This window comes from Jannaschia aquimarina, assembly GCF_000877395.1.
GTDB lineage: Bacteria > Pseudomonadota > Alphaproteobacteria > Rhodobacterales > Rhodobacteraceae > Jannaschia > Jannaschia aquimarina.
Map to the genome: position 1 here is coordinate 1 of NZ_JYFE01000037.1, position 56,011 is coordinate 56,011.

General features: G+C 68.3%; 54 protein-coding genes and 1 tRNA gene (1 of these 55 cut by a window edge). 9 read left to right on the top strand and 46 right to left on the bottom strand.

Annotation, left to right across the window (positions count from 1 at the left end; translation table 11 throughout):
* The 37 genes from jaqu_RS20635 to jaqu_RS09885 all read right to left on the bottom strand — a co-directional run.
* Nucleotides 1–1,701: adenylate/guanylate cyclase domain-containing protein (locus jaqu_RS20635; RefSeq protein WP_052500899.1), on the bottom strand; the 1,701-nt coding region annotated here is incomplete at its 3' end.
* Nucleotides 1,702–1,794: 93 nt separating this feature from the next.
* Nucleotides 1,795–2,661 carry an SDR family oxidoreductase gene (locus tag jaqu_RS09710; RefSeq protein ID WP_052500900.1) on the bottom strand — a complete coding sequence of 289 codons (867 nt, stop codon included), beginning with the start codon at nt 2,659–2,661 and terminating at the stop codon, nt 1,795–1,797.
* 144 nt (nt 2,662–2,805) lie between these two features.
* Complete coding sequence (locus jaqu_RS09715) at nt 2,806–3,111, bottom strand: hypothetical protein (RefSeq protein WP_043918786.1); 306 nt, start codon at nt 3,109–3,111, stop codon at nt 2,806–2,808.
* Between the two features lie 62 nt (nt 3,112–3,173).
* Complete coding sequence (locus jaqu_RS09720; RefSeq protein ID WP_043918787.1) at nt 3,174–3,500, bottom strand: hypothetical protein; 327 nt, start codon at nt 3,498–3,500, stop codon at nt 3,174–3,176.
* 745 nt (nt 3,501–4,245) lie between these two features.
* Nucleotides 4,246–4,320 (bottom strand) — tRNA-Phe (locus jaqu_RS09725).
* 101 nt (nt 4,321–4,421) lie between these two features.
* A complete protein-coding gene (locus jaqu_RS09730) occupies nt 4,422–4,607 on the bottom strand; it encodes a DNA gyrase inhibitor YacG (RefSeq protein WP_043918788.1) in 186 nt (61 codons plus the stop codon).
* Nucleotides 4,604–5,617, bottom strand: coding sequence for a ribonuclease E/G (locus tag jaqu_RS09735; protein ID WP_043918789.1), 1,014 nt, complete (start codon nt 5,615–5,617; stop codon nt 4,604–4,606). The genes jaqu_RS09730 and jaqu_RS09735 overlap by 4 nt, the downstream gene beginning before the upstream one ends.
* On the bottom strand, nt 5,614–6,180 hold the full coding sequence (locus jaqu_RS09740; RefSeq protein WP_084629676.1) for a Maf family protein: 567 nt from the start codon (nt 6,178–6,180) through the stop codon (nt 5,614–5,616). Before jaqu_RS09740 ends, jaqu_RS09735 begins: the two co-directional genes overlap by 4 nt.
* Before the next feature lie 13 nt (nt 6,181–6,193).
* Nucleotides 6,194–6,412 (bottom strand): translation initiation factor IF-1, encoded by a 219-nt coding sequence (infA, locus tag jaqu_RS09745; protein ID WP_043918791.1) that lies wholly within the window; start codon nt 6,410–6,412, stop codon nt 6,194–6,196.
* 202 nt (nt 6,413–6,614) lie between these two features.
* Nucleotides 6,615–7,073: an arsenate-mycothiol transferase ArsC gene (locus tag jaqu_RS09750; RefSeq protein WP_043918792.1), complete on the bottom strand. Its 459-nt coding sequence runs from the start codon at nt 7,071–7,073 to the stop codon at nt 6,615–6,617.
* 1 nt (nt 7,074) lies between these two features.
* Complete coding sequence (locus tag jaqu_RS09755) at nt 7,075–7,545, bottom strand: UPF0262 family protein (RefSeq protein WP_043918793.1); 471 nt, start codon at nt 7,543–7,545, stop codon at nt 7,075–7,077.
* A 52-nt stretch (nt 7,546–7,597) separates the two neighbouring features.
* Nucleotides 7,598–8,899, bottom strand: a complete 1,302-nt coding sequence (hisD, locus tag jaqu_RS09760) for a histidinol dehydrogenase (protein WP_043918794.1) — start codon at nt 8,897–8,899, stop codon at nt 7,598–7,600.
* A gap of 51 nt (nt 8,900–8,950) precedes the next feature.
* The gene (locus tag jaqu_RS09765; protein ID WP_043918795.1) at nt 8,951–10,504 is read right to left on the bottom strand and encodes an isochorismatase family protein; all 1,554 of its coding nucleotides are present in this window, start codon (nt 10,502–10,504) and stop codon (nt 8,951–8,953) included.
* A gap of 8 nt (nt 10,505–10,512) precedes the next feature.
* Nucleotides 10,513–11,364 carry an N-acyl homoserine lactonase family protein gene (locus jaqu_RS09770; RefSeq protein ID WP_043918796.1) on the bottom strand — a complete coding sequence of 284 codons (852 nt, stop codon included), beginning with the start codon at nt 11,362–11,364 and terminating at the stop codon, nt 10,513–10,515.
* Between the two features lie 22 nt (nt 11,365–11,386).
* Nucleotides 11,387–12,517, bottom strand: coding sequence for a VWA domain-containing protein (locus tag jaqu_RS09775; protein WP_043918797.1), 1,131 nt, complete (start codon nt 12,515–12,517; stop codon nt 11,387–11,389).
* Complete coding sequence (locus jaqu_RS09780; RefSeq protein WP_043918798.1) at nt 12,514–13,395, bottom strand: AAA family ATPase; 882 nt, start codon at nt 13,393–13,395, stop codon at nt 12,514–12,516. The genes jaqu_RS09775 and jaqu_RS09780 overlap by 4 nt, the downstream gene beginning before the upstream one ends.
* On the bottom strand, nt 13,395–14,417 hold the full coding sequence (locus tag jaqu_RS09785) for a xanthine dehydrogenase family protein molybdopterin-binding subunit (RefSeq protein WP_043918799.1): 1,023 nt from the start codon (nt 14,415–14,417) through the stop codon (nt 13,395–13,397). Before jaqu_RS09785 ends, jaqu_RS09780 begins: the two co-directional genes overlap by 1 nt.
* Nucleotides 14,417–16,111, bottom strand: a complete 1,695-nt coding sequence (locus jaqu_RS09790; RefSeq protein ID WP_043918800.1) for a xanthine dehydrogenase family protein molybdopterin-binding subunit — start codon at nt 16,109–16,111, stop codon at nt 14,417–14,419. Before jaqu_RS09790 ends, jaqu_RS09785 begins: the two co-directional genes overlap by 1 nt.
* Nucleotides 16,108–16,584, bottom strand: a complete 477-nt coding sequence (locus jaqu_RS09795; RefSeq protein ID WP_043918801.1) for a (2Fe-2S)-binding protein — start codon at nt 16,582–16,584, stop codon at nt 16,108–16,110. Before jaqu_RS09795 ends, jaqu_RS09790 begins: the two co-directional genes overlap by 4 nt.
* Nucleotides 16,581–17,384 (bottom strand): FAD binding domain-containing protein, encoded by an 804-nt coding sequence (locus jaqu_RS09800; RefSeq protein WP_043918802.1) that lies wholly within the window; start codon nt 17,382–17,384, stop codon nt 16,581–16,583. Before jaqu_RS09800 ends, jaqu_RS09795 begins: the two co-directional genes overlap by 4 nt.
* On the bottom strand, nt 17,381–17,824 hold the full coding sequence (locus jaqu_RS09805; protein WP_043918803.1) for an SRPBCC family protein: 444 nt from the start codon (nt 17,822–17,824) through the stop codon (nt 17,381–17,383). Before jaqu_RS09805 ends, jaqu_RS09800 begins: the two co-directional genes overlap by 4 nt.
* A 2-nt stretch (nt 17,825–17,826) precedes the next feature.
* Nucleotides 17,827–18,264: an SRPBCC family protein gene (locus jaqu_RS09810; protein ID WP_043918804.1), complete on the bottom strand. Its 438-nt coding sequence runs from the start codon at nt 18,262–18,264 to the stop codon at nt 17,827–17,829.
* A complete protein-coding gene (locus jaqu_RS09815; protein ID WP_043918805.1) occupies nt 18,265–21,189 on the bottom strand; it encodes a flotillin family protein in 2,925 nt (974 codons plus the stop codon).
* Nucleotides 21,190–21,204: 15 nt separating this feature from the next.
* The gene (locus tag jaqu_RS09820; protein WP_043918806.1) at nt 21,205–22,032 is read right to left on the bottom strand and encodes a phosphoenolpyruvate hydrolase family protein; all 828 of its coding nucleotides are present in this window, start codon (nt 22,030–22,032) and stop codon (nt 21,205–21,207) included.
* Nucleotides 22,029–24,245, bottom strand: a complete 2,217-nt coding sequence (locus jaqu_RS09825) for an ABC transporter permease (RefSeq protein WP_043918807.1) — start codon at nt 24,243–24,245, stop codon at nt 22,029–22,031. Before jaqu_RS09825 ends, jaqu_RS09820 begins: the two co-directional genes overlap by 4 nt.
* The gene (locus tag jaqu_RS09830) at nt 24,238–25,038 is read right to left on the bottom strand and encodes an ABC transporter ATP-binding protein (RefSeq protein WP_043918808.1); all 801 of its coding nucleotides are present in this window, start codon (nt 25,036–25,038) and stop codon (nt 24,238–24,240) included. Before jaqu_RS09830 ends, jaqu_RS09825 begins: the two co-directional genes overlap by 8 nt.
* Nucleotides 25,035–26,096 (bottom strand): branched-chain amino acid ABC transporter permease, encoded by a 1,062-nt coding sequence (locus jaqu_RS09835; RefSeq protein ID WP_043918809.1) that lies wholly within the window; start codon nt 26,094–26,096, stop codon nt 25,035–25,037. Before jaqu_RS09835 ends, jaqu_RS09830 begins: the two co-directional genes overlap by 4 nt.
* Nucleotides 26,097–26,099: 3 nt before the next feature.
* Complete coding sequence (locus jaqu_RS09840) at nt 26,100–27,110, bottom strand: branched-chain amino acid ABC transporter permease (protein ID WP_043918810.1); 1,011 nt, start codon at nt 27,108–27,110, stop codon at nt 26,100–26,102.
* A 100-nt stretch (nt 27,111–27,210) separates the two neighbouring features.
* Entirely contained in the window at nt 27,211–28,050 is an 840-nt protein-coding gene (locus tag jaqu_RS09845) for an AraC family transcriptional regulator (protein ID WP_043918811.1), read from the bottom strand.
* 103 nt (nt 28,051–28,153) lie between these two features.
* Nucleotides 28,154–29,215 carry an iron-containing alcohol dehydrogenase gene (locus jaqu_RS09850; protein ID WP_052500901.1) on the bottom strand — a complete coding sequence of 354 codons (1,062 nt, stop codon included), beginning with the start codon at nt 29,213–29,215 and terminating at the stop codon, nt 28,154–28,156.
* A 103-nt stretch (nt 29,216–29,318) separates the two neighbouring features.
* Nucleotides 29,319–30,581: an ABC transporter substrate-binding protein gene (locus jaqu_RS09855; protein WP_043918812.1), complete on the bottom strand. Its 1,263-nt coding sequence runs from the start codon at nt 30,579–30,581 to the stop codon at nt 29,319–29,321.
* 166 nt (nt 30,582–30,747) lie between these two features.
* Nucleotides 30,748–32,253: an aldehyde dehydrogenase (NADP(+)) gene (locus tag jaqu_RS09860; RefSeq protein WP_043918813.1), complete on the bottom strand. Its 1,506-nt coding sequence runs from the start codon at nt 32,251–32,253 to the stop codon at nt 30,748–30,750.
* A gap of 99 nt (nt 32,254–32,352) precedes the next feature.
* Nucleotides 32,353–32,952 (bottom strand): 3-isopropylmalate dehydratase small subunit, encoded by a 600-nt coding sequence (gene leuD, locus jaqu_RS09865; RefSeq protein ID WP_043918814.1) that lies wholly within the window; start codon nt 32,950–32,952, stop codon nt 32,353–32,355.
* Entirely contained in the window at nt 32,949–34,328 is a 1,380-nt protein-coding gene (gene leuC, locus jaqu_RS09870; RefSeq protein WP_043918815.1) for a 3-isopropylmalate dehydratase large subunit, read from the bottom strand. Before leuC ends, leuD begins: the two co-directional genes overlap by 4 nt.
* A complete protein-coding gene (locus jaqu_RS09875) occupies nt 34,325–34,753 on the bottom strand; it encodes a tripartite tricarboxylate transporter TctB family protein (protein ID WP_043918816.1) in 429 nt (142 codons plus the stop codon). The genes leuC and jaqu_RS09875 overlap by 4 nt, the downstream gene beginning before the upstream one ends.
* Nucleotides 34,750–36,258 (bottom strand): tripartite tricarboxylate transporter permease, encoded by a 1,509-nt coding sequence (locus tag jaqu_RS09880; protein ID WP_043918817.1) that lies wholly within the window; start codon nt 36,256–36,258, stop codon nt 34,750–34,752. The genes jaqu_RS09875 and jaqu_RS09880 overlap by 4 nt, the downstream gene beginning before the upstream one ends.
* A 64-nt stretch (nt 36,259–36,322) precedes the next feature.
* A complete protein-coding gene (locus jaqu_RS09885) occupies nt 36,323–37,285 on the bottom strand; it encodes a Bug family tripartite tricarboxylate transporter substrate binding protein (RefSeq protein ID WP_043918818.1) in 963 nt (320 codons plus the stop codon).
* 122 nt (nt 37,286–37,407) lie between these two features.
* Here jaqu_RS09885 and jaqu_RS09890 point away from each other — a divergent pair, with 122 nt between their 5' ends.
* Nucleotides 37,408–38,346, top strand: coding sequence for an alpha/beta fold hydrolase (locus jaqu_RS09890; RefSeq protein ID WP_052500902.1), 939 nt, complete (start codon nt 37,408–37,410; stop codon nt 38,344–38,346).
* A gap of 17 nt (nt 38,347–38,363) precedes the next feature.
* On the opposite strand, the gene jaqu_RS09895 is transcribed toward jaqu_RS09890, so the two are convergent.
* Complete coding sequence (locus jaqu_RS09895) at nt 38,364–39,260, bottom strand: LysR family transcriptional regulator (RefSeq protein WP_043918819.1); 897 nt, start codon at nt 39,258–39,260, stop codon at nt 38,364–38,366.
* A gap of 109 nt (nt 39,261–39,369) precedes the next feature.
* A complete protein-coding gene (locus jaqu_RS22305; protein WP_161793854.1) occupies nt 39,370–40,854 on the bottom strand; it encodes an SDR family NAD(P)-dependent oxidoreductase in 1,485 nt (494 codons plus the stop codon).
* Between the two features lie 143 nt (nt 40,855–40,997).
* Here jaqu_RS22305 and jaqu_RS09905 point away from each other — a divergent pair, with 143 nt between their 5' ends.
* Nucleotides 40,998–41,891 carry a LysR family transcriptional regulator gene (locus jaqu_RS09905; protein WP_043918820.1) on the top strand — a complete coding sequence of 298 codons (894 nt, stop codon included), beginning with the start codon at nt 40,998–41,000 and terminating at the stop codon, nt 41,889–41,891.
* Between the two features lie 29 nt (nt 41,892–41,920).
* Here the strand turns inward: jaqu_RS09905 and jaqu_RS09910 are convergent, their stop codons facing one another.
* The 5 genes from jaqu_RS09910 to jaqu_RS09930 all read right to left on the bottom strand — a co-directional run bounded on the left by jaqu_RS09910 (nt 41,921) and on the right by jaqu_RS09930 (nt 48,347).
* Nucleotides 41,921–42,736: an NAD(P)-binding domain-containing protein gene (locus tag jaqu_RS09910; RefSeq protein ID WP_052500903.1), complete on the bottom strand. Its 816-nt coding sequence runs from the start codon at nt 42,734–42,736 to the stop codon at nt 41,921–41,923.
* Nucleotides 42,733–43,884, bottom strand: coding sequence for a tricarballylate utilization 4Fe-4S protein TcuB (tcuB, locus tag jaqu_RS09915; protein ID WP_043918821.1), 1,152 nt, complete (start codon nt 43,882–43,884; stop codon nt 42,733–42,735). Before tcuB ends, jaqu_RS09910 begins: the two co-directional genes overlap by 4 nt.
* Nucleotides 43,885–43,969: 85 nt before the next feature.
* Nucleotides 43,970–45,379: an FAD-dependent tricarballylate dehydrogenase TcuA gene (tcuA, locus tag jaqu_RS09920; RefSeq protein ID WP_043918822.1), complete on the bottom strand. Its 1,410-nt coding sequence runs from the start codon at nt 45,377–45,379 to the stop codon at nt 43,970–43,972.
* Nucleotides 45,376–46,758 carry an aldehyde dehydrogenase family protein gene (locus jaqu_RS09925; RefSeq protein WP_043918823.1) on the bottom strand — a complete coding sequence of 461 codons (1,383 nt, stop codon included), beginning with the start codon at nt 46,756–46,758 and terminating at the stop codon, nt 45,376–45,378. The genes tcuA and jaqu_RS09925 overlap by 4 nt, the downstream gene beginning before the upstream one ends.
* The gene (locus jaqu_RS09930) at nt 46,758–48,347 is read right to left on the bottom strand and encodes a thiamine pyrophosphate-binding protein (RefSeq protein WP_043918824.1); all 1,590 of its coding nucleotides are present in this window, start codon (nt 48,345–48,347) and stop codon (nt 46,758–46,760) included. The genes jaqu_RS09925 and jaqu_RS09930 overlap by 1 nt, the downstream gene beginning before the upstream one ends.
* A gap of 84 nt (nt 48,348–48,431) precedes the next feature.
* On the opposite strand from jaqu_RS09930, the gene jaqu_RS09935 reads away from it, so the two are divergent.
* Together jaqu_RS09935 and jaqu_RS09940 are read left to right on the top strand one after the other, a co-directional pair.
* Entirely contained in the window at nt 48,432–49,181 is a 750-nt protein-coding gene (locus tag jaqu_RS09935) for an SDR family NAD(P)-dependent oxidoreductase (RefSeq protein ID WP_043918864.1), read from the top strand.
* Nucleotides 49,182–49,216: 35 nt separating this feature from the next.
* Nucleotides 49,217–49,855 carry a GntR family transcriptional regulator gene (locus tag jaqu_RS09940; protein ID WP_043918825.1) on the top strand — a complete coding sequence of 213 codons (639 nt, stop codon included), beginning with the start codon at nt 49,217–49,219 and terminating at the stop codon, nt 49,853–49,855.
* On the opposite strand, the gene jaqu_RS09945 is transcribed toward jaqu_RS09940, so the two are convergent.
* The gene (locus jaqu_RS09945; RefSeq protein ID WP_043918826.1) at nt 49,840–50,619 is read right to left on the bottom strand and encodes an alpha/beta fold hydrolase; all 780 of its coding nucleotides are present in this window, start codon (nt 50,617–50,619) and stop codon (nt 49,840–49,842) included. The genes jaqu_RS09940 and jaqu_RS09945 overlap by 16 nt on opposite strands.
* Before the next feature lie 38 nt (nt 50,620–50,657).
* Here jaqu_RS09945 and jaqu_RS09950 point away from each other — a divergent pair, with 38 nt between their 5' ends.
* Nucleotides 50,658–51,413 carry a sulfite exporter TauE/SafE family protein gene (locus jaqu_RS09950; protein WP_043918827.1) on the top strand — a complete coding sequence of 252 codons (756 nt, stop codon included), beginning with the start codon at nt 50,658–50,660 and terminating at the stop codon, nt 51,411–51,413.
* On the opposite strand, the gene jaqu_RS09955 is transcribed toward jaqu_RS09950, so the two are convergent.
* Nucleotides 51,392–52,339, bottom strand: a complete 948-nt coding sequence (locus jaqu_RS09955; RefSeq protein WP_043918828.1) for a LysR family transcriptional regulator — start codon at nt 52,337–52,339, stop codon at nt 51,392–51,394. The genes jaqu_RS09950 and jaqu_RS09955 overlap by 22 nt on opposite strands.
* A gap of 127 nt (nt 52,340–52,466) precedes the next feature.
* Here jaqu_RS09955 and jaqu_RS09960 point away from each other — a divergent pair, with 127 nt between their 5' ends.
* The 4 genes from jaqu_RS09960 to jaqu_RS09975 form a co-directional block, all read left to right on the top strand.
* Nucleotides 52,467–53,426: a Bug family tripartite tricarboxylate transporter substrate binding protein gene (locus jaqu_RS09960; RefSeq protein WP_043918829.1), complete on the top strand. Its 960-nt coding sequence runs from the start codon at nt 52,467–52,469 to the stop codon at nt 53,424–53,426.
* 79 nt (nt 53,427–53,505) lie between these two features.
* Complete coding sequence (locus jaqu_RS09965) at nt 53,506–54,024, top strand: tripartite tricarboxylate transporter TctB family protein (protein WP_043918830.1); 519 nt, start codon at nt 53,506–53,508, stop codon at nt 54,022–54,024.
* Nucleotides 54,021–55,571, top strand: coding sequence for a tripartite tricarboxylate transporter permease (locus jaqu_RS09970; protein ID WP_052500904.1), 1,551 nt, complete (start codon nt 54,021–54,023; stop codon nt 55,569–55,571). The genes jaqu_RS09965 and jaqu_RS09970 overlap by 4 nt, the downstream gene beginning before the upstream one ends.
* Nucleotides 55,568–56,011 carry the beginning of a CaiB/BaiF CoA transferase family protein gene (locus tag jaqu_RS09975; RefSeq protein WP_043918831.1) on the top strand. Its footprint extends 714 nt past the window's final position, so only the first 444 of its 1,158 coding nucleotides appear in the window; the start codon lies at nt 55,568–55,570; its stop codon lies beyond the right edge, outside the window. Before jaqu_RS09970 ends, jaqu_RS09975 begins: the two co-directional genes overlap by 4 nt.

Sequence of the window (56,011 nt, forward strand, 5' to 3'; positions counted from 1 at the left end):
GGACCCGCCCGCCCGCGAGAGGGTCGCAGCGCTTGCGCCGATGACGGCGCGGGCTTCTGGTGCGACGCCGCGCAGGGCCGCCTCGACCCGCTGCGCGACATTCACCGTCTCGCCCGTCAGCGTGTAGTCGACGCGTCCCGCGAAGCCGATATCGCCGACCAGCGCGGGCCCGGAATGCAGGCCGATCCGCGCCCGCGGACCATCGCCCAGAACGCCGGGGAGCCTCTCGGCCAGACGCCGGGCAGCGCGCAGCGCGCGTTCGGCATGATCGGGCTGCGCCTCTGGTGCCCCCCAGAACGCCATCAGTCCGTCGCCCGTGTACTTGTCGATCACCCCGCCCTCCGCCTCGATCAGAGGGCCGGCGGCCTCGAAGAGGCCCGAGAGGTGGTGCGCGACCTCGGCGGCGGGGCGCCCACCGGCAAAGCGGGTGAAGCCCTCAAGGTCGAGAAACATGACGGTCACGTCCCGCTCCTCCGGCGCGGCGGCGCGCTCGGGCAGGTCCAGCAATCTGCGGGTCAGAACCCGCGGCACGTAGGTGGCAAGCTTCTCCAGCGTCGCCGCCGTTCCCGCCGCGCGCTGGCCGATCGAGCGCCATTCACTCAGCCGCGACCGCTCCATGTCGGGCTGCCGTGCCCCCTCGAAGTCGAGCGCGGCCAGCGACCCCAGCACGTCGTCAAGCCGGCCGACCCGTCTCGCCAGATGCCGACCCAACACCCAGGCCCCCACGGCGGCCAGCGACGTCAGGAGCAAGCCGATGCTCGCAGCGATGGCGGGGGAGTTGCGCGCGTAGGCGGTGTCGGCGGCGGGCACCGCGACCACCAGCGTCAGCGGCGCAGGCCCATAGCCGGGCATGCGCCGGGTGAAGTAGACATGCACATCGCCCGCAACTTCGCTCAGGTGCCCACCCGCCGCAGCAAGCCCTTCGGGCACGTCGTCCTGAGGCAGACGCGCATCCCAGATCGCGGCGACGACCGGGTCCGTGCTGTCGCTGACCAGCGGCAGGGCGGTGCTTTCGTCCGCCCGTTCCAGCGCGACGCGGCCGGGATAGGCGACCAGCCGGTCTCGGCCCGCCATGACGAAAGCCGTGACCCCGTAGCGCGCGGACACGTCCTCGGCATAGCGCGAAATGCCCGCCCCGGTGACGCCCACGCCGAACAGGCCCAGAAGCGTCCCGTCCCGCAGCATCGCCGCCCGATGGTTCAGGATCACGTCCCCGAGCGCGAAAGAGTAGAAGGGCGGCGCCCAGACGGAGACGCGCCCTGCCCGGGCATCCGCCACGGCCTGGGGTGTGAAAGGCAGGTTATCCAGGGGTTCTTCGATCTCCAACAGCGAGTCCCGCTCCCACCGGAGCATCGAGCCGTCGAGACGGATCCAGCCGATCCCGAAGACCTGCGGCGTCCCCGCAAGCAGGCCATGCACGAAGGTTCGGAGCATCGCCTCGTCCGTGGGATCGACCATTCCTTCGGCGACCAGGCGCTGCGCCTGATCCATCTTGGCCTCGACCGGATCGAGCAAGCGCTGGACCTCGGCCTCCAGCCCGTCCATCACCGTCTCGGCCCGTTGCAGGACCAGCTTTTCGGTCACACTCGACGACACGGCATAGCCCACCAGGATCGTCGGTGTGGCCCCGCCCACGATCAGCGCGGCAAGCACAAGCGGCAAAAGGGTCGAGAGGCGGATCGTGGCCTTGGGCTTCGTCATGTCTCTCTCGCTGGACGGGCCCGCGGCCCCGGTCGATCCTGACAGAAAGGCCCCGCCCTGTTCAACCTGGCGAGGCCCACGGATGGGAGTTGGTCAGCGCGTCAGGTAGCCGCCATTGACGAAGACGGTCTGCCCGTTGGTCCACTGGCTTTCGGGCAGGACCAGATTGGCGACGGCCGGGACGACATCGGCGACGGTACCGAGGCGCCCCTCGGTCGAGAGCCCCGAGGCATAGGCCACGCTCTGCGGCGTCTCGGCGGCGTGGAAGAAGGGCGTATCGATGGGACCGGGTGCGACGTTGTTCACAGTGATCCTGCGGTCGCCGAGCTCTTTCGCCAGCATGCGCGTGAACTCCTCCACCGGGGCTTTCGTGCCGCCGTAGCCCGCATATCCGGGGGCCGCGCCCGCCGTCAGCGACGTGCCGACCGCGATGATGCGCCCCCCGTCGCGCAACCGGCGCGCGGCCTCGCGCATCGCGTAGAAGGTCGTCATGGTATTGTCGTTGACGAGGCGCTCGAATTCCGCGTCGGTGAATTCCGCCACGGGCTTCTTGATGATGGTCCCGGCGCAGTGGACCAGGATGTCCGTTCCGCCGAATTCGGTCTCTGCCACGTCGAAGAGCGCCGCGACTTGGGTGCTGTCGCCAAGGTCGCCATGCGCGACGGCGGCGCGGGCGCCTGCGGCGCGGACCAGGTCGGCTGTCTCTTCGGCTTCGGCGCGGCTTTCGGGGCGGTGGTGGTGGACGACCACGTCGGCCCCCATCTGCGCCAGCCGCTGGGCGAAGCCACGGCCAAGGTTGTTTCGCGCGCCGGTCACGATGGCGATCTTGCCGACGAGTGGGCGGGGATCCGCGCCTTGTGCGGCGGCACTGGTGGCGCCGGTGGCTGCGGCCGCACCGGCAGCGGCAAAGCCGAGGCCTCGGATGATGGCACGGCGGGAGGGGGTCTGAAGGTCGGTCATGGGAACTCCGCGTCAGGAAAGGTCAGAGCGCCAAGGAGGGCCGCCGACGGGAGGACAGGCGGCCCCCCTGGCTTGGGGAGGGGTTTGGGAGAGGTCGGCGCGCCGGGCGGTCGGGAGAGGTCCGCCCGGCGTGGGCGGCGGGGATCAGTCGTTGTCCTCCGCGGCGATGGCTTCGAAGATCTCCGCACCGTAGGTCGGCTGACCGGAGACGAGGGTGACGCTGTCCACCGAGATGCGCTCGCTGGGCGACAGGTCCTGGTTGAAGTGCGAGACGACGTCGCCCTTCAGACCCGAGCGGGTCGAGATGGAGACCGGCTGCGTTTCGGGCAGGAAGATCTGCTCGTTGGCGCTGAGGTCCTGGTTGAAATGCGTGACGGCCATTGCGGTCGGGTTGGCGAGGGCCGGTGTGGCGAGCGCGAGGGCGAAAGCGGAGAGGGTCAGGGTTTTCATGGTTTCGGTCCTTTTGTGAGGATGTTGCTTGGGTTCGGGGGTTCGGGTCGAAGGATGGTCGATCAGTCGTCGTCTTCCGCGCGCAGCCGCTCGAAGATCTCGGCGCCGTAGGTCGGCTGGCCGGACCAGGCGGTCGCCGTCTCGGCCCGCAGGCGATCGTTGCCCGTCCGGTCCTGGTTGAAGTGGGCGATGGCTTCGCCGACCGTGCCGCCGCGGGTCGAGACCGAAGTCAGGGACCGGTCCGCATCGGGCATCGGGATCACGTCATTGCCGCTGAGGTCCTGGTTGAAATGGGCGATGGCGCGCTCCATCGGCGAGAGCTGCTGGGCGGCGGCGGGGAGGGTGCCGAGCGACAATGCGGCAGCGGCGATCAGGGTCAGGGTTTTCATCGGTCTGTTTCCTTTCGGGTTTCGGTTCGCTTGGCTGGGTGCCTCGCTTCGATGAGACAGAGATAGAAAATCAATCATTCCGCAGGGAGTGCGAAAGATTTGGTCATATTGATCTATTATGTAGATGGTTCTGACGGGTAGGCTGGCCGTCTTCCAAGCAGATCACGCCGCGCACGCATCCCCGCGAAGGGAAACCGCCGCCCGTGCTCGGATGACAGGGATGCGCGGTCGGCCGCCTCCACCCCCAAGCGGGCGATGATGATGGCCGGCCACTGCGACCTCGGTGATCTGCAACCGAGAAGGCGGAGCCAGGGGGAAGCGCTCCGGAGCCGTTGCAAAAAGGGCGGTACCGACCTGCCCCATCGGGGGATCCCGGTCAGGTGATCGGCCAATGCCCCGGGAAGGGGCTCACACGCCCGATCCAGCAGGTCCTCGACCCCACGGCGGCCGCGCAATTCGCGCACCGCCGCAATCGTGACGTCCTGCCTGTTCTCCGACCCCGTGCGGCTCGAGAGGACGCGCTGGCCTGAGCAGGTCGGCAATAACGGCGAACATATCGTCGGAGTTCGATCGCCGCGCGGCCGGCACGGCGAAGCACTCGCGCCTGTGCCTGTCGGTCGCCGCGAGCATCCGGATCCGGCGCACTTCCTGTGTGCAGTCCGAGCTCCGATGGGAACAGGTCGGTCGAGCCGCCGACGAAGGCCGATCGACCGAGGACGTCCTGCAGTAGCGCTGGTTGGATGAGTGGTGCCCGGGGGCGGAATCGAACCACCGACACGCGGATTTTCAATCCGCTGCTCTACCCCTGAGCTACCCGGGCACGGGTATCGGCGATGTGGATCGCCGCGGGTGGGCGCGTGTTATGGCAGGCGCCTCGCACTGTCCAGCCCCAAAGCCGCGCGCCTGCGCCGGGATGCGCTGCTAATGCGGCTCCGATCGGTCCGACGTGCCGGCGGCGTCCAGCGCCTCGTCCAGATCATCCGGATCCGTCGATGGAACCGCATAGGCGCCGGTCATCCAGCGGCCGAGATCGATGTCGGCGCATCGCTTCGAACAGAAGGGGCGGTAAGCGGCGACGGTGGCGGCCTTGCAGATGGGGCAGGTCACAACAGCTCCTCCAATGGCCGGCGGACACGCTTGCGGGTCAATTCGTAGTGGCCCAGCGGCGTCCAGCCGATCAGGGATGTCTCGACCGGATCGCCCTTGAGCGCTCCGCGGAGGGCCGCCTCCCACGGCTTTCGGTCCTTCTTGGGCATAGGCGCCAAGTCTAGGACGATCTGACCACCCAGGCCACGCAACCGCAACTGTCTGGGCAAAGCACGGGCGGCGGCGAAGTTCGCCTTGGTTCCCGCGGCCGGGGACGTGTCCGACATGTTGACGTCGACGGCGACCAGAGCGCGCGTCCGCTCCACGAAAAGGGTCGTAGGACCGACGACGACACGTGAGGATCGGAGCACATCCAGCTGATCTGAAACGATATCCCAATCGTTCACGACGCTTGTCACATCCGACCATTCGGACCAGGCGACCTGATGCGCGTCGGGCCCATCGAGGAGATGCTCGGCGCCTGCGCCGGTATCGCTCATGACCGCCATGGCGAGATCCCAAGTCCGGCGGAGGTCGTCCTCGATCTCCTCGGGCGGCGCGCTCTCGCAGGCGGAGCGCAGGATCACGCCCGTCTCTCCCCGCTCAGGCGGCACGGCCTCTCGGGCGATCTCTTCGATGCGGTCGCGCTCCTCGTCCTCGCGGATCGAGCGGGCGATGTTCACGCCCGGCGCGTCGGGCGTGACGATGCAATACCGCGAGCGGAAGAGGACCCGGTCGGTGACCGGCACGGCCTTGCCGTCCTCGGAGTGTCCCGAGACCTGGACCAGAACCGCCTGCCCCGGGCTACGCCCCCGAGCGCCACGCAGGAACCCGGTCAAGCCGTTGCCGAGCTTGACGAAAATCCCGCCCTGCCCCTTGACCGGACGGTCGCACACCGCGCGATAGACGGCGCCCGGGCGGGGCGCGTCATCGGCTGCATCGATGAGAAGGTCGTCGAGTTGCCCGTCCCGCAGCAGAGCGGCAGCGGGCCGGTCGCGGTAATGGCCAAGAACGATCTGATCGCCCTTCATCGCCAGATCTCCATCCCGGCGGCCTGAAGCAGGTTTGCCGTCTCGTGCAGCGGCAGGCCGACGATCGCGGAATGGCTCCCCTCGATCCAGCTGACGAAGGCCGCGGCGGGTCCCTGAATGGCATAGGCGCCTGCCTTTCCCTGCCAGTCGCCCGTCGCGAGGTAGCCCGAAATCTCCTTTTCACTCAGACGCTTGAGCTTGACCGAGGACATGCTGGTGCGGTGCCAGGCCTGGTCGCCGCGGCGGACGGCGATGGCTGTGATCACACGATGGCGGCGGCCCATCAGGCTTTCGAGAAACGCACGGGCCTCGGCCGCATCGGCGGGCTTGCCGAGGATGCGGCGACCGAGTGCGACAGTGGTGTCCGCGCAGAGCACGATATCGTCGGGCGCGGCCTCGACCGCCGTGAGCTTGGACGCCGTGATCCGCTCGCAATAGGCGCGCGGAAGCTCTGCATGTCGGGGGGTCTCATCCACGTCGGGGGGACGGACATCGTCGGGCACGATGCCCAGCTGCGCCAGCAACTCCAGCCGGCGCGGGGACCCAGAGCCGAGGATAAACAAAGGCTTACGGGCCTTACTTGAAGCGATAGTTGATCCGTCCCTTGGTCAGGTCGTAGGGTGTCATCTCGACCTGAACACGGTCGCCTGCAAGGACGCGGATGCGGTTCTTGCGCATCTTTCCCGCCGTGTGCGCGATGATCTCATGGCCGTTGTCGAGCTCGACCCGGAACGTCGCGTTGGGCAGGAGTTCCTTCACGACGCCTGGGAATTCGAGCATCTCTTCCTTGGCCATGATCTCTCCTGTGATTGCGGACCCCATGTTCGGGGATGCGGTTAGATGGTCCCGAATCGGGGGTTTGGCAAGTGCTGGAAAGGGGTTCGGAGGCGGGGCACGCCCTGTGCATCCCGCGTGCACCCCCTGTGCACCCCCTGTGCAGACCAAAATGCGCAAAGGCGGTTTGCACGAACGAAAGGGAGACGGAGCGCCGACGGGGTCAAGCCCGGATCCGGGTGACGGGGAACCGTTTGCGCAGACGCTCTTCGATCTGGTCGCGGGTCTGGCGGTAGACGGCGAGCTTGGCCTCGCGGCTTTCGCCCAGGCCGGTCGGGTCCATGATGGGCCAATATTCGACGTCGATATGGGCGTGGCGGGCGAGTTCCTGCGCCTGCCGCTGCGAGGCGGGCGAGAGCGCGACGATCAGGTCGAACTGTTCGAGGTCGTCGCCCCAATCGCGCATTTCCTCGAAGCTGCGGGTGCGGTGGCGGGACAGCTCTACGCCGACCTCTTCGCAGACGGCGATGGCGAAGCCGTCGATCTCCAGGTCGTTCTTCACGCCAGCCGACTGGACGTAGATGTCCATTCCGTGGAGCTTCTTCATCAACCCTTCGGCCATCGGCGAGCGGACCGCGTTGTGGTCGCAGCAGAACAGCACGGATTGGGGAAGATCGGCCACCCTACCCCCCGTGGTGCAGCACGCAGATCAGCGTGAAGAGGCGCCGCGCGGTGTCGATGTCGATCCGGGCCTTGCCTTCCAGCCGCTCTTGCAGAAGGCGCGCGCCTTCGTTGTGGATGCCGCGGCGGGCCATATCGATAGCCTCGATCTGGCTTGGCGGCAGCTTCTTGACGGCGTCGAAGTAGGACTCGCAGATCTGCCAGTAATCCTTGACGATTTGGCGGAACGGGCTGAGCGACAGGATGATCTCGCCCGCCTCGCCGCCTTTTACGGCAACGCCCATCACGAGCCGCCTTTCGCGGATCGACAGGTGCAGGTCGTAAGGCCCCGGCGGGGCGCCCTCGCGGTCCAGCGCGAAGGAGTTGTCTTCCAGCAGATCGAAAATCGCCACCGCCCGTTCTTGCGCGATCTCTGGCGTGGGAACGGGGAGGTTGGCGTCGTCGATCTCTATGTGGGCGATGCGGTCGGTCATGGGGCCACGGCGTATGCGAGCTTGGAACGGGGGGCCATGCTGCGAAGGTCGGTCATCGGTTCAGCTTTTCGAGACGCGCCGCGACGCTGAGGCCGTGGGCCTCCAGCCGTTCGGCCTCGGCCAGGGTGACGGCGGCCGGGCCGATCGCGCCCAGCGCGTCGGGGGTCATGGTGGCGAGCGTCGTCCGCTTGAGGAAATCGAGCACCGACAGCCCGGACGAGAAGCGCGCCGACCGCGCCGTGGGCAGGACGTGATTGGGGCCGCCGACATAATCGCCCACCGCCTCGGGCGTCCAGCGGCCGAGGAAGATCGCGCCCGCATGGCGCACCTTGGCGGCCAGGGCCTGGGGGTCTGCGACGGCGAGTTCCAGATGCTCGGCGGCGATGCGGTTGGCCAGATCGGCGGCCTCGTCGAGGTCGCGCACGACGACGATGGCGCCGAAATCGCGCCAGGAGGCCCCGGCGATGTCGGCGCGGGACAATTGCGGGATGCGCCGCTCGACCGCCTGGGCCACGGCGTCGCCCAGCGCCGCGTCATCGGTGATGAGGATCGACTGGGCAGAGGCGTCGTGTTCGGCCTGGGCCAGCAGGTCCAGCGCCAGCCAATCCGGGTCGTTGTCGCCGTCGGCGAGGATCAGCACCTCGGACGGACCGGCGATCATGTCGATGCCCACGCGTCCGAAGACGCGACGCTTGGCGGCGGCCACGTAGGCGTTACCGGGGCCGGTGATGACGTCCACGGGCGCGATGGTCGCGGTGCCGTAGGCCATCGCGCCCACCGCTTGCGCGCCGCCGATGCGGTAGACCTCGTCGATACCGGCGATCTGGGCGGCCAGCAGGACCAGCGGGTCGATCTGCCCGTCGGGCGCGGGCACGCACATGACCAGCCGGCCCACCCCGGCCACGCGGGCCGGGATCGCGTTCATGAGCACGCTGGACGGATAGCTGGCCAGCCCGCCGGGCACGTAGAGCCCCGCCGCGTCCACAGGCGTCCAGCGCCAACCCAGCGTCGCGCCCGTCTCGTCAGTCCATTCGGCGTCTTCGGGCAACTGGCGGTCGTGATAGGCGCGGATGCGCGCAGCGGCGAGTTCGAGCGCGGCGCGGCGGTCGGCGGGGACGGCGGCCGCGGCTTCGGCGATCTCTGCGGGCGAAATGCGCACGGTGTCGGCGGTCAGCTCCAGCCGGTCGAAGCGGGCGGTCAGCTCGACCAGCGCCGCATCGCCGCGGTCGCGGACATCGGCCAGGATGGCGGCCACGGCCTCGTCCACGTCGGGCGCGTCCTCGCGCTTCATCGTCAGGAGCGCGGCGAAGCGGGCGTCGAAATCGGCGGCGGTGGTGTCGAGGCGGATCGGCATGGCCGCCCCCTACCCGACCGCGCGGCGGGTCTCAACGGGCCGCGGACCCGTTCAGCGCAAGGCCGCGATCACGTCCGCCGTCTTGGTGACCAGCGCCACGTTGCGCATGGCATAGTCGATGCTGGCCCGGTGCCAGTCGGCGTTCATGGTCGAACAGGCGTCTTCGGGGATGACCATGAGATAGCCCTTGTCCGCGCCGGTGCGGGCCGTGTGCTCGATGGACATGTTCGTCCACGCGCCGGTCTCGATGATCATATCGCGACCCTCGGCCTTGAGGATGGTCTCGAGCCGGGTGCCCTCCCATGCCGACATGCGCATCTTTTCGACGATGTGGTCGCCCGGCTGCGGCTCGGCGCCCGGAGCGGCAGCGGCGCCCCATGTGCCGCGCACCAGCGCCTCGCTGTCGAGCAGGTCCTCGAAGAGCGGGGCATTCAGCGTCAGGCCGGGAGCGCCCGGCTCGACGATGAAGTGGACGTGGATCACGGGAATGCCGAGGCTGCGGCACTTGTCCGCCAGCGCGGCCACATGGGTCAGGGCGTTCTGGCTGCGGCAATGGGCCGGCGAGCCGGAGTCGGCGAAGGCCCCACCCTCCATCACGACGTCGTTCTGCATGTCCTGGATCACCAGCGCGCAGCGCGCGGCGTCGAGCTGGAGGGGTTCGCCTTCGGGCGCCTGCGTGACGGCTCGGGACCGGGCGCGCATGAAGGGCTCGTTTCGCGGACCGACCTTGGTGGTCAGCGCATAGACGCTCGTCGTGGCGCAGACATAGAGCGTGCGCCAGTCGGGGCCGCCCCAATGCAGGTTGGCGGCCAGTTCGGGGATCGCCACCTCTCCCAGCAGCTTGCCGGTCGGGGAATAGACCCAGAGGCCGCCGGGCGCCGTGACCCAGACATTGCCCGAGGCGTCGCATTTCATGCCGTCCGGCACTCCGGGGCGCAGGCTGTCCTTGATCCCCGCGGCGAAGATGCGGCCGTTTTCGAGGCGGTCGCCCTGCACTTCGAAGACGCGGATGTTGGCCTGTTCGGTGTCGTTGACGTAAAGCAGCGACTCGTCGGGCGAGAAACAGAGCCCGTTGGGCATGGTGAAGGTATAGCGGTCGACCATCAGCGCGGGCTCGTCGCCGGGGCGGTGATCGGGGGCGAGGCGGTAGACGCCCTGGAATCCCAGCTCTCGCGGGCGTTCGACGCCGAAGCCGGGCATCCGGCCGTACCAGGGGTCGGTGAACCAGATCGAGCCGTCGGACTTCACGCAGAGATCGTTGGGGGAGTTCAACTCCCGTCCCTCGAAATGGCTGGCGAGGACGTCGCGGGTGCCGTCGGGACGGAAGCGGGCGACGGAGGATGTCGAATGCTCGCAGACCAGCAGGTTCAGGGAGGCATCGTAGGTCATGCCGTTGCCCTTGTTGGACGGGCTGAGCACCTCTCGGACGCCGCCTGCGTCCAGGCGGCGCCGGACATCGGCGGGCATGTCGGAGAACAGGAGGTACCGGTCCACCGGATGCCAGATCGGGCCTTCGGTGAAGGTGCAGCCGGACGCCACCTGAAGGACGGGCGCGTGTTCGTCGATCAGGTCGCGGAAGGCGGGGTCGAACGCTGTGTGGGCCATGGCGGGGCCTATGCCGGGAACCAGTTGCGGGCGGGCACGGATTCGACCGTGGGACCGGGAACGGACATGCCCAGCCTGCCCACCACCTTGCCGTTCTCGATCTTCGCGCCCTTGTCGTGGACGGGCAGCAGGAACCTGGCGTCGGAATACATCAGCTTGCGGATCGCGCCCTTCTCCGCCCGCTTGGAGCCGCCGTGGTTGCCGGTGACCTGATATTCCTCCGGCCCGAAGGAGCGGTCGGGCTGGATGATCTGGTCGTGGAAATCGTAGATCACGTCGCCGCAGAGCGTGGCCCGACCCTCGGCCGTGTCCACATGGACATTCATCGAGCCTTCGGTGTGGGCGCCCGCCATTTCGAGATAGAGGCCGGGCATCAACTCGACCGGGCCGGTGATCTCCAGATCCTCCAGCCGCAGGGCGCCGGGGGTGTGCAGCCGCTCGACCAGATGGATGATGTCGGGCTTGGGATATTGGGGGTGCATCAGCCCCGAGACGGAATATTCCAGCTCGCGCCGGTTGATGACCACGGTGGTGTTCATCGGGAAATGGTCGTCCTTGCCTGCGTGGTCGATATGCAGGTGGGTGTGCAGGACGTAGCGCACGTCGCCGGGCTTGACGCCGTGATTGGCGAGTTGGCGTTCGATCATGTTCTCATGGAATTGCAGGCCCCGCATTCCCAGCGACTCCATGATGGCGTTGTCGCGGTAGCCCGTATCGACCACCACGGGGTATTCGCCGCCCAGAATGAGGAAGCCGTAGACCGGCACGCGCCGGGTGCGGCCGCATTCACGGCCGAGCACGAGAAAGCTCGATTCCAGTTCGATGTCCCCGTAGTCGAGTACCTTGATTTCGAGTGCCATCGCCTTCTCCTCCCTCGTCTTTTCAACTCATGGGCATGTCGGGCGGCCCGGTAGGCCGGCCCCTCGCACCACGCGCGAAGCCCAGCACCTCGCGCGCGATGGCGGCCGGATCGCGGCCGTCGCCGAAGCGGTCGATATGCGGCAGGACAGCCCGCAGGGCGTCGGTTTGCGGGCGGTAGCCCTGCTCGGCGGCGAGCGGCGAGAGCCACAGGACCTGCCAGGCCAGCCCGTCGAGCCGCTCCATCGCCTGCACCAGGCTATCGGGGCCGCCGCGTTCCAGCCCGTCGGACAGGATCACCACCAGCGCGCCGCGCGCGAAGGACGCGAAACGCGGGACCGACAGGAACGAGGCGAGCGCGTCCCCCAGCCGCGTGCCGCCGTCCCAGTCGGCGACCAGCCCGGAGGCAAGACCCAGGGCCTGATCGCGGTTCCGGTGGCGCAGGGCCCGTGTCACGCGCGTCAGCCGCGTGCCGAGGGTGAAGGCCTCGACCCGCTCGCCTGCCTGAACGAGGGCATGGGCGAAGCGCATCGCCCCGTCGGTTCCCGCCTTCATGGAGCCGGACACATCGAGCAGCAGGAGGATCCGGCGCTGCCGCTGCCGGCGCCGGCGGGTGGGCAGCATGGTCAGCTCTCCGTCGCGGCGCATCATCTCCCGGAAGGCGCGGGCCGGATCGGGAAGGCGCCCCTTACCCCCACCCCTGCGGCGGGAGATGCGTCGCGGAAGGGCGGCGGGCGCGGCGCGGCGGAAGGCGCGCAGGGCGGCGTCGGGGTCGGCCTGCGCGAAGGCGCGGATTGTCAGGCGTTCTGCGCTCGTGGCCTCGGCGCCGGACGGGTCTTCGTCCTCGGGATCGGCGAGAAGCTCGACTGCGCCGCCGTCATAGGCCGGAGGCTGGTCATCGGGTGCGCCCTCCGAGGGGGAGGCCAACGCGCGGCCCAGGAAGACCGCGTCGAAGGCCGCGTCGAAGGCGGCCCGCCTGTCCGGGCCGGGGCCGAAGATCGCGTGGGCGGCGCGGCGGATATCGGCGATTGAGCGCGGGCCCAGCAGGCCTGTCGCGGCGATGAAATCGCGCGTCTGGTCAGGCGCGGCGGGCAGGCCGATGCGCCGAAGCTCTGCCGGGAAGGCGAGAAACGGATCCAGCGCGCGGGGGGTCATGCGACGGCCTCGGCGAGGAGCGCGTCGAGATCGGGGGCGACGAAGGTCAGGTCGTCCTGATCCTTGAGGGCGACGCCGATGGCGGCGGCGAAGGCGCGCGGCCAGGGCGCCCCCTGCCCCGCCAGCAGGGTCGCGGCCTCGGCCCATTCCACCGTCTCGGCCACGCCGGGCGGCTTGGCCAGCGGACGCTCGCGCAGCGCGCCCACGGCGGCAACGACCTTGCGCGCCGTGTCCTCGGCCACGGTGGACGCGCGCATCATGACGATCTGCGCCTCCAGTACCGGATCGGGATAGTCGATCCAGTGATAGACGCAGCGTCGGCGCAGCGCCTCGTGCAGTTCGCGGGTGCGGTTGGAGGTCAGGATGACGATCGGCGGCTCCGGCGCGCGCACGGTGCCGCGTTCGGGGATCGAGATCGTGAAGTCCGACAGGAATTCGAGGAGGAACGCCTCGAATTCGTGGTCGGCGCGGTCGATCTCGTCGATCAGCAGAACACGCTCGGACGGCTTCTCCAGCGCGCGCAGGATGGGCCGGGCGATCAGGAACTCGTCGGCATAGAGGTTCACGTAGCCCTCGTCCGCCTGACGGATGGCGAGCATCTGGCGCGGGAAGTTCCACTCGTACATCGCCGCCGACGCGTCGATCCCCTCGTAGCATTGCAGGCGGACCAGTTCGCGCCCGAGGATCGAGGCCAGCGCCTTGGCGGCCTCGGTCTTGCCGACGCCCGGCGCGCCTTCGAGCAGGAGGGGCTTGCCCAGCGAGAGCGCCAGGAAGATCGCGGTCGCCAGCCCCTCAGAGGAGATATACTGCGCCTCGCGCAACGACGCCGCCAGCCGGTCGGGCGATTCCAGCCCGCGGGGAAGGCGCCGGACCGCCATCAGAGCGCCTGCCGCGGCCGCGCGCCGCCATTGGCCCGGATGCCGCGCAGCACCTTTTCGGGCGTTACCGGCAGATCATCGATGCGCACGCCCACCGCGTCGTAGATTGCATTCACCACCGCCGGGAGGACAGGGTTGGCGCACATCTCGCCCGGGCCCTTGCCGCCATAGGGACCGTCCTCGGCGGGGCGTTCGAGCACGCTGATGTGGTGGGTCGCCAGATCGCCGGGGCCGGGCATGGCATAGTGATCGAAATCGACGGGGCCATGGTCGCGGTCGGGATAGTAGGGTTCCGTCGTCTCCCATGCGGCGTGGCTCATGCCCATCCAGGCGCCGCCCCGAAGCTGCTGTTCGACGAGGCCGGGGTTCAGGGCGCGGCCCACCTCGTAGGCGGACTGGATGTCGAGCACCTCGACCTCCCCGGTCTCGGCATCGACCTCCACTTCGACCACGAGGGCGGCATGGGCGAAGGTCGTGACGGGGGACATCTCTCCGGTCTCGGGATCGACCTCGGAGAGCGGCACGAGGAAGATGCCGCGCCCTGCGATGGTGCGACCCTGGCGGAACTGCGCGGCCTGCGCGGCGGCCATGGTGGTGATCGTGCGCGAGGGCGCGCCGCGGACATGGATGTTGCCCTGCCCGTCGGTCACGAGATCGCCGGCATCGACCTCGAGCTCTTCGGCGGCGGCCTCCAGCATGACGGCGCGGGCTTCAAGGGAGGCCTGGATGACGGCGTTGCCCATGCGGTGCGTGCCGCGCGAGGCGAAGCTGCCCATGTCGTGGGGGCCGGTATCGCTGTCGGCTGTGTCGACATAGACATCGGCGATGGGGACGCCCAGCGTCTCGGCGGCGATCTGGCGGGTGACGGATTTCATGCCCTGGCCCAGGTCGATGGCCGAGAGCGCGACGGTGAACTTGCCGTCGGGGTTCGAATGCACGAGCGCCTGACTGGGGTCGCCGCCCAGGTTCATGCCGATCGGGTAGTTGATCGCCGCGAAACCACGGCCGCGATGGAGCGTCATCAGCGCCTCCTGAAGCCGGAGAGGGACGAGAACCGCATCGCGCCGGAGCGGGCTGGCTTCCTAGCGGGCGGCGACGTGTCGGCGCGCGGCGCATCGGGGCGGGGCGCAGGGTCCTTCGGTTCGGGTGCCGGCGCGGCGGGCCGGGACGCCGGGGCGGATGCGCCGGGCGGCAGGGTCGCGACGATGGCCGGGCTGGCGGGGGCCCCGCCCTTGCGGGCGTAGCTGCCAGAGGAGAATCCCTCGACGAGGCCGTTCTGGTCTGTCGCGGTGTGGGCCGGAAGCTCTGCCCGGGGGCCGCCGCCACCGGTCTTGGAGGATGCCGCCAGCATGTCCGGCGACAGGCGAAGGCCCGCCTTCTGCGCCGCGACCTGGCAGCATTCGACCAGGGCGCAGTTCTTGGCAAGGCGGCGATGGGCCTTCATGTCGCCGTCGCGATAGGCGTTGAGGATGCGCAGCTCGACCGGGTGCAGGCCCACCGTTTCGGCGACCTTGTCCATATGCGCCTCGATGGCGAAATCGACACCGGTGATCCCGAAGCCGCGCATGGCCGTGGCCGGTGTGCGGTTGGTGTAGACGCAATAGACGTCCGCATGGACATTCGGGATCGTATAGGGTCCGGGCAGGTGGCCCGCGCATTTGATCACCGCGTAGGAGGTCAGGCGCGTATAGGCGCCGCTGTCGAAATATCCGGTGAACTTTCGGGCGACGATGCGGCCGTCATTCATCACCCCGTCGGTCAGGTACCAGCGCTCTGCCCCACGCGGGGCGCCCACCTGCATCTCTTCCTCGCGGTCCCACTGGCTCTTGCAGGGCTGGCCCGTGAGCATGGTGCCCAGGATGGCGAGCGGTTCGTGGATCGAGTCGACCTTGCCGCCGAAGCCGCCGCCCACCGTGCCGCCGATGAAATGCAGGCGCGACGACGGCAGCTCGAGCAGCTTGGACGCCGTGCCCAGCGAAAAGAAGAGCGCCTGCGTCCCCGTATAGCAGACGTAGCGGCCGTTCTGCTCCTGCGCGGCGATGGCGCCGCAGGTCTCGATCGGGGCCTGTTCGATCGGCGACATCTGGTAGCGCCCCTCGATCACGTGGTCCGCCTCGGCCAGGGCACGATCCACGTCGCCGTAGCGCAGTTTCTGGTGATCGTACTTGCCGTGATAGACGAAGGCGTTGCCCGGATAGGTCTCGTTCACGGTAGGGGCGCCGGGCTTCAGCGCCTCTTCGACATCGAGGACGTGGGGCAGCACCTCCCAGTCGACGCGGACAGTACGGGTGGCGGCGCGGGCCTGCGCCTCGGTGCGGGCGATCACCGCGGCGACGGGCTCTCCGCGGTAGGCGACCTTGCCTTCGGACAGGAGCGGTTCGTCGTCGAGGCCGAAATCCAGAAGCGACAGGAGCGTGTTGAGGTTCACCGGCACATCGCGCCCGGTGACGATGCGGACGACGCCCTCCATCCGGTCCGCCTCGGAGGTGTCGATGCGGCGGATACGGGCGTGGTGATGGGGCGAGCGCACGCAGCGGATATGCAGCAGGCCGTCGAAGAGGTGGTCGTCATAGAAGGGCGAGCGGCCGGTGACGTGACCCTCGATGTCCTGCCGGCGGATGCGCTTGCCGATCTCGTTGAGGTCGTCGTCACGCTCGTCGGCGAAGAGGTCCTTGCGCATCTCGAAGCCGTTGCGGTCGGATCTGCGGTCGCTCATGCGCTGGCCTTCCGTCCGGCGAGCGAGAGGATCGCGTCGATGATCGGGTCGTATCCCGTGCAGCGGCAGAGATTCCCCGAGATCGCCTCGACCACCTCCTCGCGGGTCGGGTTCGGGTTGCGGTCCAGCAGGGCGCGGGCCGAGACAAGCATTCCGGGCGTGCAATAGCCGCATTGCGCGGCGAAGTGGTCCATAAACGCCTGCTGCAAGGGGTCAAGCGTGGCGCCCTGCCCCAGCCCGGCGGCGGTCCGCACGTCGCATCCCTCGACCGTTTCGGCCAGGGTCAGGCAGGCCAGCCGGGTCTCCCCGTCGATGGTCACCGTGCAGGCGCCGCAGCTTCCCTGCCCGCAGCCGTATTTCGGGGACAGGTCGCCCAGACCCCGGCGGATGAAGTCGAGCAGGTTCTGGCCGGGATCGGCGAAAGCGGCGCGCTCGGCACCGTTATGGGTCAGGGTGACGGGTATCTTGGTCATCGTCCCTCCTCCATCCGTGCGAGGAGGCGGCCGAGATGGACGCCCGCGACCTCGCCGCGATACCAGCCGCTGGCGAGCGCGTCGGTGGGCGGGTCGAGACCCTCGGCGGCGACGGCGACAGCGCGCTCGCGGGCCGCCTGATCGAGGCGTCCTCCTTCGAGCACGCGCTCAACGGCGGCCGCGCGCAGGGGTGTGGGCCCCATCGCGCCGTAGGCCACCCGCACGCCGGCCAGCTTTCCGCCCGGCGAAGGCGCAAGAACGGCGATGGAGATGACCGAGACGCCGCGCGGCTTGACCCGGCTGACCTTGTGGAACCGGAAGGCGCGCGCGGGCGGGCGCGGGATCTCGACCGCTTCGACAAGGCCGCCGGGGCGGTCCCGGTCGCGCAGGAGATCGTCGAGGGGCCGCGTTCCCCCTGCCCCGGCCATCCGGGCGCGGGCGCCCAGCGCCAGCAGGGCGACGGCGAAGTCGCCGTAGGGATGCGGTGCGAAGAGGTTGCCGCCGACCGTCGCCATGTTGCGGATCTGCGGGCTGCCGACGGCGCGGGCGACGGGGTGCAGGAAATCGAGCTGCGGCTCTGCCAGGATGCGGGCCATGGTGACGCCCGCGCCCACGGTGACGGTATCGCCGCGTGCACTCACGGCGCGCAGGACCGGATCGGCGGTCCGAACGAGCCGCGGCGGCGCGGTCCCGGCATTGACGGCGCGCATCAACATGGTGCCGCCGCCCAGATAGGCGGCCCCGTCGGACAGGATGCGCGCGGCCTCGGCCGTCGTGGCGACGGTCTCGACCCGGGTCATGCCTCCAGCCCCATGCGCGCGCGGATCGCGTCGAAGCCGCTTTGATAGACGCCTTCGGCCACGAGGTCGCGCAACTCGCGCTCGCGGCCCTTGGGGGTGTCGAAACGGCTTTCCCATTGCCAGAAGGTCCAGTCCTCGTCCGTCACGGGGGCGAGGCGGACATGCGAGACGTAGTTCAAGAGAGGGATCGGCGTGTCGAGCAGGCAGTAGGAATAGGCCATGTCCGCATCCGACAGGGTCAGGAGCTGTTCGCGCAGCTCGGACCCGTCGGCGAGATGAAAGCGGCGCACGCATCCCACCTTGTCCGAGCCCTGCCCCCGCTCGATCTGGCTGTCGGTGATGGCGGGATGCCATTCGTCGTGGCCGTTGAAGTCGCGCAGGATATCCCAGACCGCCTCGACCGGGGCCTCCATGACGGTGCTCTTGACGACCTTGACCATGGTCAGGCCCCCAACTGCCGCTTGAGGGCGGAGAAGCCGGCGAGGAACACGTCCTGCCCGATCCCGGTCACGAGACCGACGGCATCCGCCTCGTCGCATTCGAATTCCGCCGTCCACTCAGCGAAGCAGCGGTCGCCGTCGGTCACCGGGGTCAGCCGCAGGGTGGCGACGTAATCCGTCAGCGGCATGGGGCTTTCGAGGATCGCGTAGGTGCAGAAGTAGTCGTAGTCGCTGAGCCCCAGCAGACGCTCGCGAATGCGGTCGCCGTTCTGAAGGTGGAAGTCGCGGACGCAGCCGATCTTGTCGGACGGCTCCGCGTTCTCGATCCGGCTGTCGCGAATGGCGGGGTGCCAGCGCGGCAGGCCGTCGAAATCGCGCACCCGCTCCCAGACGCGCGTGGCCGGCGCGTCGATGACGGCGGAGACGTAGACGCGGGGCATCTAGGCCTTGCCCCCGTCGGACGGCGTATCGTCCGCGTCCGGCTTCCGCGCCTTGGCCGCCTCGTTGGCGACGCGCTGCATGTCGGAGGCCTCGCGCATGAGGCCGCCCTGTTTGGCCAGCGTTCCGCCCTCGACACCGATATCGGCCAGAAGCGAGTCGATCAGCGGCGCCTGCACCCGGTAGCGGAGCGCGGAATTGATGACCTCGTCCGTGGGTGATCCGTCGCCGCCAGCCCCGCCCCCGCCGGTCACGCCGTCGAGTTGCATGATCCGGATATCCTGGATCTTTTCGAGCGGCTTGACCGACGCGGCGACGATGCCCTCGACATGTTCCAGCATCTTGCGACGGAAGAGCGAGGCGCGGGCCGGATCGGTAAGCACGTTCTCGGCCTCGTTGATCAGGCGCTGGGCCTCGGCCGCGACTTCGGAGCGTACCTTTTCGGCCTCGGCCACGAACTTGGCTTCGGCGGCAGCCTTCTCGGCCATCAACACGTCGACGGACTTGCGGCGGTTGGCGGCCTCGGTCTCGCGGACGGTCTGGACCTTCTCTTCTGCCTCGGCGGCGGAGGCGCGGGCGGCATCGGCCTCGGCACGCGCGGCGCTCTCCTCCAGCGACTTCTGATAGAGCGCGATGGCCTTCTCCATCTGCGCGGTCTCGACCTCGCGCTCGCGCTCGACCTCCAGGCGGCGGCGATCCTTCTCGTGGCCGATGCGGACCTCGTCGAGCCCGCGTTCGGAGGCGATGCGGGCGCGTTCCACATCCTCGCGGCTGCCGATCTCGGCCTCACGCAGGGCCTGGACGCGCGCCACTTCGAGCTGCTCGATGGAGCGGCGGCGTTCGAGCCTGGCGGCCTCGACAGCGCGCTCGCGGTCCACCTCCGCGGCCTCCACGTCTCGCTGGGCCGCGATCTCGGCCTGCTTGACGCTGCCCTCGGCTGCGGCGCGCTTGGCCTTCTGATCGGCAAGCGCCACGACGCGTTTCTCGTCGGCGGCCTCGACCGCCTGACGCCGTTCGATATCGGTGACTTCCCGGGTCTTCTGGCTGGCGATCCGTTCCTGTTCCAAGGACAGTTCGGAGCCGACGCGCTGCTTTTCGATGGCTTCGCGACGCGCGATCTCGGCCGCCTCGATCTGTTCTTCCTTCTCGATCTCGCGGGCGCGCACCTCCTGGTCGGCGGAGATACGTTCGGCCTCCAGCGTCTTGCGCTGGGCGATCCGGGCCTGTTCGACCGCCTCGTCCGCGGCGATGCGGGCATTGTCGATGGCCTTGTTGCGCTCGATTTCCAGCGATCTGGTGGACTCGTCGGCCGAGATCCGTTCGGCTGCGATCTGCTTCTCGCGGGCGATGCGCGCGGCCTCGACGGCCTCGTTCGCCGCAATCTCGGCGGCCTCGACGGCCTGCTGGCGCTCGATCTCCAGTTCGCGCACGCGGCGGTCCTCGGCGATCCGGGCCTCGGACACTTCGGCGGCCTGAAGGATCCGAAGCCGTTCCACTGCCTCGCGAGAAGTGATCTCGGCCTCGTCGAGCGCCTTCTGGCGCGCGATCTCGCGCTGGCGGATATCCTCTTCGCCCTTGATGCGGGTCTGCGCCAGCAGAAGGTCCTGGGCCATCCGGCGCTTTTCGTTGGCCTCGTTGGCCGCGATCTCTGCGTCGCGCAGGGCACGCGCGCGTTCGATCTCCAGCGCCTGGGTCTCGCGCTCCTTGGCGATCCGGGCTTCATCGACGGCCTTCTCACGGGCGATGCGGGCCTCGTCGACGATACGCTCCTGTTCGATGCGGGCGCGTTCGGTCGCCTCGCTTGCCGCGATCTCTTCGGCCTCGATGGCCTTGCGGCGCGCGATCTCCCGGGCCTGGGTGTCCTGTTCGTTGGCGATGCGGGCCTCTGCGACGGCGCGTTCCTGAAGGATCCGCGCGGTTTCGGTCGCCTCGCGGGCGGCGATCTCTTCGGCCTCGTCCTCGCGGGTGCGGGCGATCTCGCGCGCGCGGATGTCCCGCTCGGAGGCGATGCGCGCCTCGGAGATGGCGCGCTCGTTCGAGATGCGCGCCTTCTCGATCGCCTGATGGGCGTCGATCTGCGCGCTCTCGGCCTCGGTGTCGCGGGCGGCGCGTTCGCGGGCGAGTTCGGCGCGCTGCTGGGCCCGGCGGAATTCGACGTCGCGCTGCTGGGCGAGGCGCGCCTCCTCGCTTTCGCGTTCGATATCGAGCGCCTGCTTCTCGGCTTCGAGATTGCGGGCGCGGATGCGGATCATCGAGTCCTGCTCGATATTGTTGCGAAGGGTGCGGCGCTCCTCGATGTCCTGGATCAGCGCGGTCAGACCCTCGGCGTCGAAGCGGTTGGACGGGTCGAAGTATTCGAGCGCCGTCTGGTCGATATCGAGGATCGCCACGCTTTCGAGTTCGAGCCCGTTCTTTTCGAGATCCTGCTGGGCCAGCGCGCGGACGCGTTCGACGTAATCGTGCCGTGCCTCGTGCATTTCCGGCATGGTCATCTCGGCGGCGACGGCGCGCAGGGCACTTTCGAACTTGCCCACGAGCAGCCCTTCGAGCCGCTCGCTTTCCAGCGTCCGGCGGCCCAGCGTCGCGGCGGCCATGGACACGGCGTCCTTGGTCTGGCGGACGCGGACGTAGAACTCCGCCTCGACGTCGATCCGCATCCGGTCGCGGGTGATGAGCGCCTGCGTCTCGGTCCGGCTGACGGCCAGCGGGACGGTGTTCAGGTTGACCGGCGTGATGTCGTGGATGATCGGCAGCACGAAGGCGCCGCCGTCGATCACGACCTTTTCGCCCAGGAAACCTGTGCGCACGAAGGCGATCTCTTTGGTCGACCGCCTGTAGAGCCACTGCATGACCCAATAGACGATCGCGACGACGATGACGGCGACGATCAGCCAGAGGATGAGCTGTCCGATGAGCTGTCCGGTCATGATGTATCCTCCCCTTCAGTCCCGTCCGATGCGTTTGAACGCGGCGGTCTGTTCCTTCATCGCGACCTCCGTGGGCAGCCGCTCCATCGAGGAGGCGCCATAGAAGCCGTGGCAGGTCTGCGAATTGCGCAGGACGAAATCGGCGTCGTCCGGCATGGCGACCGGGCCGCCATGGACCAGGATCACCGCGTCCTTCTTCACCTTCAGCGCCGCCTCGGCCCAGCGATCCACCAGCGCCGGGCATTCCTTGAGCGTCACCGCCGTCTCGGCCCCGATGGCGCCGCCCGTCGTGAGACCCAGATGGCAGACGATGACGTCGGCCCCCGCCTCGGCCATGGCGGTCGCGCTGTCCTCGTCGAAGACATAGGGGGTGGTCAGCATCCCCTTACCGGCGGCCTTGGCGATCATGTCGATCTCGTGTCCGAACCCCATCCCGGTCTCTTCGAGCTGGGCGCGGAACGTGCCGTCGATCAGGCCGACCGTCGGGAAGTTCTGCACCCCCGAGAAGCCGACGCGGCGCAGCTCGTCCAGAAAGACGTCCATCAGGCGGAAGGGATCGGTGGCGCAGACCCCCGCCAGAACCGGCGTGTCGCGAACCACGGGCAGCACCTCGCCGGCCATTTCGAGGACGACCGCGTTGGCGTCGCCATAGGGCATGAGCCCCGCCAGCGAACCGCGCCCCGCCATCCGGTAGCGGCCCGAATTGTAGATCACGATCAGGTCGATGCCGCCGGCCTCTTCGCATTTCGCGGACAGGCCCGTCCCGGCGCCGCCGCCGATGATGGGCTCGCCTTTCGCGATCATGGTCTGGAAGCGGTCGAGAATGTCTTGGCGCGGGATCATCGGCGAGCCTCGTGTTTGGTGCGTCTCTGCGCGGTGCGGGTGGGGCGCGGAGCGCCGTGGAGGCCGCGAAAGGCCTCGACCACGGCAGCGGCGAAAGCGGGATCGTTGATATGCTCGGGCCGGCGGATCAGTTGGCGGTTGGCCGTGGAGAGAACCGTGCGGTCCAACGCATCGAAGAGCGCCTTGCGGGCCGCGGCGTCGTGGAAGGGCTGGCCCGGCGCGTCGAGGGCAGAGACCCCGCCTTCGGGCAGGAAGAAGCGGACCGGGCCCTCCATCTCGTTGAGGCGCGCTCCGATCCAGCGTCCCATCTCGGCGCATTCCTCAGGCGTCGTGCGCATCAACGTGACCTGCGGGTTGTGTTCGTAGAACAGGCGGTCGCGGTACCGGTCGGGGACGGTGTCGCGAGCGCCGAAATTCACCATGTCGAGCGCGCCGACCGAACCGATATAGGGCTGGCGGGTACGGATGACGGCGCGGAAACGGTCCTCGGTCGCGGCGAAGACGCCGCCGAAGAGCATGTCGCAAATCTCGGTCGTGGTCAGATCGAGGACGCCGACCACCTTGCCGCTATCGACGAGGGTCTCCATCGACTGACCGCCGATGCCGGTGGCGTGGAAGACGAGGCAGTCGTAATCGTCGTCTAGCTGGGCGACGACCTGCTGGATGCAGGGCGTGGTGACGCCGAACATCGTCAGCCCGATCGCAGGCTTGCGGCCGGGGCGCGGCGCAGCCTCCCGCCGGGCGCGCACCATGCCGATCATGGCCTGCGCGGCGTTGCCCAGCACCTCTTCGGTGATCGCATTCAGACCCTGAACGTCGGCTACGGAATGCATCATCATCAGGTCCGAGGATCCGACATAGCGTTGCACGTCGCCCGACGCGACGGTCGAGACGATAAGCTTGGGCACGCCCACGGGCAGGGCCCGCATGGCGGGCGCCGCCATGGCCGTGCCGCCCGAGCCGCCCGCCGAGATCACGCCCGCGATCCCCTCTTGGCGGGCGATCCAGCGCGAGAAGGCCAACGCCATCCCCGCGACCGACTGGCCCCGGTCGCCGGTGAAGACGCCCGCGGCGCCGCGCGGGTGGAACGCGGCGATCTGGTGGGCCGGGATCTCGGCGCCCGTATGCCCGCCCGTCGTGGACAGGTCCGCGATACGTACCGGCAGCCCGGCCTCGCGGATGAGGTCGCGCATGTAGCGCAACTCCGCCCCCTTGGTGTCCAGCGTTCCGGCCACGACGACCACCTGCGCGCCCGGCGCGGCGAGCGGTCGGATCTCGGTACTGGCGGGGGCAGACGTGGACCGGCCGGGGACGGCGGAGGACTGGACCTTGGCCATACGCTCCAGCACCGGGACGGGAACGGGCGCGGACCACCGCGTCGGAAGCGTCGGGTTGGACTGATAGACTTTGGTGAGCGTGGGAGCGTCCGAGGGACCGGTCCGCTTTTCTTCGGCGGCAACGGGCGCCGAGTCGACAGGCGTGTCGTCATGGGCATGGCGACCGACCCCCAAAAGACGCTGTTGCAGGTCGCGGTCCCCTGCCAGTTGTGCGGCGGGCGCGAGGCGATTGATCCTGCCATTCACCATGATCGCCACGTTGTCGGCGACCGCACACGCGACGCCGATATTCTGCTCGATCACGAGGACCTCGATATCCCCCTCTTCGGCGAGACGCAGGAGGATATCCTCGACCTGCGCGACGATGACGGGGGCCAGCCCCTCGGTGGGCTCGTCCATGATCAGGAGCTTGGGGTTCGCCAGAAGCGCGCGGGAGATGGCGAGCATCTGCTGTTCGCCGCCCGAAAGCTGCCCGCCGCCATTGCTCTTGCGCTCGGCCAGGCGGGGGAAGGTGGAATAGATGCGGTCGACAGTCCAGGCGCCTTCGGACGTCTCGACCATCCGAAGATGCTCGTCCACGGTCAGGCTGGGCCAGAGCCGCCGGCCCTGGGGCACATAGCCCACGCCCATGCGCGCGATCTCTGTCGGGTTGCGGCCCACGAGGGGCTGGCCCGCGAAGGTGATCGACCCCGAGGCGACCTGCACCATCCCCATGATCGCCTTGCAGAGCGTCGTCTTGCCCATGCCATTGCGACCGACCACCGAAAGCACGCCGCCATCGAGCCGCAGGTCCACGCCCTGCAAGGCGTGCGACGCGCCGTAATAGACGTTGAGCCCCTTGACCTCGAGGGCAGGTGCGCGCCCCCGCTCAGCCATGTCCGTCGCCCAGATAGAGTTCCTGAACCTCGGCGTCGTTCTCGATCTCTTCGGGGGTGCCTTCCTTGAAGACGGTCCCGTTGTGCATCATCGTCACGCTCTCGGCGACGCGCAGGGCGACGTCCATGTCGTGCTCGATGATGACATAGCCGATATGCTCGGGCAGATTCGTGAGCAGGCGGACGAGCTCTCCGCGCTCGGTTGGCGACAGGCCCGCAGCGGGTTCGTCGAAGAGGATCAGGCGCGGCGCGCCCGCAAGCGCGAGCGCGATTTCGAGCTGGCGCTGCTGACCGTAGCTGAGATTGGCGACCATCGTGGAGGAGGCGTCGGTCAGGTTCACCGCCTCGATCAGTTCCTCGGCCCGCGACAGCAGCGTGTCGCCTTGCCGCGGACGCAGCATCGAGAACCGCGCGCGGGAGACGCCGCGGCAGGCGAGGTAGACATTGTCGGCCACCGTCAGTCCGCCGAACAACAGGCTGATCTGGTAGGTCCGGCGCAGGCCCCGGCGGACCCGTTCATGGGCCGGAAAGGTCGTCACGTCCTCGCCGAAGAGGCGGATCGTACCGGATGTCGGAAGGAAGTCGCCGGTCACGCAGTTGAAGAGCGTCGTCTTGCCCGCGCCGTTCGAGCCCAGCACCGCGCGCCGCTCTCCGGATGCGACGGTCATGGTCACGTCGGCGATTGCGGCCAGGGCCCCGAACATCTTTTGGACGCCGCGCAATTCCAGCGCGGCACCGGTCGAGACCGAGCCGATCCGCGCGGGCGCGGCGGGTGTCCCGGTCTGCGCGTTCACCGCAGGCCTCCGTCGCGGGCCATCTGCGCCCGCCGCGCCCTCCACCGGTCCCACAGGCCCAGCACGCCGTCGGGCGAGAAGAAGACGAGCGCCAGGAAGCCCAGCCCGATCAGAAGCTTGAAGCGCTCTCCCGACAGGCCGAAGGCCAGCAGAACGTCCGGCGAGAAGGTGCGCAGCAGGACGTAGATCAGCGCCCCGATGAAGGGGCCGATCGGCCGCCCGATCCCGCCGATCACGGCGATCACCAGGATGTCGATGACGGCCGGGATGCCCGCCGTCCCCGGCGCGATCTGTGCGTTCTGCCAGACCAGCAGGATGCCCGCCACCGCCGCGATGATCGACGCGAACGTGTAGGCCGCGACCCGGTGCGCGGTCACGTTGAAGCCCAGTGCCGCCATCCGGCGCGGGTTGTCTCGGATGCCCTGAAGCGCGAGGCCGAAGGGCGCGCGCGAGACATAGATGACGACACCATAGGCCAGCGTCGCCCAGCCCAGCGTGAGGTAGTAGAACGGCATCGGTTCGCGCCAGTCGACGCCGAAGAGGCGCGGCGGCACCACGAGGTTGAAGCCGGTATAGCCGTTGAAGATCGTGTAGTTCTGGCGGGTGAAATAGAAGAACGCCGCCGCGATCGCGAGGGTGATCATGATCGTGTAGATGCCCTCGGTCCGCACGGCGAGGGCACCGACGATGGTGCCGAAGATCGCCGCGATGATGATCGCGATGGGGACATAGAGCCACCACGGCAGGTCCATCGAGATCTCGGCGATGCCGGAGGTTCCGAAGATCGCCACCATATAGCCCGCCATCGCCGCGACCGACATCTGGATCAGGCTGACCATGCCCCCGTAGCCCGCAAGGAACATCAGCGAGAGCGCGATCATCCCAAGGATGAAGGTCCAGCCGAAGACCTGAAAGAGGATGAAGTCGTTCGCATAGGCCGGCAGCGTCAGCAGGAAGAGGCCCAGCGCCCACCAGACCGGCGGGATCCGTTCCACCCAACCGGCCTCCGGTCGCTCGCGGGATGCGGAGCGGTCGAGAGGGGGTTCCGCCAGCGCCATGACTCAACTCCTCCCCAGAAGGCCCTGGGGGCGGAAGGCGAGGACGGCGGCCATGATGAGGAAGGTGAATACGACCGAATAGGTCGGCGCGTAGACGAGGCCCAATTGTTCGGCCAGACCGATCACGAGCGCGCCGATGGCCGCGCCCGGGATCGAGCCCATCCCACCCACTATCACCACCACGAGAGAGGCCAGAAGAAAGCGCGTGTCTTCCCCCGGAGAGAGCGACTGGAAGGTCCCGCCGATGATCCCGGCCATGCCGGCGAGCCCCGCGCCGAAGCCGAAGACGGCCAGGAAGACGTACTGGATGCGCACGCCCGAGGCGGCCAGCATCTCACGGTCGTCCACGCCCGCTCGGACCAGCATCCCCAGTTTGGTCCGGTTCAGGACGAACCACATCGCGAAGCCCACGACGATCGCCGCGAAAAGGATGGCCATGCGAACAGCCGGATAGCGCAGGAACACGATCTCGCCCGAAGATCGGGTGCCGCTGACGATGGGCAGCGTCATCGGCCCGCTGAGCCAGTCGGGCGCGAAGATCGTGTAGCTCTGCCCGCCCCAGATCCACAGCAGGATGTCGGCGATGACGACCGACAGGCCGATGGTCACCATGGTCTGTCGCAGCTCCTCGCCCTCCATCCGGCGGAAGACCTGGTTTTGCAGGATGAGACCCAGCGCGGCCACGACGATGAAGACGACCGGAAAGGCCAGCAGCCAGGAGCCGGTCCGCTCGGACACTTCGAAGCCGATATAGCCGCCCAGCAGGTAGAGCGATCCATGGGCCAGGTTCACGTTGCGCATGAGGCCGAAGATCAGCGTGAAGCCCGACGCGACGAGGAAGTAGAGCGCGCCCAGCGTGACGCCGCCGAAGACCGCGTTCAGAAAGATCCGCTTGCGGCCGAACGTCTCCTCCATCGCCTCGGACCAAGGTGCGAAGATCGACCATAGCAAGACGGCGACGACGAGGCCGATGATGACCGACCATACCGGATGGCGCGACACGAATGCCGTCATCTGACGCCAAGCTCCTCCCTGTTGGGGAAAGCCTAAACCGGTTGCGGGGCGCGGCGCGTACCCGACAGTCTGATCGTTGCGCCGAAGGTCCGCTTAATCGTCAGTGCGGCAGCGGGGTCTGGACACAGCGGCGATAGGCGGTGGGCGGCACGACCCCGTTTGCGATGAAGAACCGCGAAAAGCTGGCCTGGCTGGAGAAGCCCAGATCGAAGCCGATATCGGCCACCGCGTCCGCGCTTTCCGACAGCTTGTCGATGGCCCGCTCCATCCTCAGAGCGTTCAGGTAGAGGTTCGGTGTCAGGCCGACCTGTTCGCGGAACAGCTTGTAGAAGTGCGGCCGGGACAGGCCCGCCTCTCGGGCAACGGCGCACATGTCGATATCCTCTCCCACGCCGCGCTGAAGGATGCGCAGCGAGCGGCGGATCCGGAAATCCCGGCTGACGACATTGGGGCCGATGAAGGCGCGCCCGCTTTCCGTCCACTGCCAGGATTGGTCGTAGGCCGATTGCGACAGCGCGCAGAGGCGATCCTCCAGCATCGGATCGTCGGCATCCGGGTCGAGCATGGTGGCTGCCGTTTCGCGGACGAGGTGGCCCAGACGGTCCGTCACCTCGATGCCCACGCGGCCGAATTGAAGCGAGGCCGTCACTTGGCGCGCGACTTCGAGAAACCAGGCCGGGCGGATGTAGAGGACCAGCGCGAGCGTCGGCTGGCTGGACGGCGCGTTCTGGAAGTAATGCGACTGCCACGGGCTGACGGCGACGGCCTGTCCCGGCGAAATCGGCCAGAGCTGATCCCCGACGGACATGGCGGCGGGCGGGCCCTGAACGTGAAAGATCAGGTGGCCCTCGCGATGCGCGTGTGGGGCCATGCGCCGATCCATGGAATAGAGACAGACACGCCCAAAGGCGCCGTGAAACACGGCAATTGCGGTACTCATGATTTTTCCTCCCCTCGCCTTTCGGCGAGTTCCTCCGGCGTCAGGCTAGCGCCTTTACGTAGAGTCACCAAGAAAAGTCTCGGCGCATGGCGAGCTTCGGCCATCAGACCGCGTCCTCCAGAAGCGCGAGGTAATCCGCCTTGGTCGCATGCCTCGGATTGGTCTGGGTGGCCGGGTCGGCGGCGGCGCGCGCCGCCACCCTGCCGAGTGCCGCGCGGTCGAGGCCGAGATATCCGATGCGATCGGGCAGCCCGATCCGCAGGCCGAACTCGGCCAGAACGTCTATCAGATCGGCCTGAGGCGCGTGCCCCATCTCGACCGCGATCCGGCGGTAGCGGTCGCCGACCGCCGGAGCGTTGAACCCGAGGATGCGCGGCAGAACGGACGCATGAAGCCGTCCGTGGGGCAGCGCGTCCCCGGTTTCCGCCTCGAGCCCGAGGGCAATCGCCTCGGTCGCGCCTAGCCCCTTCTGCGCGGCGAGTGCGCCATTCAGGGCCGCCGCCATCATCTCTCGCCGCGGGGCCGGCCGTCGACCGTCCCGAACGGCTTCTTCCAGGTTGTGGGTCGCCCGGTAGATTCCTTCCAGCGCGATCCCGTCGGCGGGGGGATTGTAGCCGGGCGCGAGATACGCCTCGATGCAGTGAGCCAGCGCGTCGAACCCATGCGCCGCCGTGCGCATGGCGTCGGTGCCGTAGGTCAGGCAAGGGTCGCACAGGATCGCGGCCGGAACGGCGGCGGCGGGCGTCCGCGTTGACCCGGCCTGCATAGGCCGCCCCAAGCCGATATCCGAAGTCGTCGTCGGAACCGCGACGAGCGGCAGGCCGGGCGCCGAGACGGCGGCGACGCGGCGCCCGGTTTCCATTGCGGACGTCCCTCCGAAGGCCACGATCACATCGCATTCCGCCTCGCGCGCGGCCTGAGCGAGCGTTTCGACCCACATGGCCAGCCCGACATCCGACGGGGGCGCAAGCGTGCGGTCCCAGATCGCCGTGGCGGAAGACGGCAGGGCATCTTCCAGCATGGCGCGCCCATCCTCCGTTGGCCCGTCCTCGTCCGTCACGAGAAGCGGCCGCGAGACGCGAAGGCGCGCCATCTCGGAGGCCAGCGCATCCTCGAAGACACGCTCCGCGAAGTGGATCCTCGTGACATAGGTGATGAGAGACATGGGGGCGTCCACGGTCAGGCGTCGCGACGAAGGCCGCGCCCTGCCGAGGCGCGCCCGGGCGATTGTGCCGGGCGCGGCGCGGCGCCCGGCCTGGCATTCGGGATCAGCCGCCGCCGAGGGCCGCGCAATCCGGATTGTCGCGCGAAGGCAGGCCCATGGCGCGGAACTCGTCGGGCGTCATTCCCAGCGTCTGGGTGACGTTGTCGACGCGGGCCTTGAACTCGTTGCGCAGGCCGCCTTCCCCGTCTTCGACCACCTCTGTGATGAAGACCGAGCCGGAGGCCTGACGGTTCTCGTTCAACTCGACGGTGCCCAGCGGTGTGTCCAGTGGCGTGGTCGAGAGCGCCTCGTGCAAAGCGGCCTGTCCGTCGCTGAGATCGCCGCCGACCTCATTGATCCCCTGGAGGGCCGCCAGGGTGGCGATGTAGTAGCCCACACCGAAGAGCGACGGGGTCGGGAACCGCTCATCCTCGGGGAAGGCTTCCTGGTAGGCCGTGACATAGCTCTGCCAGGCTTCGGAGGGGTCATCCGTCGCGAGCGGACCGGAGGTCGGCGTTCCGATCAGCGCCTCCTTGGCGCGGCCGCGCGATGTCAGCACGGTCTGGTCGGCCATGATCGTCCCGCCGATCAGGTTCGTCTCCGCCCCCGTCTGGTTGTACTGGTTCAGGAAGTTGATGGCGTCCGTGCCGCCGACGCCCAGATAGATCGCATCCACATCGTCCGGCAGAGAGGCGATCACGCCGCCGAAATCCGAAGAGCCGAGCGGCACCCAGAACCGTTCCACGATCTCGCCGCCCGCGCGGCAGAAATCGACGGCGAAGCCCAAGAAGTTGGTGTAGCCGAAGGAATAGTCGGCGGCGACGGTCGCGACGCGGGTCCAGCCCTTTTCCTCGACGACATATGTGCCGAGGCCCGCGCCCCACTGCGAGCCGTCGAGATTGAAGCGGAAGAAGTTCTCGGCCGGATCCACCCACGTCGTCTCGAGCGCGCCCGAGATGCCGTTGATGATCGTCTTGTCGGGGACGGTCTTGGCGTAGTCGCGCATCGCGATCCCCTCGGACCCGGAAAGCGGACCGATGATGATGTCGACGCCGTCCTGCTCGATCAGCTTGCGGGCCTGGCGCACGGCGGTGTCCGGCGTGGTGTCGGACGGTGCGACGACGTATTCGATCTGTCGCCCGCCGGCCTCGAACCCGGCCTGCTGAAGCGCGAGTTCCACGTTGCGGACCCCGTCGGCACCGCCCTCCGCGAAGGCGCCTTCGAGGGCGACGAGCACGCCAAGCTTGATCGGTTCGTCCTGCGCCATCGCGCCGGACGGAAGGGTAACGGCAGCGGCGGCAGCCGCGGCGATGAGCGTCTTCCTCATTGGTGTCCTCCCAGACTGCGCGCAGGCTCGTTCGCTTCCTCCACACGCCTGCCGCCGCCTGCACCGAGCGGTCCGTTCGGGCGCCAATCCAGCCTAGTGCGCGCACGCCCGGCAGCGCGATCACCGCGAGTTGGGCGCCATACCCGAAGGTCTCATTTTTTCCGGGCTACTGGAGGTCCGGCGGCAACAGGGGCGCGGGCACGCCCTGATAGCAGACCGGCCGGAGCCAGCGCCGGATCGACAAGGTCCCGACCGACGTCGCCCCGAAATTCGTCGAAGCCGGATAAGGGCCGCCATGGACCATCGCATCGCTGACTTCGACCCCGGTGGGAAAGCCGTTGGCCAGAATGCGCCCCACCTTGCGTTCGAGGATCGGCATCAGGCGGCGCGCATCGGGAATGTCGGCCTCGTCCACATGCAGCGTCGAGGTCAATTGCCCTTCGAGGCCGGTCGCGATCTCGACCATTTCGTCCAGACCGGAGGCCGTGACGATGATCCCGGACGGGCCGAACACTTCGTGCGCAAGCGCCGGGTTCGTGCGCCAGGTCGAGCCGGCGACGCGGAAGAGGCTCGGCGACGCATGGCGGCCGTTGCCGTCCCCGGGCAGGATGACTTCGACATCCGCCGCCCCGGCAATGGCGTCCCGTCCCGTGCGGAACGCCCCGGCGATGCCGTCGGTCAGCATCGTCTGCGAACCGACCGCCCGGATCGCCTCGGACGCGCTGTCGGCGAAGCGCGATGCGTCGATGCCTTCGGGCAGAATGACGAGTCCGGGATTGGTGCAGAACTGGCCGGCGCCTTGGGTCAGAGACGCCGCCCAGCCCTTGGCGATCTCTTCGCGGCGCGCGGCCAGGGCGGCGGGCAGCACGAACATCGGGTTTACGCTGCCCAGCTCGCCGAAGAAGGGGATCGGGTCGGGCCGGGCGGCGCAGAGGTCGAAGAGCGCCCTGCCCCCGCCCAGCGATCCGGTGAAGCCCACGGCACGGATCAGCGGGTGCTGCACAAGGGCCTGACCGACCTCGCGCGATCCGCCGTGGATCATCGAAAAAATGCCTTCGGGCAGACCCGACGCCCGGATCGCCGACAGGATTGCGTCTGCGACAAGTTCCGTGGTGCCGGGATGGGCCTCATGGCCCTTGACGATTACAGGGCATCCGGCGGCCAGTGCCGAGGCGGTGTCGCCCCCGGCGGTCGAGAAGGCGAGCGGGAAGTTCGACGCGCCGAATACGGCGATCGGGCCGATGGGCCGCTGGATCATGCGCAGGTCGGGCCGCGGGATCGGGGCGCGATCCGGGAGGGCCGGATCGTGCCTGCGGTCGAGATAGTCGCCGGCCTCGATGTGATCCGCAAAGAGGCGCAATTGCCCGCACGTGCGCCCCCTCTCCGCCTCCAGGCGCGCGGCGGGGAGGCCGGTTTCGCGGGTCCCGATCCGGGTGATCGCGGCGCCGCGGGTCTCGATCTCGTCAACGATGGCGCGCAGGAACCGCGCACGCCGGTCGCGGGAGGTTTCGGCGTAGGTCGCGAATGCCGCCTCGGCGGACCGGGCAGCGCGGTCGACCAGCGCCGGGCTGCCCTGAAAGAAGCTCCGCGACGCCCATTCGACGGGATTGTTCTCGAACGTCGCGTGGCTCTCGACCCAGTCCCCGGCGATCAGATTTTGGCCATTCGGCATGTCACCCCCCGCATTGCTCCGCCTTGATCGATATCGGCGGGGAACGAGGGCGTCCATTCCGACGGCATCGGGCAACCCGATGCCGCGGATCGCGGACGGTCAGGCGATGCGGGAGGAAAGGCGCGGCGCCGGTTGCAGGCGCGCCGCTTCGTAGGCGGCGATGTCGTTCTCATGCTCCAGCGTGCGCGCGACGTGGTCCTTCCCTTCCATCAGGAGGGTCTTGCGCGCTTGCGGAATGTCGAAGGACGTCTCGCCCCGCGCGTGGCGGATGGCCTGCGCGGGCAGGTCCACCTCGAATTCCACGGTGGCCGGATCGGCTGCGAGGGTCGCGAGGGCGGCCACATCGTCCGGCGGTAGCGTGATCGCCAGCAAACCGTTCTTCTCGCAATTGCCGAAGAAGATCCCGGCGATGGACGGCGCCACGATCACCCGGATGCCCCATTGCATCAATCCCCAGACGGCGTATTCCCGGCTGGAGCCGCAGCCGAAATTCTCGCCGCAGATCAGGATCGACGCATCGGACCAGGGTTCGCGGTTCAACACGAAACCGGGATCCTGACGCAGGTCGTGGAAGGCCCCTTCGGCCAGCCCGGCGCGGTCGATCCGCTTGAGGAACTGCTTGGGCATGATGACGTCGGTATCGACGTTCGGCGCGGGCATGGATGCCGCGATCCCGGTATGGACGGTAAACGGCGTCACAGCTTCCTCACATCGGTCAGATGCCCCGTGACCGCGGCCGCGGCGACCATGGCGGGGCTCATCAGATGGGTTCGGGCGCCGCGTCCCTGGCGCCCCTCGAAGTTGCGGTTCGTCGAGGAGGCGAGGCGCTCGCCCGTGGCGGCGACATCGTCGTTCATGGCCAGGCACATCGAACAGCCCGATCCGCGCCACTCGAACCCGGCCTCGCGGAAGATCGCGTCCAGGCCCTCGGCTTCGGCCTGGGCGCGCACCGCCTTCGAGCCGGGAACGCAGATCGCCGTCACGCCGTCCGCGACGCGGCGACCGCGCAGGATCTGGGCCGCGGCACGCAGATCCTCGATCCGCGCGTTGGTGCAGGAGCCGATGAAGGCGCGATCTATCTGGATCGTGTGGAGCGGCATACCGGGCACCAGATCCATGTAGTCGAGCGCGCGGCGGTCGGCGTCGCCCCGAGGGTCCGGGACGGTCGCGAAGATGGGCGCTGCCTGATCGGGGCTGGTCCCCCATGTCACGAGGGGGGCGATGGCGGCGACGTCGATTTCGACTTCGCGGGCGAAGACGGCGCCCTCGTCGGTGCGCAGCGTCGTCGCATGCGCGGCCAATGCGTCCCAGGCGTCGCCGGTCGGAGCGTGGGGACGCCCGCCCAGATGGGCCAGCGCCATACCGTCGGGCGCGATCACGGCGACCCGTGCGCCGGCCTCGACGATCATGTTGCAGAGCGTCATCCGCCCTTCCATGCCCAGCGCCGCAACCGCAGGACCGTCCCACTCGACGGCATGTCCGGCAGCTCCGTTGGCGCCGATCCGGGCGATGACCGCCATCACCATGTCCTTGGCCGTCACCCCTGCGCCCGGCGCGCCGGTCAGCGTGATCCGCATGGGTTTCAGCACGCTGTGCTCGACGGTCTGGGTCGCGAGGATGTGCTCGATTTCTGAGGTCCCGATCCCGTAGGCGAGCGCACCGAAAGCGCCGTAGGTCGTGGTGTGGCTGTCGCCGCACAGGATCGTGGTGCCCGGCCAGGCGAGACCCAGATCGGGGACGACGACATGCTCGATCCCCTGGCGCGGGTCGAACAGGTCGATCAGTTCGATTTCGTGGCGGGCGCAATTCTCGGCCAGCGTCTCTATCTGGAGCCGGCCGCCGGCATCCTCCACCTCGTCCAGAGAGGCGATCGCGCGGGTGGGGCTGACGTGATCGACGATGGCCAGGTGCCGCCCCGGGTCGCGGACCGATCGGCCCGCCTCGTGCAGCCCGGCGAAGGCCTGCGGGCTGGTATACTCGTTCATGACGTGGAAATCGACGTAGAGCAGGACCGTGTCATCGTCGATCCGGCGCACTGTATGCGCGTCGAGCAGCTTCTCGTAGAGCGTCTTCATGGCAGCGGCACCAGCAGGAGACGCCCGAAGAGAAGCGCGACGAGCACCACGACGCCGACTAGGGCCGCCGACTGGGCGAGGACGGACCGGGCGGCGGGCCGCTCTTCGAAGGCCAGGGCCATTGCGAGGATCGCGCCGCCGATCGAGGTCGGCACGAAGCCCGTGACCGGCAACAGGATGGCCCAACCCAGCAACAGCGCCAGGAAGAGAAGCGGCCGCGCGAGATCCCCGTGGGGGCGGGTGACGGGCGGGTTTCGCCAGACGGCGCGAACGGCCAAAGCGATGCCGCCGAGCAGAAGGCCGAAGCCGGCCAGCCGGGGGAAGATCGCGCCGAAGGTGGACATGGCCAACGTTTCCCACAGGGCGTAGGCGCCCAGCAGGATCAGGACGACCGAGGGCAGCAGGTCGCGATGGGTCCAGGTCATGCGCCCGCCTCCTCGCGCAGCGCCTTCAGCCGCGCGCGACGGTCGGACCACCAGGGCCATGTGAGGGTGAGGATCGTGAAGAAGATGATGCCCAGGCTGATCGGCCGACCGAAATATTGCCCCCAGAGGTCGCCCGAGGCGTTTCCGATCAGCCAGGCCTGAACGAAGCCCTGTTCCGCGATAGGGCCGAGGATCAGGCCCAGCACGATGGGCGACGGCTCGAACCCCCAGCGTGCGGCCACCCAGGCGAGCGCGCCGAGCACGACCATCATGATGACATGGTTCGGGTTCTGCTCGACCGCGTAGGCGCCGATCATGATCAGGACGCCGATCGCGGGGGCGAGGACCGATTTCGGGATCGAGGAGATCGTCCGGAAGGCGGTGCGCCCGATCACGAGACCCGTGGGGATCATCAGAAGCGTCGCGATCAGCAATCCGAAGGTGAATGTCTGCACGAGGTCTCCCTGCTCGGCGAAGAGCTGGGGGCCGACGCGGATGCCCTGCACCATGAGCGCGCCGAGGATGATCGCGTCGGGGGGCGTGCCCGGAATGCCAAGGACCAGCGTCGGGACGAAGCCGCCGCCCACAGTGGCCGAGTTCGCGCTCTCGCTGGCCACGACGCCATCGGGCGCGCCCTTGCCGAAATTCGCGCGGTCGGGGGACGTGCGCCGGGCTTCGGAATAGGCGACCAGCCCGGCGACGGCGCCGCCAGCCGCGGGCAGGATGCCCACGACGGTCCCCACGACCGAGGACCGGATGAGGTTGACCTTCGAGCGCCACAGCGTCGCCAGGGCTTCGGGAATGCGGGTCCCACCCCCCGTCTTCGCGCGTTCGATATGCGGCGCGCGGTCGGCGACCATGCCCAGAAGGACCGGTACGCAATAGAGACCGATCAGCGCCGGGATGATATGGATACCGCCCAGGAGCGCCGGCTCGCCGAACGTGTAGCGGACATCGCCACCCACGACGGCGGATCCGACCGTCGACAGCAAGAGCCCGGCGAAGCCGCCGATCAGACCCTTGAGCGTGTTGCCCTTGGACAGCACCGCGATCAGCGACAGGCCGAAAATGGCCAGCCAGAAGTACTCGACCGGACCGAATTTCAACGCGATCACTGCGAGCGGCGGCGCCACGAACAGCAATGCGAGCGCGCCGACGATCCCGCCGAAGGCCGATGCAAAGCAGGAAATGGTGACGGCCAGGTCGCCGTCGCCCCGCTTGGCCATCGGAAAGCCGTCGAGCGACGTCGCGATGGCCGCGGGGGTTCCGGGCGTGTTCACGAGGATCGCAGCGTAGGCGCCGCCATAGATCGCGCCGGTATAGACGGCGCCCAAGGCGATCAGGCCCGAGGCCGGATCCATTGTGAACGTGAACGGAACGAGGACCGCGACGGCCATCGTCGCAGACAACCCGGGCAACGCGCCGATGATCGTCCCGACAATGACGCCGGCCAGGGCCAGCGTCAGGTTGAAAGGCGTCAACGCCCCGAGGAAAGCCTCGATCATCTACTCGCTCCGTACAGGATTGGCCGGCCCTCGGGGAGGATGCGGAGGGCCGGCCAGGACGGGATCAGGACCCGCCCATCCGCTCGATGGCGGTCGCGTAGGCGGCCCGCCTGTTCTCGATAAAGGCCGGGATCTCTCCCAGCGGAATATCGACCACCTGATAACCTGCCTCAGTCATCTGGCGCTGGAACTCGGGGTCGGCGTTGACCTCGCCGATCACGTCCGAGAGGCGCTGCTTGATCTCGTCGGGTGTCCCCGCAGGCACAGCGACGCCACGGTAGGCGCCACCGACATGGTCAATGCCAAGCTCCAGGAACGTGGGCACGTCCGGCAATGCGGGCACCCTCTCTTCGGTGGCGACGGCAAGCGCGCGCACCTGGTCGCCCGCCTTCACGGCCTGCGTGGTGTAGGACATCGCCCCGCCGATCTGGCCGCCAAGGACGGCGGTCATCGCGGGGGCGGACCCGGAGAAGGGCACGTAGGTCACGGTCGCGCCGGTCAGGTCGCCGAAGATCACCGAGGCCAGATGGTTCGCCGTGTTGGTGCCCGAGCCGCCCATGGTCAGCGCACCGGGATTTTCGGTCGCGAAGTCGATCAGATCCTGAAGCGTCTGGAACGGGCTATCGGCCGGAACGAGGATCGCATCTGGCGTGTAGTGGAAGAAGTAGACGTTCTCGATATCGGCGGTCTGGTAGCCCACATCCTTCATTGCCGGCTGCAGGATGGTGTGTGGCACGATCGTGTTCATGATCGTGTGGCCGTCGGCCTCGAGGCTGTTGAGTTGCGCCCACGCGGTCGCACCACCCGCGCCGGGGCGGGACTGGATGACGACGGACTGGCCCAGAATCTCTTCCATGAAGGGCTGCTGGAAGCGTGCGGTCACGTCGCTTTCACCGCCCGGATTGAACGGGATCACGTAGGTGATCGGCCTCGTCGGAAAATCGGCCTGCGCCATCAGCGGGCCGGTCGTGGCCACAAGCATGGCACTGGTGAGAACGGCCCCCAGGCCGCGGCGTGTGATCGTCATGTCGGTCCTCCCGTGTCCTTCTGCCACCAGTGATAGAGGCAGAGAGCCGCCGGGATTGAGCGCGAACTATTACACAATCATTCGATGTTAATCCTCCGCTCGCCGCATGGCAGGCAGAATGCATGTGCGACCCCGATCCCCTGGCCATCCTCGCCGATGCCCCCCCCGCCCCGACTTTCTTCGATGGGTTCGAGGATCGGATCCTGCCTCTGGAGGAAGGCCATGTCCGATACCGGATCGGGGGAGAAGGGCCACCGATCCTTTTGCTGCATGGGCATCCGCAGACCTCTGCCATGTGGCATCGCATAGCGCCTGACCTGGCCCGGGATCACACGGTGATCTGCCCGGATCTGCGCGGCTACGGGCGGTCCTGGAAACCGGCGGCCGCGCCGGATCACGCACTGATGTCGAAACGCGCCATGGCGTCGGACCTGCTGGCGCTGATGACCGCGCTGGGACATGACCGCTTCGCCATCGGCGCCCATGACCGCGGCGCGCGGGTGGGGCACCGCCTCGCCGCTGACCACCCCGATCGGGTCTCGATCCTTCTGACGCTCGATATCGCGCCGACGCGCGAGATGTATGCGGCGGGCGGATCGGCCTTCGCGGCCGATTATTGGTGGTGGTTCTGGCTGATCCAGCCGGCCCCCCTGCCCGAGCGGATGATCTCGGCCGATCCGGATTGGTACTGGTGCCGCAAGTGCTGCTGCGGGCCGGCAGGCGCGACGATCTTCGCGCGCCCCGCCCTCGAGGAATACCTGTCCTGCTGGCAGGACCCAGCCACGGTGGCATCGGCCTGCGAGGATTACCGCGCGGCCCACGGCATCGACATCCTGCACGACGAGGCGGACACGACCCCGATGAGCGTTCCGGTCCACGCGCTCTGGGGCGAAAACGGCGCGATCGAGCGGCATTTCGACTGCATCGCACTCTGGCGCGAACGGGCGCAACAGGTCACCGGACACGCGCTGCCGGGCGGACATTTCCTGGCCGAAGAGGTGCCCGAGGCCGTCCTCGCCGCGTGGCGCCCCCTCCTGGCGGAACTCCGCGCCCCCGCCTGACGCGACGCGAGGTTCACTCAGCCCGCGACATGTGCCGCCTCGCTCCGGGACAGAGCCAGAAAGTCGTCGAGCGTCTCCCGCCCGGCATCGCGTTCCCGCCAGGCGACCCCGAAGGCCAGGCGTGGGCCGTTCTCGAGCGGCACGAACCGCACGCCCTCCGCCCCGACGCGTGCGCACCAGTCCGGGACGAGACCGACACCCGTTCCCTGCGCGACGAGCCGCATGAGGGTGGACTTGTCGAGGACTTCCATCTCGACATTGGGCGGCGCATCCAGCCCTTCGATGCATCTTGCGACCATGTCGGCGAGGTAGGGACGGGCATGGCGAGGATAGCCGATCAGGCTCCGCCCCGTCAGGGCTTCGGCCGATAGGGAATGCGCATCGGCCGCGTCGTCGCCCGCAGGCAAGGCGATGGCCACGCCCTCCTCGAACAGCGTCTCCCAGGCGATGCCGGGCGTCGCCGTCGGGGGGCGGAAGAAGGCGAGATCGATATGATGCCGCTCCAGCGCCTCCACCTGCTGCGCGGAAGCGGACACCTCGGTCAGCGTCAGGCGGATGCCCGGATGCCGGCTGCGGAACGCCTCGAAGACCGGCGGAAGGAACCAGGCGAGGGCTGCGTCGATCCCGCCGATCCGAAGCCGGTCGAGGCCCCGTTCGGCGACCGCGCGCGTCTCGGCGATGGCCGCGTCGAGGCGATCCAGAAGGTTCCGCGCTTCCGTCAGGAAGACAGCCCCCGCCTGCGTCAGGCTGACATGGCGCGTCGTCCGGAACAGGAGCGCGACGCCCATCTCCTCTTCGAGGCGCCGCACCTGTGCCGACAGGGCCGTCTGCGCCAGCCCGACCCGTTCGGCGGCCCGGCGGAAGTGAAGCTCTTCGGCCACGGCGATGAAGCATCGGATCTGACGCAGGTCCATGGCCGACTTCTAGGCGGCTTGGCCCGGATGCGCGAGAGGAGACGACTTCGCCGCCCGCACGGACAAGCGGATCGAAGGCGCGGCCGTGGACACGCGCCCTCTGCCGCGGTCAAGCAGTAGGCAAACCGACTGCTTCGCGCCCCTCATCCGTCTTGAGACTGAAATCCGCCCCGTCGAAGGCGCGCGCGGCATCGGTCGTGAGCCAAGCGATGGCGCGGGCGACCCATTCGGCGGGGATATGACGCTCCCATGCAAGCTGGGACACCGGATTGATCCCGGAGTCGCGGATCGAACGCTGCATGTCCGTGGCCACCGTGCCGGGCGACAATCCGATGACGTTGACCCCCTTCGGGGCCAATTCCTTGTGGGCGCACCGGGTGAGCGACAGCAGGGCGGCCTTCGTTGCGCAGTAGTGGCTCCAGCCTTCGAGGGCCGAGGTCGCAGCGCCGGAGGAGATGTTGACGATCAGACCGGATCCGCCCGCGATCATCGGCGGGACGACGGCGCGCAGCATGTGGAACGCGCCCTTCACGTTCACGTCGACCACCCTGCCCCAAGCCCCGGGATCGGCATCCTCGATCCGGGCGATCGGGTCGATCAGACCGGCATTGTTCACCAAGAGATCGACCGCGCCGAAGGTATCGACTGCCTGCGCGACCGTCGCCGCCGCCTGATCCCAGTCGGAGACGTCGCAGGCGACACCGATTGCGTTTGGCCCGATCTCGACTGCGATTTTCGTGACGGCGTCGCCCGAGCGGGCTGCCAGCACCACGTTCGCGCCCAGTGAGGCCAGGTGGCGCGCAGAGGCCTCGCCGATGCCGCGGCTCGCGCCCGTGACGATGACGGTCTTGCCTTCAAGGTCCATGGTTTTTCCAATCGTGAGGTGAGGGTGGACGGGGCGGCGCCCCGTCCCGATATCCGTCGTTCGGTTTCCGGCCGCCGCGCCGAGTTCCGCGACACGGCCCCAGTGACAGGGAACATTCGTCTCGGGCACCCCGTCGCACCGCACGAGATCGAACCGCGCGTCCAGCGTGACCACGAACCCGGTGGGGCTGCCCACAAAGGCGATGAAATCCATGCCGTGGTCGAGACGCGCGATCTCTCCGGTGGCGTGGAACCCGACGACCTCGACCTCGTCGTAGTTCGGAATGAAGTCCGGATAGGTCCGCCGGTTGACCATCTCGAAGTCGAGTTCGACCGGAGCCGTCACACCCAGCATCGTCAGATCTCCGCGCAACTTGCCGGTCGTGGGCGTGAGCATCTGGACTTCGGTCGAAACGAAGTCGATCTGCGGGTGCGCCTCGACATTCAGGTAGTCCGGATTGCGCAGGTGATCGTCACGCCCCGTGTGGTTCGAGTCGATGGACGACGCGTCGATCGTGAAGGTGATCCGGCTGTTCGCGGGCTCTGCCTCGTCGATGAGGAACGTGCCGTCGAACGAATTGAAGCGTCCGACCGTGTTCGCCATGTTCATGTGGTCGATTTCCCACCCGATATGGGCGTGACCCAGATCCAGGGTCCATTCTGTCGGCTCCGCCAGCGCGGGCGCCGCGCATGCAAGGGCGATGCAGGCCGCCATCGTCGTCTTCATCATTGTTCTTTCCTTTCTCGAATACCGAGGGCCCTGGAGCCATGCGGTTGTCCAAAATCGTGAGACGACCATGATGCCTGCGTGGATTGCGGGAAATGCTCCTCCATGGCATTCTCCTGTGCAGAAGACGCACGAATAGGCCCGGCTTGGATATCGAACTCCTCAGAAGTTTCTCCACTATCGCGCAACGCGGGTCTTTCGCCGCGGTCGCGCGAGAGGAGGGTGTGGACCCGTCTTCGGTCTCTCGTCGGATCGGTGCGCTCGAGGCGGAGGTCGGGGTGCGGCTCTTCGACCGGACGACCCGGCGGCTGAACCTGACCGAGGCCGGGCGCCTCTATCTGGAGCGGGTCCGCACGGCCCTCGACGCGCTGGACGAGGCGGCGGACGCGGCGCGGGACGCGATTTCCGACCCGTCGGGCCTGCTGCGTGTGACGACGTCGGTCGCGTTCGGCGAACGATGGCTCATGCCGCGGATCACTTCATTCCGGGAGGCACATCCGCGGGTCGAGATCGGGATGCGCCTCACCGATGCCGTGGTGGACATCGCGGCCGAGGGGATCGACGTCGCCCTGCGCCTCGGCCGTGAAGTCGAAGGCGCCTTCGTCGCGGCCAGGCTCTTCGACGTGCGATACCGCGCCGTCGCCTCTCCGGGCTATCTCGACCGGGCGGGAAGGCCCGACCGGCCGGCGGATCTGGCACGGCACGATGGCATCCTCTTCGCTTTGCCGCGCTTCGGCTCGGCCTGGCGCTTCCGCGGAGGCCCGGAGGGACCGGTGGAAGAGGTCAGACCCCGGCCGGCGCTTGCGATCTCGAACGCACTCGCGATCCGCCGCGCGGCACTGGACGGTCTGGGCGTGGCCCTTCTGGCCGACTGGACGATCCGGTCCGATCTCGCATCCGGCGATCTGGTGGACCTCTTTCCCGCCCTCGAAGGCAGCGCGACCGATTTCGACGCCGCCGCCTGGGTCGTCTATCAGAGCCGGAGCTACGTTCCCGCCCGGTTGCGCGCCTTCGTGGACCACCTCAGGGCGCACCGATAGCGGCACCGCCAGAGATACGGCCCGAACGATCACGACGTGGGCTGCGCCGCCGCAGGAGTGGGGCCCGCAGCGGCCATGATTTCGGCGGCGCGGGCGCTCATCGTCACGGACCGGCCCATCTGTTCGAGCATGGCGGCACATTCGCGCAGCTCCTCGGCGCGTCGGGGGCCGTGCTTTGCAACACGCCCCAGGTGATAGGACGTGAAGGCCGGCCAATCGAGTTCCGGGATCCAGTCGGCAAGCGTCTCCAGCAGGACCGGCTCCAGGCTTTCGGCCCGTGCGCCCTCGAACGCCTCGACCAGAAGCGCCTCGAACCCCTTCACCATGACCGAGCGAAGCAGCTTGGCTTTCGGCGCGGCGCCCCAGGCCTCTCCGGCGCTCTTGGCGGACCAACCGAGGGCGGCGAGCCGCTCGGCCCAGATCGCCGAACCGGGCCCCGAAAGCAGCACGCGCGGCAGCTTGCCTTCGGCGATGCGCCCCATCGCGACGCCCTCGACAAAGGCATTCGGGGCGACGGCGTCGCCGACCGCCCGCTTTCCGTCCGGCGAGATCGAGTTCATGTCCAGATAGCAGGCCTCCGCAGCCAGAAGCGGCGCCGCGTCGCGCGCGACCCGAAGGGCCGCACCCGCGGTCACGGTCGAGACCACCAGGTCAGCCCCGTCCAGTGCTGCGGCAAGGCTTCCGGAATGCGCAGCTCCGACACGCGCGCAAAGCGCGGCCTGCGCCTCGGCCTGTCGGGCGTCGAGGGAGCGCAGGTCGAAGGCGCGGACCTCGGCGCCGTTGCCGACCATTGCCTCGGCGAAGGCGGGTCCCGCCTCGGAAAAGCCGATGAAGGCGACGATCACGTCCGGACCCTCCCCTCCGTGGGCGCCTCGGCCTCCTGCACGTCGTGCGCCCGGCCTTCATGTGCGTGGCGGACCAAGGCGGCGAAACGATAGAGGCCGTGGACGAACTTGCCGTAGGGCATCGTCACGAAGAAGGCGAAGACGACGCCCAGATGGACCGCCAGCAGGACCCCCATCGCCGGCGTCTCACGCAGCCAATAGAGCGCCAGCCCCGTGGCGCCGAGGGCAAGCAGCGTCCAGGTGAAGGCCGCGCCCATTCCCGTCCGCCGCTCGGGCAGGAGCGCCGGATCCCGACGCCAATCGTACCAGATGAGCCCAGCCGCCCCGATCACGAGACCCAGCCCGCCCGGCACGCCCAACAGCTTCGGAGGTGCCCACCAGGGATAGGGTGCGGGCCAGTCCAGCAGATAATGCATCAGCGTCCCGGATGACGTGGAGGCGAAGCAGAGGAGGAAGCCGTAGAAGGTCAGGTGATGAAACGTCCGGCGGTGGCGGTCCGGCCGCTCGCTCTGGGACATGCAGCCCATGCCGCCGCCGTCGAAATACCGCAGTGCCGCCGCCTCTCGCATCGCTTGCCAGAGGGCGGCGAGCGTCACCGGAACCGGATGTGCGTCATCCGCCGTTCGCCAGAAGCGGCGTAGAGACAAAGCGAGCGCCAGGAGCGAGAAGAGGAAGACCGGCGCGAAGACCGCGACCATCGCGTCATGGGGCATGACCGCATAGAAGTCGCCAGAGGCCGTCAGCGCGCCCGGATCGGCCAAGAGGGCGAAACCGAGGATGAAGCCAGCCACGGCCAGCGCGGATACCAACGCGATCCAGACCCCATTTCGGGCAAAGACCGGCCCCAGCGCCTGAGGCCAGGCGAAGCGGGCGTAGGATTCCTCGCGCAGCTCCGCCATGGCCTGCGGCACGTTCACCGCGAAGGGGTGCGGCGGGGCATATTGGCAATCATAGTGGCAGGCCCCGCAATTGTGGCAGAGGTTCGCGAGGTAATCGACGTCGCCTTCGGTGAAGACGCGCCGCCGCTCCATCGCCGGAAAGACGGCGCACAGCCCTTCGCAATAACGGCAGGCGTTGCAGACCTGCATCTGCCGGGCGACCTCGGACTGGCTTGCGGTGGCAAGAGAGGGAAGATCGACGCGGGTCATCGGATCGGGCTCCTTTCGGCGTTGCAAGGGAGCCCCGCATGGCGTGCGGGCCCCTCGGATGGGGCGTCGGGGGCGCGATGCGGGATCACGATGCCGGCTCTCGGTTGGAGATCGCCCTGGCCGCCGTCTCGCCGGCGATCCGGCCGAACACGGTCCCGATCGTCATGCCGATGCCGGCCAGATATCCCTGTCCCAGCACGTTGCCGGCCATGATCTCGCCGGCCGCGAAGACATTCGGACTGGCCGTGCCGTCGAACAGGACGCGGGCATCGCGGTTCACCCGCACGCCCATATAGGTGAACGTGATCCCGGGCCGCAGCGTGTAGGCCCGGAACGGCGGAGTTTCGATGGGACGCGCCCAGTGGGATTTGGGCGGGTCCAGACCTTCGGTCCGGCAATCGTCGTGGATCGTATGATCGAACGTGCCGGGGCGGCAGGCGGCATTGAAATCGTCCACCGTCTTGCGCAGCGTATCGGGCGCGACGCCGATCTTTCCCGCCAACCCATCCAGATCGTCGTCGATCTCGGGCGGAAAGACCGACGGCATGAAGAGATCGGCGGATTTCGCGTCGATGATCACATGGCCGATCTGATCGGGCTGCGCGGCGACGAGTCGCCCCCAGATGGCGTAGCGCTTGGGCCAGAAGTCTTCCCCTTCGTCATAGAAGCGCTGGCCCTGTGCGTTCACGACAATCCCGAACGGCACGCAGTCGAGACGCGTCACGATCCCGCCGTCGAATTTCGGCGCGCGGCCGTCCACGGCGACGGCGTGGCACTGGTCCGCCTCGCCGACGCGGTCGGCGCCTGCGTCGAGCATCAGGCGGAGAACCCCGCCGGTATTGTAGGGCGTCCCGCGGATCAGGAAGTTGCGGGCCGCGGGGCCCCACCCCTCTTCCAGCCAGTCAAGATTGGCTTCGAACCCGCCCGAAGCCGCGACGAAGGCGCGGGCCTCGATCCGTTCGGATCGCGGATGGTCCCCGTCCCACTCGGCCTCGAGCGTCGCGCCAAGGAAGAATCCGTCCTCGACCTCTATGGCGGCGACGCGGGTGTCGTAACGGATGGCGACGCCCAGATCCTCGGCCATGCGGTAGAGCGCGTTCAGCATCGACCGGCCGCCGCCCAGGAAGAACGCGTTGGTTCGCCCCAGCGACAGGGTTCCGCCCAGAGACGGCTGGAACCTGACCCCCTGCGCTTCGAGGAAGTCCCAGATCTCCTTCGATCTTTGCAGGGTCAGCTCGGCCAGTTCGGTGTCGGTGTTGCCCTTCGTGACCCGCATCAGGTCATCGAGATATTCGTCCACGGGATAAGGCCCGGTCAAAATGCCGTTGCCCTCGTCATGGGCGACGCGGCAATTCCGCGTATGCCGGGTATTCCCGCCTCGCATCGCCTTGGGCGCCGCCTCCGCGACGAGGACGCGCGCGCCCCCCCGCGCCGCGCAGATCGCCGCGCAGAGGGCCGCGTTCCCGCCGCCAGCGATCAGGACGTCGTAGCTCATGCGAGACCCGAGAAGGTCACGAGGCGCTCGTGAGTCATCTCGCGGATGGCGTAGCGTGGCCCTTCCTGTCCGAAGCCGGACAGCTTGACGCCGCCATAGGGCATCAGGTCCACGCGCGACGACGAGGTCTCGTTGATATGAACGCCGCCGACATGCAGGCCGCGCGCGGCCGTGAAAGCCGCCCCGATATCCTGTGTAAAGATGCCCGTCGCAAGGCCGTAGGGCGTCGCGTTCACCCGCGCGATCGCGTCGTCCAGCCCGGTGACGGGAATCAGCGCGGCGACCGGCCCGAAGGCTTCGGCCTCCAGAAACGCAGACGCGGGGTCCGAAATGACGGTCGGCTGCATCAGAGGCCCCGCACGCGTGCCGCCGGTCAGGATGGTTGCGCCGCGCAGCATCCCTTCGACCCGAGCGGCGGCATCCTCGGATATGAGGGGACCGACATCCGTGCCACGGTCTGACGGGTCGCCTGCGACGAGCGCCTCGGCCTCGGCGACGTAGGCATCCCGGAAGGCCTCCATCGCGCTGTCCGCCACATACAGCGTCTGGATCGACGTGCAGACCTGCCCGGCCTTGCGGAAGGAGGCGCCGGCGCATTTCGCCGCGATCTCCGCGGGGTCGCCGTCGAGGACGATGGTCGATGCAATGGACCCGAGCTCCATCTGAGTGCGACGCAGGCCCGCCGCCTGCTGTATCGCCCGCCCCACTGCCGTCGATCCGGTAAAGGCGAAGAAGGCCGGGCGCGGGTCGTCCAGCAACAGCCGCGCGACATCCGCCCCCCCCTGCAAAGTCTGGACCGCACCGGGGGGAAAGCCCGCTTCGAGAAGGGCCCGGACCAGCAGATTGGCCGCGCCGGGAGTCTTCTCGGACGGTTTCAGGATGACGGCGTTCCCAGCAGCCAGGCCCGGCCCGACCTTGTGGGCGGGTGTGTTGAGCGGCGCGTTGAATGGGGTGATGGCGACGACGGTCCCGACCGGGACCCGCATCGTGAACCCGATCCGCCCCGCGACGGCCGCATCGAACGGGACCATCTCGCCCGTGATCCGCGTCGCTTCCTCGGCCGAGAGCCGAAGAGTGTTGAGCGCGCGCGAGATTTCCCCATCGCAATCCCGGCCCGGAAAACCAGCCTCGGCGATCATCGTTTCGCGAAGGTCCGCGCGCCGCGCGTCCAGCAGGTCCGCCGCGCGGTGCAGGGCCGCCGAACGCTCGGGCGGAGAGAGGGGGGCCTCGGCATACCGGGCGGCCGCCGACAGCGCATCCGCGACGTCCCCGCCGCCCGCGACACGGATTGGGTCGAGCTCGGTCAGATGGTACTTGTCCAGCACCGGCAGGGCGGGGCCGTCCCCCCGCTCCGCCCCATCGACGATGGAGCCCGGCATCAGAACTGCGCCGCGTACTGGGCCGGGTCGATCCGCGCCCCGATCACCAGCGGGACGTCGCCCGTATCTGTCGACAGCGCGTCTTGCAGGGCACTCTCTGTGTCGGCCATCACGCCGTGGCAGCCCATGGACACGGCCAGCGGCACGATCGCCGTCTCTTCGATCACGGTTCCGGTCGACGGGACCTGCCGGGCCATCTGCTTGAGTTCGATCCGGTTCAGGGAGTTATCGACGAAGACGACAACCTTGAGGCCCAGCTTCAAGGAAGCGGCCAGGCGTAACTCCCCCTGCACCATGGCAAGGCCGCCGTCGCCCATGAAGCTGACCACCGGCGCGTCCGGCATCAGATGCTTGGCCGCGATCCCTGCGGGCAGCGAGAACCCCATCGAGGAAAGCCCGTTCGTCATCAGGAACCGTCTCGGACCGGACGGGCGCCACCCCTGCCCCACCAGAAGCTTGTGCGAGCCCACATCGACGCTTGCGATCGTATCCGCGGGCAGCACGTCGCGCGCGACACGGATCACGTCCGACGGATTGAGAGCACCGCTCACCCGGCCCGAGTCGAAATCGGCCCGGAGTGCGTCACGGTGGGCCGCGATATCCTTCTCCGGCCAACCGTCGCTTTCGGGCACCGCATCGGCCAGCATGGCGAGGATCGGTCCGATCGGCCCCGTCATCTCGGTCTCGGCGGCATAGATCTGATCCGTGTTCGGCACCCGGTCGATATGGATCACCGGGGCCGTGACGGACCAAGGCTTGATCAACTCGACCGCATCGAACCCCGCGCAGATGACGAGATCGGCGGACTTCAAGAAGTCCCACATCGGCGCCTGACAGGCCATGTCCAGCGTACCGGCAAAACGCGGGTGATCCTCGGACACCGTGCCTTTCGCCATGGGACCGGCCACGATGGCCGCGCCGATCCGGTCTGCGAGGGCCACGATCTGTTCGCCGCATCCGTCCTGCATCGCCGAGATGCCGAAAAGGATCAGGGGACGGCGCGCCTCGGCGATCCGGCGCTCGGGCATGGTACCCGAGTGGATCAGGACGGATGCGGCGGTTTCCGTTGGCGGCACGAGGATCGCGTCGTCCTGCGCCTCTGCCGTCACGTGATCGGCATGCATGGTCAAATGGACGGGGCCCGGACGGGGCGCCATCGCAGTCCGGTGCGCCTTGCGCAGGACGTGGCCGACGGTGTTCGGTGCGACCTCCGCTGCCCATTTGCTGACCGGCGCGAACAAGGCCCGCTGGTCGACGACCTGATGGGTGAAGGTGGGCGCGCGTTTGGTGTCGATCTGTCCCGAGAGCGCGATCATCGGGACCCTGTCCAGCCAGGCATTCGCGACGGCGTTCACGAGGTTGGTCGATCCGGGGCCAAGCGTCGACAGACAGACCCCTGGCTTTCCGGTCAGCATGCCCGCCGCCTCGGCCATCAGTCCCGCCGTCCCCTCGCGCCGCGCCAGAACGAAGTCGTGGCCCTCGGTCCGGAGCGCCTCGAGAAAGCCGACCGAAGGATCGCCAGGATAGCCGAAGACCGTGCCGATCCCCGCCTCTCGGAGATAGCGCGCGCAGACGTCAGACAGGTTCATAACGGGGCTCCCGGCGAGGTCGAAGAGGACTGGACCAGAATTGAATACGCTTGTATGCAATCTGACGTCAACAGGGAGGCGCAGATGGATCTGATGCTGGATGGCAAGCGTGCCGTCGTGACCGGAGGCAATGCCGGGATCGGGCGCGCGATCGGACGCATGCTCGCGGCGGAAGGCGCACACGTTCTGCTGACCGGGAGGAATACGGAAACGCTTGGGACCGCCCGGGAGGAGATCGAGGCGGACGGCGGTACCGCTCATACGATGGTCGCCGACCTCTACGATGGCGATGTCGCGCAACTCATCGCCGCCGAAGCCGGGAAGACGCTGGGCGGCGCAGATATCCTGATCAACAACGCCGGCGGGTCACGCCCCTTCGGTAAGGACGCGACCGAGGAACAATGGGACGAGGCGCTGACGCTCAACTTCACCCGTCCTCGCCAGATCGCCCACGCCTTGCTGCCGCCGATGCAGGCGGCGGGCTGGGGGCGCCTGATCCATATCACCGGCAAGTCCGAGCCCGAAGGCGTCAACGGTGCCTTCTGTGCCAAGGCGGGCATCCATTCCTGGTCCAAGGGGCTGAGCCGCGAAGTCGGAAACGACGGAATCACGTCCAACTGCATCGCACCGGGCCGGATCATGTCGGACCAGATCCGGCGGAACTACTCGCCCGAATACCGCGCGGAGCAATCCCGGACCGAGATCCCCGTCGGCCGTTACGGTGAACCGGAGGAGCTGGCGGCATTGGCCGTGTTCCTGGCCTCTCCGCTTGCATCCTATATTACGGGGACCATGATCGCCGTGGATGGCGGCCTGCGGCGCTACCAGTTCTGAGGCGCCCGCTCGCAGCATGACCATCGGAGGACGCCCTGACCACCGCCGCCACAGCCTACGATGCGATCCGGGACCGCATCCTCTCCGGGGGAATCAGGCCGGGCGACCGCCTTCGCGAAGCCACGCTGGCCGACGAACTCGGTCTGTCCCGGACACCCGTACGAGAGGCGATGCGTCGCCTCGAACAGGACGGATTGATCGCTCATGTGCCTCACAAGGGTGCCACCGTTCGCGCGCTGGACACGCAGCAGATGACCGAGCTCTATCTGGTGCGGGAGGTGCTTGAGGGCACGGCCGCGCGGCTTGCGGCACAACATGCCTCGGAAGCCGAGATCGCGGCCCTGCGCGAATTGCTGGCCGGCCAGCCCTCGGAGGCCGAGGATGCGGGCGCCGCCGAGGCGAGCCGCAGGAACGCGGTTTTCCACGGCGCGATCAGAGACGCGGCGCACAACCGGTTTCTGCTGGCGGCGATGGAGGGGGTCCACGCCTCGCTCGCCCTGCTCGGACCGACAACGCTGGGATTGCGCGGCAGGATTTCCGCCGCCGCGCAGGAACATGCGGCAATCCTCGACGCCATCGCGGCCCGCCGTCCCGATGCCGCCGAAGAGGCCGCGCGCGAACATATCCGGCAAGCCCATCGCGCACGCCTTCGCCTGGTCTACGGGACCGAATGAAGGCCAGCGCAAAAGCCCGCGATGAGGTTCGCGACCACGTCCGGCGCCTCGACCGGGGGAAGATGACCGACGCCGTCCAGGACCTCTGCCCTTGCGTTCGGGAGGGCCGCAGCCAACGCGCGGATCGTGTCCGGGCCGGTCGACGGGTCCTGTCCCCCGCCGAGGCAGAGGCAGGGCAGCGCCAGCCGGGCGAGGTCTGGCGTCAGATCCGTCGCGCCGATGGCGGCACAGGCGGCGGTGTATCCTTCCACCGGTTGGGCGGACAGCGCGTGGCGCGCTCCGGCGACGATCTCGGGATGGGCAGCGGCAAAGCCCTCCGAGAACCATCGGCGGACCTGTTCGCGCGCGAACAGCGCCATCCCTTCGCGGCGGACGCGCGCGGCGCGCTCGGAATACCTCGCCGCATCCCCGATCTTGGCGGCGGTCGCGCAGAGCACGAGGCCCCGGATCCGGCCGGGCTCGTCGAGTGCGGCACGCATCGCGATCTGTCCGCCGATGGAGAGACCGCAGAGGATTGCGCCTTTGGGGGCGAGCGCGAGCAAATCCGCCGCATGATCCGCGAGCCGCGGCCCTGCACCCCCCGAAAGGCCGTGGCCACGCATGTCATAGAGCGTCAGCCCCCAGTCCCGAGGCAGACGTTCCGCCACGCCCTCCCACGCCCACAACCCGGCCCCGAGCGCATGGATGAAAGCGACCTCGGGCGCACCGGCTTCGGCCTTGCGCCGGCGGACCCGCAGGGCCGTTCCCCGAACCTCCTCGAACATGGTAGAACCATCGACCGCCCGGCGCGCGGGGGCAAGCGATGGATCTGACCGTTCTGATGGAGCTGGGGCCGCTGGTCGTCGCGGCGGTGATCCTCGCGGCCTTCCTCACCTCCATCATCCACGGGGCGACGGGGATCGGCGGTGGCTTTCTTTTGGCGATCGTGCTTGCGCCGCTGATCGGGGTGGTGGCGGTCGTGCCGGTGCTGGCCGTGACCCTGACGATCAGCGGCGTGGCCCGGCTGTTCTTCAACCGCGATGCGGTCGCCTGGAAGGCCTATGGCTGGGTGATGCTGACCACCATCCCCGCCGTGGCCATCGGCGCGCTGCTCTACGGCTATCTGAATGCCACGACGATCGCCCTGATCCTCGGGACCACGATCCTGGTTTCCGTACCCGCGCGCAGATGGGCCGCGAAGCGGGAGATCACGGCCGGTCCGCGCGCGCTGAGCGGGGCGGGAACCGTCTACGGTTTCATCTCCGGCGCGAGCGTCGGGGCCGGGATGCTGCTGATCCCCTTCCTTCTCGGCTACGGGCTGTCGCGGCGGGAATTCGTCGGCTCCCTTGCCGCCATCGCGCTGACGATGAATGTCGCGCGCACGGCCGTCTTCGGCGGGACCGACATGCTGGATGGCGGCTGGCTTGCCCTGGGCCTCGTCTGCGGCCTGGCCACCCTGCCCGGCAACTGGGTCGGACAACGCCTTCTGCGGGGCATGAAGGCCGACCGCCATGCGCTGGCCATCGACGTGCTGACGATCTTCGGGGGCCTCAACTTCTATCGCATCGCACTGGGCTGAGCGCCGAGCTCGCGGGCACGCTGAGGCGGGAGGCCCTGCGCTTCGAGGAATCCGTCGGCCACTTCGCGCGTCAGCCGGACCAGTTCCTGCGCTTCGGGGCCAAGCTCCTGACCGCGCAGGAAGTGCATCCCGAACGCCATCCGGTAGCGTGGCGCGATCGGAACGCAGGTCAGCCGCTCGGGCCAGGCCGAGGGCAGCATCGGATCGCAGATGGTCACGCCGGTCCCCTGCATCACCAATTGGCAGGCGAGCATGGCCTGACTGACCTCGACCACGGGCCGCAGCAAGGCGTTGGCATGGCCGAAGATCGCCTCGGTCTGTTGCCGAAGCAGCGTGCCGGGACTGAGCGTCAGGAATGCCTCGCGCGTCAGATCCTCGACGGTGACGGCTTCCGCCTTGGCCAATCGGTGCCCGACAGGCAGCACCGCGACCGCCGGCAACTCGAACAACAGCCGCGTGTCGATATCGCGATGCCGCGCCGGCAGGCTCGACAGGCCGAGATCGAAGCGCTGCCCGGTGATCCAGGTCTCGAGCAGGCGCCTCGGCTGGATGTCCACCGACAGATCCACCTCCGGATGGGCAGCCTTGAAGCGGGCCACCACCGGCGCCGTGATCGCGGTGCTGAGCCGCGGCATGGAAACCAGCCTGACACGACGACGCGAACCGGCACGAATCTCGGCGGCGAAATCGCCGATCCGTTCCAGCCCGGACAGGACGGGCTGGATCTCCTGCAGAAACGCGCGCCCCGTTTCGGTCGGTCGCAATTGCCGGCCGGTACGGTCGAACAGCTCCAGCCGCAGCTCCCGCTCCAAAGCCGAAATCGACCGCGAGAGTGCGGGCTCCGAGATGTTGAGAACACGCGCGGCGGCGCTGAGGGTCCCGTGCTCGACCACGAGTTGGAAAGCCCGGAGGGCGTCTATCTTCATCGAACCCGACTCTTGCGTTTCTTGCAAGAGAACCGGCGACCTTCTCAATTGTAAAGGGTGCCGTCGGCGTGGCAGCCTGTCGCAGCAGGCGCCGCAGAGAACAACGCGGCCCGCAAGGGAGGATAAGATGAAAGCATTTCTACTCGCTTCCGCAGCGGCTCTGACCGCCAGTGCAGCCTGGGCGGATTATCCGGAACGTCCTGTCCGGCTGATCGTCGGGTTCTCGGCGGGCGGCGGCACAGACACGTCCGCGCGCGGCTTCGGCTCTTTCGTCGCGTCGGCACCCACGATGAACGAGATGCCGATGGTGGTGGTCAACCAGCCGGGCGGTTCCGGCCTTCAGGCGGCCCAGACCGTCGCCGATGCCGATCCCGACGGCTACACGCTCTATATCATCAACAACGGCACGATGTCGGCGACGGCGCTTTCGACCCCCGAAGCCGGGTTCGACCCGCGCGAAAGCCTGACCAATCTCGGCTGCGTGACCCAGCTCGTCACCGGGTTGCAGGTCCCGGCCGGTCACCCCGCCACGACCGCCGCCGAATGGGTCGAAGCGGTCAAATCGTCGGGTGAGACGGTGCGCTGGTCGACCTCGGGCGCGGCCACCATGCATGCTATCGTCGGCCACCTCTTCATGGACGCCAACGAGATCTCCCATCAGGTCGTGCCGTTCCGCGGCGGATCGAATGCGCGCAACGCGCTGGTGGCCGGGGACGTGGCGGCCAGCTTCAATGGCAACCAGCTCGTCGACGGGTTCGAGGATTCTATCAAGGTTCTCGGCGTACCCTCGGCCGAGCGCGACCCGGCCAACGAGGACGTTCCGACATTCGCGGAACAGGGGCTCGAAGGCCTGAACGTGACTGGCCCGATGTGCGTCTACGGCCCGACTGGCCTGCCAGAGGAAGTGGTGGCCGATGTCTCGGCGGCCATTCAGGCCGTCACCGAGATGGAAGGCTTCGGCCGCTTCATGGGACGCTCCGGTCTGGCTTCGATGCACCTCACCCCGGAAGAGGGCGCCGCCAACCTGTCGCAACTCTACGAGACGTTCGGTCCGGTGGTGGAGCAGATCTCCGCCGCTCAGAACTGATCCGGTCCTCCCCCGGATCACCGATCGAACGGATGGGGGACGCGGCAGAGACCGCGTCCCCCGCTCACGAGTTGACCTCATGACCCTTCACCCAAGAACACGACTCGATCTCGGCGTCGCCGCCGCGGTGATCCTGATCGGCCTCGTCTTCGCCGTCGAAGCCTGGCGGATCGACCCCCGGTCCTACGAGGCCGTCGGCCCGCGCTTCGTCCCCGTCCTTCTTGCGGCCACGATGATCGGCCTGGGTCTGCTGGTCGCGCTCGGCGCGATGCTGCGCAACCCATCCGCGCAACCGCTCCGGGAAGAGGGCGATCTGGGTTTTGAGGGCAGCGACCTCAAGCGGGTCATGGCCGTCATCGGCGCGGGCGCGGCCTACACGTTCTGCTTCTGGGCTTTCGGATACATGGCCGCGACGGCGCTCGGGATGCTTCTCGCGCTGCTGGCATTCGGCGTCCGGTCGCCTCTGGCACTGATCCTTCTGCCGATCTTTGCGGCGATCGCCTATCAGGCGCTCTTCATGGGTCTGATGGGCTTGCTCGATCCGCGGGGCGCGCTTCTTGACCTGCGATGGCTGTCCGAGCCGGTGACGCCACAATGAGCGCGTTTCAGGATCTCATCGGCGGCTTCGGCATGCTGTTCGGCGACCCGCAAGCCGTCGGCTTCACGATCCTCGCGGCATTTGTAGGGATCGTCTTCGGCGCGCTTCCGGGGCTGACCGCCAGCGCCGCGATCGCGATGCTGCTGCCGCTCAGCTTTTACCTGGGGCCGCTTCCCGCGCTGGCCTTCCTCTATGTGATCGGCAAGTCCGGGCGCTATGGCGGCTCGATCGCCGCTATCCTCTTCAACACGCCGGGCACCGCGGCTTCAGCCGCCACCATGCAGGACGGCCACCCGATGGCAAAAAGGGGCCAGCCGAACCGCGCCCTGCGGACGGCCACTTTGGCCAGCGTTTTCGGAGACTACGTGGGCGAGATCATCCTAATATTCGGCGCCGTGTGGATCGCGCAATATACTCGGACGTTCGGGCCGACCGAGTATTTCGCGATCTACCTCATGGCCTTCGTGGTAATCGGATCGGTCGTCGGCAAGTCCATCCTCAAGGGCCTGCTGTCGACGGTTCTCGGCGCCATGGTCGCGTTGATCGGGGTGGACATCATCACGAACACACCCCGGCTGACCTTCGGCACGCAGGACCTGCGCGACGGCATGTCCCTCGTCCCCTTGCTGATCGGGGTCTTCGTGATCTCCGAGATCATCATCCAGGCCGAGCGCATGGCGAAGCAGGTAGCGGTCGATGCCGGCATCGCGGACGAACACGTGGAGGACCGGCTGACCTTCGCGGAAGTGCGCGGCCTGATCCCCCTGTTGTTCCGATCGTCCTTGATGGGGTCGGTCATCGGCATGATGCCGGGCCTCGGCTCTTCGGTGGCCTGCTTCGTGGCCTATGGCGAGGAGAAGCGGCGCGCCGCCAACCGCGAGGAGTGGGGCACCGGAGTGATCGAAGGCATCGCCGCCCCCGAATCCGCCAACAACGCGGTTTCGGGCCCGTCGATGATCCCGCTTCTGACGCTTGGGGTGCCCGGGTCGACTGTCGCGGCGGTGCTGATCGGGGTCTTTCTGATCCACGGCATTCAGGTCGGCCCGCTGCTCTTCTCCGAGACGAACATGATCATCACCGATGCGGGCGACTTCTTCTCGTCACGCGAACTGGTCTTCGCGCTCTTCGCGGCCGGTCTGTTGGGGATCGCCGCCTATGGCCTGATGGGGTTCTGGGGCGGGCCGCTGATCGGAAAGACGATCGCCCGGATCCCGCCCCGCTTTCTCTATCCGTTCATCTTCCTCACATCCGTGGCCGCCGCCTACTCGGCGCGGGCCTCCATCCTGGACGTCGCGATTGCGCTGGTCTTCGGCGTGGTCGGCTACCTGATGCGTCGCACGGGATTTGCTCCGGCGGCCTTCGTGATCGCCTTCGTCCTCGCCCGACCGATGGAAGAGGCGTTCCGGCAGGCGCTGCTGCTCAGTGACGATGGCGTCCTGATCTTCCTGCGCGAGCCCGTCGCCGGAGGCTTCCTGCTCGTCGGGCTGCTGGTCCTGATCCTTCGCGCGATCGGGACGAACCGCGCCGCGCGGCGGGCGGCGGCATGACGGAGGGGCCGCTGACGGGCCTTCGGGTCGTCGACTTCACCCATGTCCTGGCCGGGCCCGCCTGCGGCTACATGCTGGGTCTGCTCGGTGCAGACGTCATCAAGGTCGAAGGCCCGAACGGCGATGCTATGCGCTGGCGGGGCGGGACCGATGCCGATGCGGCGAAGGCGGGCCGGTCCACGGCCTGGCTGACACAGGCGGCGGGCAAGCGCAGCATCGTGCTCGACCTCGAGACGGAGTTCGGCCGGGATGCCATGATGCGCCTGCTGGAGCGCGCCGATATCCTCGTCGAGAACCACCTGCCGGAAACGCTCCGCCATCTGGGGCTCGACGATCTGACCAAACGATTCCCGCGGCTCATCCATTGCGCGATGACCGGCTACGGACGAGGCGGAGACCTGCAGGACGCACCGGCCTACGACGTCAACATCCAGGCTGCG

Bases quoted from the DNA above. Each gene is read 5' to 3' on its own strand.
- jaqu_RS09710 (WP_052500900.1), bottom strand. From the start codon at position 2,661: ATGACCGACCTTCAGACCCCCTCCCGCCGTGCCATCATCCGAGGCCTC.
- jaqu_RS09715 (WP_043918786.1), bottom strand. From the start codon at position 3,111: ATGAAAACCCTGACCCTCTCCGCTTTCGCCCTCGCGCTCGCCACACCG.
- jaqu_RS09720 (WP_043918787.1), bottom strand. From the start codon at position 3,500: ATGAAAACCCTGACCCTGATCGCCGCTGCCGCATTGTCGCTCGGCACC.
- jaqu_RS09735 (WP_043918789.1), bottom strand. From the start codon at position 5,617: ATGAAGGGCGATCAGATCGTTCTTGGCCATTACCGCGACCGGCCCGCT.
- infA (WP_043918791.1), bottom strand. From the start codon at position 6,412: ATGGCCAAGGAAGAGATGCTCGAATTCCCAGGCGTCGTGAAGGAACTC.
- jaqu_RS09755 (WP_043918793.1), bottom strand. From the start codon at position 7,545: ATGACCGACCGCATCGCCCACATAGAGATCGACGACGCCAACCTCCCC.
- hisD (WP_043918794.1), bottom strand. From the start codon at position 8,899: ATGCCGATCCGCCTCGACACCACCGCCGCCGATTTCGACGCCCGCTTC.
- jaqu_RS09765 (WP_043918795.1), bottom strand. From the start codon at position 10,504: ATGGCCCACACAGCGTTCGACCCCGCCTTCCGCGACCTGATCGACGAA.
- jaqu_RS09770 (WP_043918796.1), bottom strand. From the start codon at position 11,364: ATGGCACTCGAAATCAAGGTACTCGACTACGGGGACATCGAACTGGAA.
- jaqu_RS09775 (WP_043918797.1), bottom strand. From the start codon at position 12,517: ATGACCCCCCGCGCGCTGGATCCGTTTCTCGCCTTCCCGGCAGAGCTT.
- jaqu_RS09780 (WP_043918798.1), bottom strand. From the start codon at position 13,395: ATGGCGGTCCGGCGCCTTCCCCGCGGGCTGGAATCGCCCGACCGGCTG.
- jaqu_RS09785 (WP_043918799.1), bottom strand. From the start codon at position 14,417: ATGACGCTCCATCGCGGCCGTGGTTTCGCGGCGATCAACTACCCGATC.
- jaqu_RS09790 (WP_043918800.1), bottom strand. From the start codon at position 16,111: ATGAGCGACCGCAGATCCGACCGCAACGGCTTCGAGATGCGCAAGGAC.
- jaqu_RS09795 (WP_043918801.1), bottom strand. From the start codon at position 16,584: ATGACCAAGATACCCGTCACCCTGACCCATAACGGTGCCGAGCGCGCC.
- jaqu_RS09800 (WP_043918802.1), bottom strand. From the start codon at position 17,384: ATGACCCGGGTCGAGACCGTCGCCACGACGGCCGAGGCCGCGCGCATC.
- jaqu_RS09805 (WP_043918803.1), bottom strand. From the start codon at position 17,824: ATGGTCAAGGTCGTCAAGAGCACCGTCATGGAGGCCCCGGTCGAGGCG.
- jaqu_RS09810 (WP_043918804.1), bottom strand. From the start codon at position 18,264: ATGCCCCGCGTCTACGTCTCCGCCGTCATCGACGCGCCGGCCACGCGC.
- jaqu_RS09815 (WP_043918805.1), bottom strand. From the start codon at position 21,189: ATGACCGGACAGCTCATCGGACAGCTCATCCTCTGGCTGATCGTCGCC.
- jaqu_RS09820 (WP_043918806.1), bottom strand. From the start codon at position 22,032: ATGATCCCGCGCCAAGACATTCTCGACCGCTTCCAGACCATGATCGCG.
- jaqu_RS09825 (WP_043918807.1), bottom strand. From the start codon at position 24,245: ATGGCTGAGCGGGGGCGCGCACCTGCCCTCGAGGTCAAGGGGCTCAAC.
- jaqu_RS09835 (WP_043918809.1), bottom strand. From the start codon at position 26,096: ATGGCGCTGGCGGAACCCCCTCTCGACCGCTCCGCATCCCGCGAGCGA.
- jaqu_RS09840 (WP_043918810.1), bottom strand. From the start codon at position 27,110: ATGACGGCATTCGTGTCGCGCCATCCGGTATGGTCGGTCATCATCGGC.
- jaqu_RS09845 (WP_043918811.1), bottom strand. From the start codon at position 28,050: ATGAGTACCGCAATTGCCGTGTTTCACGGCGCCTTTGGGCGTGTCTGT.
- jaqu_RS09850 (WP_052500901.1), bottom strand. From the start codon at position 29,215: ATGTCTCTCATCACCTATGTCACGAGGATCCACTTCGCGGAGCGTGTC.
- jaqu_RS09855 (WP_043918812.1), bottom strand. From the start codon at position 30,581: ATGAGGAAGACGCTCATCGCCGCGGCTGCCGCCGCTGCCGTTACCCTT.
- jaqu_RS09860 (WP_043918813.1), bottom strand. From the start codon at position 32,253: ATGCCGAATGGCCAAAATCTGATCGCCGGGGACTGGGTCGAGAGCCAC.
- leuC (WP_043918815.1), bottom strand. From the start codon at position 34,328: ATGAAGACGCTCTACGAGAAGCTGCTCGACGCGCATACAGTGCGCCGG.
- jaqu_RS09875 (WP_043918816.1), bottom strand. From the start codon at position 34,753: ATGACCTGGACCCATCGCGACCTGCTGCCCTCGGTCGTCCTGATCCTG.
- jaqu_RS09880 (WP_043918817.1), bottom strand. From the start codon at position 36,258: ATGATCGAGGCTTTCCTCGGGGCGTTGACGCCTTTCAACCTGACGCTG.
- jaqu_RS09885 (WP_043918818.1), bottom strand. From the start codon at position 37,285: ATGACGATCACACGCCGCGGCCTGGGGGCCGTTCTCACCAGTGCCATG.
- jaqu_RS09890 (WP_052500902.1), top strand. From the start codon at position 37,408: ATGTGCGACCCCGATCCCCTGGCCATCCTCGCCGATGCCCCCCCCGCC.
- jaqu_RS09895 (WP_043918819.1), bottom strand. From the start codon at position 39,260: ATGGACCTGCGTCAGATCCGATGCTTCATCGCCGTGGCCGAAGAGCTT.
- jaqu_RS22305 (WP_161793854.1), bottom strand. From the start codon at position 40,854: ATGATGAAGACGACGATGGCGGCCTGCATCGCCCTTGCATGCGCGGCG.
- tcuB (WP_043918821.1), bottom strand. From the start codon at position 43,884: ATGACCCGCGTCGATCTTCCCTCTCTTGCCACCGCAAGCCAGTCCGAG.
- tcuA (WP_043918822.1), bottom strand. From the start codon at position 45,379: ATGAGCTACGACGTCCTGATCGCTGGCGGCGGGAACGCGGCCCTCTGC.
- jaqu_RS09925 (WP_043918823.1), bottom strand. From the start codon at position 46,758: ATGCCGGGCTCCATCGTCGATGGGGCGGAGCGGGGGGACGGCCCCGCC.
- jaqu_RS09930 (WP_043918824.1), bottom strand. From the start codon at position 48,347: ATGAACCTGTCTGACGTCTGCGCGCGCTATCTCCGAGAGGCGGGGATC.
- jaqu_RS09935 (WP_043918864.1), top strand. From the start codon at position 48,432: ATGGATCTGATGCTGGATGGCAAGCGTGCCGTCGTGACCGGAGGCAAT.
- jaqu_RS09945 (WP_043918826.1), bottom strand. From the start codon at position 50,619: ATGTTCGAGGAGGTTCGGGGAACGGCCCTGCGGGTCCGCCGGCGCAAG.
- jaqu_RS09950 (WP_043918827.1), top strand. From the start codon at position 50,658: ATGGATCTGACCGTTCTGATGGAGCTGGGGCCGCTGGTCGTCGCGGCG.
- jaqu_RS09955 (WP_043918828.1), bottom strand. From the start codon at position 52,339: ATGAAGATAGACGCCCTCCGGGCTTTCCAACTCGTGGTCGAGCACGGG.
- jaqu_RS09960 (WP_043918829.1), top strand. From the start codon at position 52,467: ATGAAAGCATTTCTACTCGCTTCCGCAGCGGCTCTGACCGCCAGTGCA.
- jaqu_RS09965 (WP_043918830.1), top strand. From the start codon at position 53,506: ATGACCCTTCACCCAAGAACACGACTCGATCTCGGCGTCGCCGCCGCG.
- jaqu_RS09970 (WP_052500904.1), top strand. From the start codon at position 54,021: ATGAGCGCGTTTCAGGATCTCATCGGCGGCTTCGGCATGCTGTTCGGC.